This window comes from Halomonas urmiana, from assembly GCF_005780185.1.
GTDB lineage: Bacteria > Pseudomonadota > Gammaproteobacteria > Pseudomonadales > Halomonadaceae > Halomonas > Halomonas urmiana.
On sequence record NZ_VBUI01000011.1, the window covers coordinates 1 to 56,815 of the forward strand.

Sequence of the window (56,815 nt, forward strand, 5' to 3'; positions counted from 1 at the left end):
GAGCGTGACGCGGCGGTGACACGGCACCCCGGGGTGCCACTCTCACGCCACGCTCTCAGCACTCGCCGCGCTTATCCTCGGGGAGCACCTTTCACGGCGCGCCACTGGCCCGATCGAGCAGCGAGAGGATCGAGCGATAGGGGATACCGCCGTGCTCAGTCAGGCCGATCTCGCAGGTACGCGAATTGGAGTAGCCGGCGCTGCAGTCGGCCACCTGGTCGGCCAACCCCGCCAGCGCGGAGGCATTCAGCTCCGGCGTCGTGAAGCCCTTGTCACCGGCGAAGCCGCAGCAGGTGATCTCCGCCGGCACCACCACTTCCCGCGCACAGGCCCTCGCCAGACCGACGAACTTGTCGGCCAGCCCCATGCGGGTGCTCGAGCAGGTCACATGCACGGCGACCCGCTCGTCCACCGGCGTGACGGCGAGCCTCGGCAGCAGGTGATCATGGGCGAAGGCGACCGGTTCCAGCATCTCGAGTCGTTCGTCGAGATGCTCGCGCATCTGCAGGGTGCAGGGGCTGGTGTCGCAGAGCACCGGATAGCGGCCGTTCTGGCTCGCCACCAGCAGTTCGCGATTGAGCTCACGACCCTTGTGAGTCGCCTCCTCGAACTGCCCCTTGGACTGGAAGGCCATGCCGCAGCAGAGGTGGCCGATCATCTCCGGGAGGATGACCTCGAAGCCCGCCTTGTCGAGCAGCGCCAGGGTGATCTCCATCACCGAGCGCCGCTCGACCTTGTCGTCATGGTCGGCGCCGAAGATGCGGGTGGCACAGGAAGGCAGGTAGACCACTTTGTCTCGCGAGGCATCGCCCGACGACACCCGCTCCAGCACCCGAATCGACGCCGCCCCGGGCAAGGCCGGGCTCCACTGAGGCAGGCGATCGCCGCTCAGGCGGCGCGCCCCACTGCTGGCCTTGGCCATCAGATCGGTGCCGAGCAGGGTCCTGGCCGCGCCGGCCGCGTTGAGCCCGCCCCGGGCCACGCGGGTCGCGCCCGAGAAGTGGCGCCCGATGCGCCGCGCGACCCCGGCCGTGCCGGCGGCTCGCTCGTGGCGCATCCCGCGCACCAGGTCGCCGGTATTGATGCCCACCGGGCACTGGGTGGAGCAGAGGCCGTCGGCGGCGCAGGTCTCGTCGCCCGCATAGCGATAGTCCTCGCGCAGAGCGGCCAGGCGCGCCTCGTCCTCGGCGCTGCACGACGCGCCCAGCGCCTCGAGCCTCGCCAGCTCCCGGGCGATGACGATGCGCTGGCGCGGGGTGAGGGTCAGGTCCTTCGACGGGCAGACCGCCTCGCAGAAGCCGCACTCGATGCACTTGTCGACGATCTCGTCGGCTGCCGGCAGGGGCTTGAGGTTCTCCAGGTGCAAGGTCGGGTTGCGGCTGAGGATCACCTCGGGATTGAGCAAGTTGCCGGAATCGAAGAGCGCCTTGATCTCCCACATCAGCGCATAGGCATCGGGCCCCCATTCCAGCTCCACATAGGGTGCCATGTTGCGCCCGGTGCCGTGCTCGGCCTTGAGCGAGCCGCCGTACTCCACGCCGACCAGCGCGGCCACCTCGTCCATCAGCGCCTGATAGCGTTCCACCTCGCCGGGCTTCTCGAACCCCTGGGGGAAGACGAAGTGCAGGTTCCCCTCCAGGGCGTGGCCGAAGAGGATGGCGTCGCGGTAGCCGTGGCGATGGAAGATGTCGGTTAGCGCCAGCACGCCCTCGTCGAGCCGCTCGATGGGGAAGGCCACGTCCTCGATGATCACCGTGGTGCCGACCTCGCGCACCGCCCCTACCGCCGGAAAGAGCCCCTTGCGGATCTTCCAGTAGAGGGCGTAGGTGTCGGCCTCGCCGGTGAAGGTGACAGGCTCCAGGGTCTGGATGCCCTCGAGGGTCGCCTGTACCGCCTGCATGCGCTCCTCGAGCTCGGCCTCGTCGTTGCCGCGCACGTCGATCAGCAGTGCCGCCGCCCCCTCGGGCAGTGTCTTCAGCACCGCGGGCATCCCCGGCTGGTCCTGCACCGAGCGCAGCGCGGCGCGGTCCATCAGCTCCACCGCGGAGACCGGCGCCTGCTTGAGCGCGATGGTCGCCCGGCAGGTCGTGCCCATGTCGGGGAAGAAGGCCAGGGCCGCGGCCTTCAGGGGCTCGTCGACCACGCTGTCGTAGGTGATGGCACTGATGAAGCCCAGGGTGCCCTCGGAGCCGATCATCAGGTGCTTGAGGATCTCGATGCCGTCCGTGAAGTCGACCAGGCTGTTGAGGGCGTAGCCGGTGGTGTTCTTGAGCCGGTACTTGTGGCGGATCTTCTCGGCGAGGGCCTCATTGCCCCGGGTCTGGGCGGCGAGGCGCTCGAGCCCGGCCAGCAGCTCGCCGTGGGAGGCCCGGAAGTCGGTGACGCTCTCGGCATCGGCGGTGTCGAGCAGACTGCCGTCGGCCAGGATCACGCGGATGTCGCGTACCGTGCGGTAGCTGTTCTGGGCGGTACCGCAGCACATCCCCGAGGCGTTGTTGGCGGCGATGCCGCCGACCATGCAGCTGGCGATCGAGGCCGGGTCGGGCCCGATCTTGCGACCGAACGGGGCCAGCAGCTGGTTGGCGCGGGCCCCGATGACCCCGGGCTGCAGGCGAATTGCCCGCCCGTCGTCGAGGATCGCGTGGTCGCGCCAGCCGCGGCCCAGCTGGATCAGCACCGAGTCGGTCACCGCTTGGCCGGAGAGCGAGGTCCCGGCGGCGCGAAAGGTCACCGGCAGCCGGCGCGCCCGACACTCGGCCAGGGTGCGCTGCAGCTCCGCCTCGCTCTCGGGGCGCACCACCAGCCCCGGAATCAGCCGGTAGAAGCTGGCATCGGTGCCGTAGGCCAGGGTGCGCAGCGGATCGTCGATCAGTCGCTCGGCGGGGATCGACGCCGAAAGCGCCGCCTTCAGGTCGCGCCAGGGGGTCGCTTCCGTCATGCCGTGCCCCCCGCATCTCCCGCCGCGGCGCCGGCATGGCGGACGAGGACGATGAGCTCCCGCGGGCCGTGGACGCCGTAGGCCAGGGTCTGCTCGATGTCCGCCGTCTTGCTCGGCCCCGAGATTAGCAGGGCGTTGGTGGGCATGCCGCCGGCCCAGCCACGGGACTCGATGACGTCGAAGAAGGTGTCCTCGATGGCGTCGGCCTCCAGCACGGCGATATGCACGGGCGGCACCAGGCTGAGCCGGCGCGGCTCGTCCGGGGTCGGCCAGAGCCACAGGCTGCCGGTCTCGGCGATCGCGCCGCCCACCGAAGTCAGGCCGGCATCGACTCGGTCGAACTGCTCGCGCTGCCAGGTCTCGATGTCGCGGTCGACATCAACCAGCTCGACCTCGGTATCAACCAGGGCCGCGCGCGCCTCGGCGGCCACCGGGTGCTCGCGCCCCAGCGCCAGGCGATTCACGCCCCTGTCGGATAGCAGCTTGGCCAGCGCCCGGGTCCAGTCGTCCCGGGTGACGTGCACCACCTCGCCATGCACCGAGGTGATCAGCCGCTCGAAGCGCGCCAGGCGCTCCTCGGCGCTCCAGTCGCGCCCGGTCACGACGGCGAAGTCGCTCTCGGGGGCGGTGAGCGGGCCGTCGGCGCGCTCGCGCAGCCGCTTGAGGATGGTCTCGCGCGCACTCATGAGCCGTTGTCTCCCTTGGTGTTCCCCGTGGTATTACCGGTGTCCTGGTCGGCGTCCTTGCCGGCGCGGTGCCGCTTCACCAGGGCGTGCAGCGTGGTGCCGGCCGGCTTGGGCGCGCTGCGATGGTCGGTCCAGACGCCTAGCCTCGAGGGCGCCAGCGCCCGCAGCTTGCCGGCCACCGCCGTGCCGCCCCGCCAGGCGGCGGGATGGGTGGCCAGCCACTGGAAGCCCTTCCAGGCCGCGGCCTCCTTGCGGGTGCGCTTGGCGCCGGCGCCGGGCACGTTGCCGCGACCCTCGCCCACCGACTCTTGGCGCAGGCGTACCAGCAGGTCGGGAATCGGGATCTTGACCGGGCAGACCTCGCCGCAGGCGCCGCACAGGCTGGAGGCCGTGGGCAGGTCCTTGGTCTCCTCGAGGCCCATCAGGTGCGGCATCAGGATGCTGCCGATGGGGCCCGGATAGGTGGTGCCGTAGGTGTGGCCGCCGACTCGGGTGTAGACCGGGCAGTGGTTCATGCAGGCGCCGCAGCGGATGCAGCGCAGGGTGTCGAGCAGCTCGTCGTCCTGATAGATGTTCGAGCGGCCGTTGTCGACCAGCACCAGGTGCACCTCCTCGGGACCGTCATGCTCGTCCGACTGGCGGGGCGCACTGATCATGTTGAAGTAGGTGGTCACGTGCTGGCCGGTGGCCGAGCGCGAGAGCAGGGCGTAGAGCGGCGGCACGTCGCGCAGCTGCTCGACCACCTTCTCGATGCCGGTCACGGCAATGTGCACCGGCGGCACCGTGGTGGTCATCCGGCCGTTGCCCTCGTTCTCGACGAGGCACAGGGTGCCGGTCTCGGCGACCGCGAAGTTCACGCCCGAGATGCCGACGTCCGCCGACATGAAGCGCTCGCGCAGCTGGGAGCGGGCCGCCGCAGTCATGGTATCGACGTCCCGGGTCCGCTCGATGCCAGTCTTGTCGTGCATGATGCCGGCGATCTCGTCGGTATTGAGGTGGATCGCCGGCATGATGATGTGCGAGGGGGTCTGCTCATTGAGCTGCACCAGGTACTCACCGAGATCGGACTCCAGCGCCTCGATGCCCGCTGCCTCGAGGTGGGCGTTGAGGTGCATCTCCTCGGTGACCATCGACTTGCCCTTGATCACCGCCTTGGCCTCGCGCGCCTCGCAGAGCTCGCGGATGATCCGGCAGGCCTGCTCGCCGTCCTCGGCCCAGTGCACGCGGATGCCGTTGGCCTGGCAGTTGGTCTCCAGCTGCTCGAGCAGGTCGGGCAGCTTCGCCAGCGCCCGCAGGCGGATGTTGGCACCCAGCTCGCGCAGGGCCTCCAAGTCCCAGTCGCCGAAGACGTCGCGGCGCTTGGCCATCAGCCCATCCATGGCGCTGCGGAAGTTGGCCCGGATCTGGGGGTTGCCCAGGGCGTCGTGGGCCTGGCGATGGAATTCGCGGGGGGTATAGGTCTGGACACCCGGAGTCGGTACGCTCATGAGGACCTCCGCCACAGGTAGCTGGCGATGTGCTCGCCGGTCACGGCCTTCTGCTGGTGCGCGAAGCGCCCGCCGATGTTCATCAGGCAGCCGCAGTCGGAGGTGACGAAGCGCTCGGCCCCGGCCGCTTCGATGGCCTGAGTCTTGTCCTCGACCATCGCCGCGGAGACCTCGGGATGGCGAACGGCGAAGGTGCCGCCGAAGCCGCAGCACTCGGCCGGGCGCGCCTGCTCGACGAGCTCGACCTCGCCCAGCTGGGCGAGCAATGCCGGGCCGGTCTCGGCCAGCCCCATCTCGCGCCGTGCGCTGCAGGAGGTGTGCATGGCCACCTTCTCCGGCGCGCCGCGATCATCGAGCCTCAGGTGGCAGACATGCACCAGGAACTCGGTCAGCTCGAAGACGCGCCCGGCGACCTCACTGGCCTGGGCTTCCTCGCCGGTGCCGGCGAACAGCTGGGGATAGTGGGTGCGCATCATGCCGCCGCAGGAGCCGGAGGGCACCACGATCGGCCAGGGCTCGGGGAAGAGGTCGAGCTGGGCCGCCGCCACGGCGCGCGCCTCGTGCTGGTAGCCGGAGGTGTAGGCCGGCTGGCCGCAGCAGGTCTGGTCCTCGGGGAAGAGCACCTCGATGCCCTCGCGTTCGAGCAGGCGAATGCCGTCGAGGCCGGCCTCGGGATAGAAGAGGTCGATCAGGCAGGTGCCGAAGAAGTAGACCTTCTCGGGCTTGGGCGGGTAGAGCTTGACTGGCGTCATGGGCAGGGTCCTGGGCAGCGCACACCTCGTGGCAGCGCCGCGCTGAGCTCGTTGATCCAGACGGTGGCCATCCAGACGTTGGTAAATTGGTAAAACCAATTGACTCTAAGGTATTGGCGCACAGTATGAGGCGCCGATCCCAGTGTCAAACCTGACACCCCCACTGGACAGCTCAACCCCCCTATACTTTGGTATACCCTTTTCAATGCCCGACCTAAGCCTTTGACGCAGCGCAAGAAACCTCACAACGTCGAGACGTCTGGCGGCGAGGTTGATCGCCACGTTTGGTAATACCAATTCGTCCCCTTTACCATGCCGATTCTCGCCACGTTTCACGGAGCGCCCACCATGGCCTACCACCCCGTCCAGCAGCCGCGCCTCGCCGACGTCATCACCGAGCGTCTCGAGGCCCTGATCCTCGAGGGCAGCCTGCGACCCGGCCAGCGCCTGCCGCCGGAGCGCGAGTTGGCCGAGCGCTTCGGCGTCTCGCGACCCTCCCTGCGCGAGGCCATCCAGAAACTCTCGGCCCGCGGGCTGCTGACCAGCCGGCAGGGCGGCGGCACCTTCATCAGCGAGGAGCTCAACAGCGGCTACAGCGACCCGCTGCTGGAGATGCTCGCCCGTCACGGCGAGTTCCATCTCGACCTGCTGGAGTTCCGCGATGCCATGGAGGGCATCTCCGCCTACTACGCTGCGCTGCGCTCCACGCCCACCGACAAGGCGCTGCTGATCTCGCGCTTCGAGGAGCTCGAGGCCTGTTTCAAGGGCCACGACCCGGTGCTGGAGGCACGTGCCGATGCGGCCTTCCATATGGCCATCGCCGAATCGGCCCACAACGTCCTGCTGCTGCACACCATCCGCGGGATCTTCCACCTGCTGGAGAAGAGCATCGTCGACAACCTGGCCCACCTGTTCGAGAAGCCCGAGTCACGCCCACGGCTGATGGAACAGCACCGCGCCCTGCTCGACGCCATCCTCGAGGGGCGCGCCGAAGACGCCCGGGCCAGGGCCCACGAGCACCTGGTGTTCGTCGAGGAGAGCCTGCTCGAGGTCGAGCGCGCCGAGACCCGGGCCCAGCGCGCCCTGCGCCGCTCCCAGGTCATGCCCGCCGACTCCCACTGAGGCCCCGGTCATGCCGACATCGCCTCGCGGCCGCGGCGTTCGCCGCCTGCTCTGGGTGCTGGCCCTGCTGGGGCTCGTGCTCGCCATGTGGCAGGCCGCCCAGCTGGCCCGCGACCAGGCCCTGGCGCAACTGCGCCAGGACGCCGAGAACGAGCTGAGGCTCTCCGCCGAGGGCCTGGTCGGCCACCTGTCGCGTCACGACTACCTCCCCGAACTGCTCGCCTCCCGCGAGATGGTCAAGCGCTTCCTGGCCGCTCCCGAGGCCCAGGACGCGATGCCGCTCAACCGCCTGCTGGACCGCTTCCGCGCCACCGCCGGGGTCTCCGACGTCTACCTGCTCGACCGCCACGGCGACACCCTGGCGGCCAGCAACTGGCATCGCCCCAAGACCTTCATCGGCCAGAACTACGCCTTCCGCCGCTATTTCCAGGAGGCGATCGCCGGCCGTCCCGGGCGCTTCTACGGCCTCGGCGTGCAGTCCCGCGAGCGCGGCTACTACTTCTCGGCGCCGGTGTGGCTGGAGGAGACCGACCCCGACGCCAGCGCCGATGGCGTCATGGTGGTGAAGGTGCTGCTCGATACCGTGGAGGCGGGCTGGGCCGAGCAGGACGCCGAGCTGCTGGTCATCGACGGCGACGACATCATCTTCATGGCCAGCCGCCCGGAGCTGCGCATGAAGGCCCTGCGGCCGCTCTCCGGCGAGGCGCGCCAGGCGCTGCTGGCGACCCGCCGCTACGCCGACGAGCCCCTCGCCGCCTCCGGCATCGAATTTCTCGATGGCCGCGAGGACGTCGGCCAGCGGATCGGCTTTCAGCACGGCCCGCTGGCCGATACCGAGTTCCTCGGGCTGTCGCGCGCCATGCCGGACTTCGGCTGGCGGATGCAGATCCTCACTTCGCTGGCCCCGGTGACCCAGGCCCAGTGGCTGGCCGCCCTGCTGGCCGGTGGCCTCTATGGCGTGGTGGTGCTGGCCGGCGGCATCGGCTGGCAGCGCCTGCGGCTGCGCCGCGAGCGCGAGCAGTTCGCCGAGCGCGAGCGCCGCACCCTGGCCCGGGCCCGCGACGAGCTGGAGCGCAACGTCCAGCGCCGCACCCGCGACCTGGTCGAGACCAACGAGCGACTCTCCGGTGAGATCGAGGAGCGCCGGCTGGCCGAGGAGCGCCTGCGCCAGACCCGCGACGAACTCATCCAGGCGGCCAAGCTGGCCGTACTCGGACAGCTTGCCGCGGGCATCAACCACGAGCTCAACCAGCCCCTGGCGGCGATTCGTGCCTATGCCGAGAACGCCAGCGCCTTCCTCGAACGCGGTCGCATCGAGGCGACGAGCGGCAACCTGGCGCAGATCATCGAGCTCACCGAGCGCATGGCGGAGATCAGTGCCCAGCTCCGCCAGTTCTCGCGCAAGAGCGGCGACCGGCCCACCAGCGTGTCGGTCCCGGCCTGTTTCGACTACGCCCTGCGCCTCTTCCAGTCACGGCTGCGCGAAAGCGGCGTCGCGGTCGAACGCGACTGGCCTGAGGCCGAGGCCTGGGTGCGCGCCGACCTGGTGCGCCTGGAGCAGGTGCTGGTCAACCTGATCGGCAACGCCCTGCAGGCCATGAGCCAGACGCCGGCACCGCGGCTACGCCTGATCATCGAGCCGGCCGGCGAGACGGTGAGGATCCGTGTCACCGACAACGGCCCCGGCATCGCCGCCGAGCACCTCGGGCAGATCTTCGAGCCCTTCTTCACCACCAAGTCGCCGGGCAACGGCCTGGGGCTGGGTCTCTCGATCTCGGCGCGCATCATCGACGACCTGGGCGGCGAGCTGACGGCGGACCGGGCCCCCGGCGGCGGCGCCCGCTTCACCATTACCCTGCCCCGTGCGGCCGGCACCGGCGAGCCACGGACCAAGGAGCACGATACCCATGCATGACCCGGCGACCCTCCCGGTGATGATCATCGACGATGAGGCGCACCTGCGCATCACCGCCGGCCAGACCCTCGAGCTGGCCGGCTACGCCCCGCAGGCCTTCGATAGCGCCGAGGCCGCCCTGGCGGCCCTGACCCCGGACTTCCCCGGGGTGGTCGTCAGCGACATCCGCATGCCCGGCATGGACGGCATGGCGCTGCTGCGCGAGGTGAGAAGCCGCGACCCCGACCTGCCGGTGATCCTGATCACCGGCCACGGCGATATCTCCACGGCCGTGGAGGCGATGCGCGAGGGCGCCTGGGACTTCCTCGAGAAGCCCTTCCCCGGCGAACGGCTGGTCGAAATGGTCCGCCGCGGCGTCGACAAGCGCCGCCTGAGCCTGGAGAACCGCGCCCTCAAGGCCGAGCTCGAAGCCCAGCAGTCGGCGCCGGGGCCGCGCCTGGTGGGCCGCACCCCGGCCATTCAGCGCCTCGCCTCGATGGTTCAGCGCATCAGCCAGGTCGAGACCGACGTGCTACTGTTCGGCGAGACCGGGGCCGGCAAGGACCTGGTGGCTCGGGCCATCCACGAGCGCAGCCGCCGCAGCGGACGCCCTTTCGTGGCCATCAACTGCGGCGCGGTGCCCGAGAGCATCATCGAGTCGGAACTGTTCGGCCATGAGAAGGGCGCCTTCACCGGAGCCGTGGAGCGGCGCATCGGCAAGTTCGAGCACGCCGAGGGCGGCACGGTGTTCCTCGACGAGATCGAGTCGATGCCGCTGGCCCTGCAGGTCAAGCTGCTACGCGTGCTGCAGGAGCGCTCCGTCGAGCGCCTCGGCGCCAACGTACCGGTGCCGCTGGACCTGCGGGTGATCGCCGCCACCAAGGTCGATCTCAAGGCCGCGGCCGAAGCGGGCCGCTTCCGCGAGGACCTCTACTACCGGCTCGAGGTGGTCACCCTGCCGATCCCCCCGCTGCGCGACCGCCGCGAGGACATCCCGCTGCTGTTCCAGCATTTCGCCGTGGTGGCCGCCAACCGCAGCGGGCTGGAGGCGCCGCCGGTGGATGCCGGCGGGATCTCGGTGCTACTCGCCCACGACTGGCCGGGCAACGTGCGCGAGCTCAGGAACCTCGCCGAGCGCTATGTACTGCTCGGCGCCACCTGCGACTATCGCCTCGACGCTCTGCTGCGGGGCGTGGGCCACGATACCGGCGACCTGGCGCTGCCCCAGCAGGTGGAGCTGTTCGAGAAGAGCCTGATCGACCAGGCCTTGGCCCGCCATCGCGGCCGGGTCTCCGAGGCCTGCGAGCAGCTCGGTCTGCCCCGCAAGACCCTCTACGACAAACTCAGGAAGTACGACCTCAAGGCCGAGGACTATCGCCAGAGCGAGGCGCTCTGAAGCAGCAACTCGCGCAGCGGCCCCCAGGGCGGCAGCCAGGGCGTGAGGGCGATGGCCAGCAGCAGCATGAGCCCAGAGTTCAGCGGTTCACGGTAAGCGAACAGCTTGAAGGCACTGCCGAAGGAGCGCTTCAGGCGCGCATCGGTGAGGTCGACGCTGTACAGCTCGTCAAGCAGCAGATGGATGCAGCAGCCCAGCACCAGCGCCAGGCCCTGGGCCCAGGCCAGCTCGGCCTCCAGTTCCAGCAGGCGGTAGCTGCCCGCGCTGGTGGCCAGCCCGCACAGGCCCGCGGCCAGCAGTGAGTGCCAGATGCCACGATGCACGGAGAAGCGCTTGAAGATCGGACTCAGGACGTAGCGCACCCCGATGTAGAGGCCACCGCAGGCCACCAGCAGCGCCCCCAGATTCAGCCAGGGACTCAACAGCAGCGCCCCGGCCACCACGACCAGCACGGCCATCACGCCGAAGATCAGCCTTACGGCATGGGAGTGGTCGGAATCAATGTCGGGCAGGACGCCACCGAAGGCCACCAGCACCGCCAGCGGCAAGGCCTGGCCGGGGGTCCACAGCGCGGCCTGCCAGCCGGCCAGGGCCAGGAGCACGCCACCTCCCGCGGCGGTACTGATATGGGTACGGAAATTGGCCATCCCGGGCGCCTCGATGAACTGGATAAACGTCCATATTATTGCCCAGAATGGCTCGATAGAACAATCGCTTGGCGGCTCAATCCAGGGCCGCGAGGTACTCGTCCTTCAACTTTACATAGTTGCCGGCGGTGTAGGGGAAGAAGGCACGCTCCTTCTCCTTGATCGGCCGCAGCGCCCTGGCCGGATTGCCGGCGTAGACGTGGCCGCTTTCCAGGTGCTTGCCGGGCGTCACCACGGCCCCGGCGGCGATGATCACCTCGTCCTCGACCACGGCGCCATCCATGACGATGGCCCCCATGCCGACCAGAATGCGGCTGCCCAGGGTGGCCCCGTGCAGGATCGCCTTGTGACCGATGGTCACGTCGTCGCCGATGGTCAGCGGGAAGCCGTCGGGGTTGAAGTCGCTGGCGTGGGTGATGTGCAGCACGCTGCCGTCCTGGACGCTGACCCGCGCGCCGATGCGGATGCGGTGCATGTCGCCGCGGATCACCGTCATCGGCCACACCGAGCAGTCGTCGCCCAGCACCACGTCGCCCAGCACCATGCAGGCCGGGTCGATGTAGACCCGCTCGCCCAGCTGCGGCTCATGGCCCTGCCAGGGCCGCAGGCACTTTGCCTCGCTCATTGTTCACCTCGTGTTGTCAGATCAGGCTGGCTTAGATCAGTCCGGCTCCCAATACTACCAGCGTCAGCGGGATCGACACCCAGCGCAGCAGCGCGCGCCAGAACCGGAAGCCGTTGGGACCAGCATCCAGCGCCCGCAGGGCGGCCTGCTCGGGCATCACCCAGGCGGCGAACACCGCGATCAGCAGCCCGCCCAGCGGCAGGAAGATCTCCGGCGGGATGGTGCTGACCAGCTCGAAGGGGTTCATGCCGAACAGTACCCGGGTCTCGGCCAGGCTCGAGAAGGAGAGCACCGAGAGCATGCCCAGCCCCCAGACCGCGATCCCCACCGCGGCGGACGCCTGGCCGCGCTTGAGCCCCCAGCCCTGTAGGGTGGCGACCATCGGCTCGGCGAGGTTGATCGAGGAGGTCCAGGTCGCCAGCAGCAGCAGCAGGAAGAACAGCGACAGCCACAGCGGCCCGCCGGGCAGTTCGGCGAAGGCCACCGGCAGTGTCACGAACATCAGCCCCGGCCCCTCGCCGGGGTCCATGCCCTGGGCGAACACTACCGAGAAGATGGCGATGCCGGCGAGCAGCGCCACCGCCACGTCGAGCACCGCCACCGCCGCGGCGGCGCGGGGCAGGCTCTGGTGGTCGGGCATGTAGGCGCCGTAGGCCATCAGCGCGCAGGCGCCCACCGCCAGGGTGAAGAAGGCATGGCCCATCGCCTGCAGCATCACCAGGGGAGTGACCGCCGAGACGTCGGGCAGGAACAGCCAGGTGAGCGCCGGGCCGAAGCCCTCGGTGGTGGCGGCATAGCCCGCCAGCACCAGCAATAGCGCGTAGAGCATCGGCATCAGCAGGTTGTTGAGCTTCTCGAGCCCCTTGGTCACCCCGGCGGCGACCACCAGCATGGTCATCACCAGAAACAGGGTGTGGTTGAAGGTCAGCCGCCCGGGGTCGGCGAGGAAGGCATCGAAACTGGCGCCGATCTCGACCGCGCTGCGCCCCACGAAGTCGCCGTTGATTGATGCCACCAGGAATTCGATGGACCAGCCCGAGACGACCGAGTAGAAGGAGAGAATGCAGAAGACCGTGAAGGCGCCGAAGAGCCCCAGCCAGCGCCAGTGACGCGAGGCGCCGGCCTGGGTAGCCAAGTGGCCGATCGACTGCATGGGGCTGCGCCGCCCGGCCCGGCCGACCAGGATCTCGGCCATCATCATCGGCAGCCCCAGCAGCAGCACGAAGGCCACGTAGAGAAGCAGGAAGACGGCGCCGCCGTTCTCTCCGGTGATGTAGGGAAAGCGCCAGATGTTGCCCAGCCCCACCGCCGCTCCGGTCACTGCCAGGATGAAGGCGCGTCTCGTGCCCCAGCGTTCCAGCGTCTCGTTCATCGGTCACACCCTGCGAGCCTGAAAAGGGCGCAAGCCTAGCATATTGAAAGCCGGCACGACCGCCCGCATCTACGACACATCCTTCATTCCCGATTCGAGGTGCGCATGCCCCGCAACCCCCTGCTCGACGCCCACGACCTGCCCCCCTTCGACGCGATCCGGCCCGAGCATGTGGTGCCGGCCATGGATGCACTGCTGGCCGAGAATCGCGCGGCCATCGAGTCGCTCGTGGCAAACGCCGAGCAGACGCCCCCGACCTGGGAGAGCCTGGCCGCACCGCTGGAGGCCCTCAACGATCGGCTGGCCCGCGCCTGGTCGCCGGTCTCGCACCTCAACGGCACCATGAACAGTCCCGAGTTGCGCGAGGCCTACCAGGCCTGCCTGGGCCAGCTCTCCGACTACAGCACCTGGATCGGCCAGCACGAGGGGCTCTTCCGCGCCTGGCAGGCGCTGCGCAATGGCCCGGCCTGGGCCGAGCTCGACGAGGGCCAGCGTCGCACCGTGGAGAACGCCCTGCGCGACTTCCGCCTGGCCGGCGTCGACCTGCCCACCGCGCAGAAGCACCGCTACGGTGAGATCAAGGCGCGTCTCTCCGAGCTCTCCAACACCTTCTCCAACCAGCTGCTGGACGCCACTCAGGCCTGGCACCTGGACCTCGCCGATGACGCCCGGCTTGCCGGGCTGCCCGAGAGCGCCCTGGCGACCCTCAAGGCCAACGCCGAGGCCAAGGGGCTCTCCGGCTATCGCATCACCCTGGACTTCCCGAGCTTCTTCCCGGTGATGACCTACGCCGAGGATCGCGCGCTACGCCAGGAGGTCTACACCGCCTTCGTTACCCGCGCCTCGGACCAAGGCCCCAACGCCGGCGAATACGACAACGCCCCGGTAATGGAGGAGATCCTCGCCCTGCGCCATGAGCTCGCCGAGCTGCTGGGCTTCGGCGACTACGCCGACTATTCGCTCTCCACCAAGATGGCCGAGTCCCCGGAGCAAGTGATCACCTTCCTCGAGGATCTGGCCGCGCGGGCCGTGCCCCAGGCCCGCGAGGAGTACGCGGAGCTCGCCGCCTTCGCCCGTGACGAACTGGGCATGGCGGCGCTCGAGCCCTGGGACGTGGGCTTCGCCAGCGAGAAGCTGCGCGAGGCGCGCTACGCCATCTCCGATGAGCAGCTGCGTCCCTATTTCCCCGCCCCCCAGGTGGTCGACGGCCTGTTCCGGGTGGTCGAGCGGCTCTACGAGGTCAGCTTCGTGGAGGACGAGACGGCGCCCCGCTATCACCCCGATGTGCGCTACTTCCAGATCCTGGAGCAGGGCACGCCCATCGCCGGCTTCTACCTCGACCTCTACGCCCGCGAGGGCAAGCGCGGCGGCGCCTGGATGGACGAGTGCCGGGTGCGTCGCCTGGAGGCCGGAGAGGTCCAGCTGCCGGTGGCCTACCTGACCTGCAACTTCACCCGCCCGGTCGGCGACGCCCCGGCGCTGCTGACCCACGACGAGGTCACCACCCTCTTCCACGAGTTCGGCCACGGCCTGCACCACATGCTGACGCGCCAGACCGTCGCCGACATCTCCGGCATCAACGGCGTGGCCTGGGACGCCGTGGAGCTGCCCAGCCAGTTCATGGAGAACTTCTGCTGGGAGCGCGAGGGCCTGGACCTGATCGCCGCCCACGTCGACACCGGCGAGCCGCTGCCCGAGGCGCTGTTCGAGAAGCTGATCGCGGCCAAGAACTTCCAGTCCGCCATGGGCATGGTGCGCCAGCTGGAGTTCTCGCTGTTCGACTTCCGCCTGCACCGGGAGTACGCCGCCCCCTCGGCCGCCGAGATCCAGACGCTGCTCGACGCGGTACGCGACGCCGTCGCCGTGGTGCCGCGGGCCGCTTTCAACCGCTTCCAGAACGGCTTCGGGCATATCTTCGCCGGCGGTTATGCGGCGGGCTACTACAGCTACAAGTGGGCCGAAGTGCTCTCGGCGGATGCCTGGAGCGCCTTCGAGGAGGCCGGCATCTTCGATCCCGAGACCGGGCGGCGCTTCCGCACCGAGATCCTCGAGCGCGGCGGCTCCCGCGACGCCGCCGAGCTGTTCCGCGCCTTCCGCGGCCGCGAGCCCAGCGTCGAGCCCCTGCTGCGCCATAGCGGCATCCGCGCCGCCTGAACGGCATCATCGCATCGGCGCGCCGGGCAACCCCGGCGCGCCGCGTCGAGGTAGAATGACGGCATCGCCGCATCGTCTTACCCCGACGCCTCAACACGCCTTACCGCATCTTTCAGGAGGCCACATGGCCACCCGGAAGCGCTTCATCGCCGGCGCCATCTGCCCGCCCTGCGCCGATGTAGACGGGTATCGCATCCGCGCCGCCTGAACGCAGCCCCCATCAACCGGAGCCCCTCATGACCGCCCAGAAACGCTTTATCGCCGGCGCCATCTGCCCACGCTGCGCCGAGATGGACCGCATCCGCGCCTGGGAGCAGAACGGCGTGCGCTACCGCGACTGCGTCAGCTGCGATTTCTTCGAACAGCTGCCCATCGAGGACGAGGCGCTCCCCGAGATCGAGACCCGGGTCAATCGCGAGCGCGAGGAGCAGCAGACCGCCGACCTGCAGACCGTCAAGATCCTCGACCCCAAGGGCCACTGAGGCGCGCATGAGCCTGGGAGCGAGCGCGGCCCTCACCGCCCGGCGCCCCATGCTGGAACTGCTGGGGCTCGCCACCGCGGCGGCCCTGCTGGTCGCGCGACTGGATATCGCCACCCTGGCCGCCGGGCTGGGGCTCTTCCTGTGGGGCATGACCCACCTGGAGGAGGCCATCAAGCGCCTCTCCGGCGGCACCCTGGACCGCTGGCTGCATGCCGCCACCCGACACCCCTCGCGGGCCATCGGCGTCGGCGCCCTGGCCACCGCCCTGGTGCAGTCCAGCTCGCTGGTCACCCTGCTGGCGATGTCCTTCGTCGGCGCCGGACTGGTGGCGCTGCCAGCCGGCATTGCCCTGCTGTTCGGCGCCAACCTCGGCACCACCACCGGCGCCTGGCTGATCGCCGGCCTCGGCCTGAAGGCGAGCCTCGCCCAGTACGCCATGCCGCTGCTGGCCCTGGGGCTGCTGGGCTCGCGGCTGCTGCAGGGCAGTCGCGCCGGTCTCGCCGGCCTGCTGCTCGGCGTGGGCCTGCTGCTGCTCGGCATCGACTTCATGAAGCTCGGCTTCGAGACCTGGCAGGACGACCTGACGCTCGATGGCCTGGCCGGCGAGCGTCTCTGGCACTGGCCGCTGTTGGTGCTGTTCGGCGTCACGGCCACCGTGGTCATGCAATCCAGCCACGCCACCCTGCTGATCACCCTCACCGCGCTGGCCTCCGGCCAGTTGCCCTATCTGCCGGCGCTGGCCATCGCCATCGGCGCCAACATCGGCACCACCGTAACCGCGGTGATCGGCGCCTTCGGCGCCAGCATCGCCGGCCGCCGCCTGGCCGGGGCCCATGTGATCTTCAACCTGGTCACGGCGGCCGTGGCCCTGGCCTTGCTGCTGCCGATGGCCGGGCTGGTGGATCGGATCGCCCAGCTGATCGGGCTCGCCCCCGACGCCTGGCCGCTGAAGCTGGCGCTCTTCCATACCCTCTTCAATGGCCTCGGCATCGCCCTGATGCTGCCCTTCATCCCGCGGCTCGCGGCGCGCCTGGAGCGCCTCTTCCCCAAGCCGGCGCGACTGGCCCCGTCCCAGGCGCGCTATCTGGACACCACGGCCCTGCAGCACGCCGACACGGCGCTGTCGGCCATCGCGCTGGAGTGCCGGCGCCTGGAGCGGCGCACCTACCACCTACTCGGCTCGGCGCTGCTGGTGCCGAGCGGCGAGGTGATCGGCCATCCGCCCAGCCGCGCCGTGATCGAGGCGCCCATCGACCCCGAGGCCTGGCCACCGGTGAACACGCGCTACCACGAGCGCATCAAGCCGCTGATGGCGGAGATCCTCGACTTCTACTCGCGCATCGACTTGCCCCTCACCGACGACCAGGAGGCGCGTCTCGAGGCCCTCTATGCCCGCACGCTGCGCCTGGTCGAGGCGGTGCGCTTCGGCGAGGTGCTGCAGCGCAGCCTGCTGCGCCATGCCGCGGCGTCGAGCCCCCTGCGCGAGGCCCACGACGACCTGCGCCTGGCCGTGGCCGAAGGCCTCAACCGGCTGGCCAACGACCCGACCGCCGCCGATATCGGCGCGCCCCTTGAGGAGGTGCGCCGCCACTGGCAGCACGAGCTGGCGGAACGGTTGCGCCACCAGCGCCTGGATCCCTGGCTCGCCTCCTCGCTGATGAATGACCTCCACCAGGCCAGCCGCCTGACCGCCGCGCTGGCTTCGCCCCCCGCCGTCGCGGCCTGACGCCCACCGCGCCCCGCCCGGCCGTGCGGATATCCGCACACCTCGACGCCCGTTCCGTGCGGGATCCCGGCCTCGAGGCGCCTGAGCCGCTTCGACTAAGGTCGAACAATATCTTCGTAGTAATCTGAATATAAAGAGATAAACCACAACAGGCATGGCGATTGCCGCTATAAGGACGTTGATGCCAGAACGGCCTGGATAACGGCAGGTCACCCTACCAGTGACCATACTGGGGCCGATGGCATGCAGCACCGGGACCGAGCGCCCGGGCACTCAACAAGAGCAACGCATAACAGGAGACACGCCATGCGCAACGCCACCTCACGGATCCTCGTCGGCACACTGGCCGGTACGCTGGCCGGCACCCTGCTGGTCGCCGCCTCGGCCTCGGCCCAGTCGGATCGCAGCGACTGGCCCGAGAGCTTCACCGTGGGCACCGCCAGCCAGGGCGGCACCTACTTCGTCTACGGCTCCGGCTGGGCCAACCTGATCGCCGATGAGCTGGGCATCTCCGGCGGCGGCGAGGTCACCGGCGGCCCGACCCAGAACATGGCGCTGGTGCATGGCGGCGATGTCGCCCTGGGCCTGACCACCATGGGGCCGGCCGCCGAGGCGCTGGCCGGCGAGAGCCCACTCGCCCCGGGCCTGTCCATGGACAACGTCTGTGCGCTCTTCCCAATGTACGAGACGCCCTTCTCGATCACCGCCCTCGCCGACAGCGGCATCACCTCGATCGACGACATCCCGGACGGCGCGCGCATCGGCTTCGGCCCGGCGGCCTCCACCTCCGACACCTACTTCCCGGCCATGCTCGAGACCCTGGGCGTGGAGTTCGATCGCCGCAACGGCGGCTGGTCCGACCTCGGCGGCCAGCTGCAGGACGGCCTGATCGACGTCATCGCCTTCGCCGCCGGCATCCCGATCCCCGCCGTCAGCCAGCTCGAGGTGCAGACCGACGTCAACATCATCGAGTTCAGCGAGGAAGAGCAGCAGACCGTGCTCGAGGAATTCCCGGTCTCCGCGTTCCAGATCCCGGCCAGCACCTACCAGACCCTCGAGGAGGATGCCCGCGCCGTCTCCATGTGGAACTTCACCATCGCCAACTGCGACCTGCCGGAGGACTTCATCTACGAGGTCACCAAGCTGAGCATGGAGAACAACGATCGCATGCGCGACGTCCACCGCAGCGCCGCGACCAGCATCCCGGAGAACATCAAGTACAACACGATACTGCCGTTCCACCCGGGCGCCGTGCGCTGGTACGAGGAGAATGGTTACGAGATCCCGGACGACCTGAAGCTGTAAGCCTTTGACCTGACCGACTGCCCCGTAGCGCGCCACGATAAGGCGGTGCGGGGTAGCTCCCGCGCTCCTCCGCCATCCCCTCAAGGGTGTCCCCATGTCCCATACCCCCGAATCCCGTGACGACACGCCGCATGACGACGTCGTCGAGACGGTCAACGCCGAGGGCGTCGACGACGCCGCCGTGGAGTCCAATCGGCGACTCTATACCGGCTGGCAGTGGCTGCTCTTCGGTGCCCTGGCCATCGCCTACTCCAGCTTTCACCTGATCTCGCTGAACGTCTATCCGCTGGAGACCTGGTCGTTTCGCATCGTGCACATCGCCGGCGCGCTGATCCTCGGCTACGGCCTCTACGCCGGCACGCGCTTCGCCGACGAGGAGCATCGTCGCTCCGCCGCCTGGCTCTCCTGGGTGAGCTATGCGCTGCTGATCCCGGCCGTCTATGCCCTGGTGCGCGTGGTGATGATGTACCAGGCGATGAGCGGCGACGCCATGCGCATCGATCCGGCGATCGAGGCCTGGCACTTCGGCTACCCGCTGATACTCGCCACCGTGGCCGGCATCCTGCTCTCCTGGAGCTATCGCCAGTTCCGCCACCGCCTGTCGCCGGCCGACCTGGTGCTGATGGTCTGTGCGCTGGCCGTGGCCGGCTACCTGCTGGTGATGTTCAACAGCCCCCTGCGCGCCGCCACCGGCACCTCCTTCGCGCCGATGGGCATCTCCTACGCCGCCATCGCCGGCTCGCTGCTGATCCTCGAGCTGACGCGTCGCGTCGCCGGCCTGGCGCTGGTGGTGATCTCCGCCATCTTCCTGATCTACGTCTTCGCCGGCCCCTACCTGCCGGGTTTCCTCGGCTACCCCGGGCTCTCGGTGGGCCGCTTCTTCAGCCAGGTCTATACCGACGCCGGCATCCTCGGGCCGACCACCGCGGTCTCCTCGACCTACATCATCCTGTTCATCATCTTCGCCGCCTTCCTGCAGGCCTCGAAGGTCGGTGACTACTTCGTCAACTTCGCCTTCGCCGCCGCCGGCCGGGCCCGTGGCGGCCCCGCCAAGGTGTCGATCTTCGCCTCGGGCCTGATGGGCATGATCAACGGCACCAGCGCCGGCAACGTGGTTTCCACCGGCTCGCTGACCATCCCGCTGATGAAGAAGGTCGGCTACCCGGCCAGAAGCGCCGGAGCCATCGAGGCCGCCGCCTCCACCGGCGGACAGATCATGCCGCCGATCATGGGCGCCGGCGCCTTCATCATGGCCGAGATCACCGGCATTCCCTACACCGAGATCGCCGTGGCGGCGCTGATCCCCGCCATCCTCTACTTCCTGTCGATCTATTGCATGGTCGATTTCGAAGCAGCCCGCAAGGGCATGCGCGGCATGCGCAAGGAGGAGATCCCGCTGTTCTCCAGGCTCATCAAGCAGGTCTACCTGTTCGCGCCGATCATCATCCTCATCGCCGCGCTGTTCATGGGCTATTCGGTGATCCGCGCCGGCACCCTGGCCACCGCCTCGGCCGCCGTGGTGAGCTGGTTCTCGCCCCACAAGATGGGCATCCCGGCGATCCTGCGGGCGCTGCAGCTGGCCGGCACCATGGCCATCCAGATCATCGCCGTGTGCGCCTGCGCCGGCCTGATCGTCGGCGTGATCTCGCTGACCGGGGTCGGTGCGCGCTTCTCCTCGCTACTGCTGGGCCTGGCCGGCGTCAGCCAGCTGCTGGCGCTGGTCTTCGCGATGCTGATCTCGATCCTGCTGGGCATGGGCATGCCGACCACCGCTGCCTACGCGGTGGCCGCCTCGGTGGTCGCCCCAGGCCTGATCAACATCGGCATCCAGCCGCTGGTGGCGCACTTCTTCGTGTTCTACTTCGCGGTGGTCTCGGCGATCACCCCGCCGGTGGCGCTGGCCTCCTACGCGGCGGCGGGCATCTCCGGCGACAACGCCATGGGCACCTCGGTGGCCTCGTTCAAGATCGGCCTGGCGGCCTTTATCGTGCCCTTCATGTTCTTCTACAGCCCGGCGATGCTGATGGAGGGGTCCTGGCTGCAGATCCTGCGCGTGGGCGTGACCGCCACACTCGGCATCGTGATGCTGGCCGCCACCGTCCAGGCCTGGTTCTTCGGCCCGGTCAAGGCCTGGCAGCGGCTGGTGATGCTGATCGGCGCCGTCTGCATGATCTACGGCGGCATCTACTCGGACGTCGCCGGGCTGGCCATCGGCGCGCTGATGTTCTTCCTGCAGCGCGGCCGCCACGGCGGGGGCGACAAGGCCGTCGCCACCGGCTGACCATGAGCCCCCTGTAACGCAACGGGCCCCGCCATTGGCGGGGCCCGTTGCGTTGCGCCATGGCAGGGTCAGCCGGGCTGCGCTCAGCCGGTGATGTTGTCGAGGATACGCAGGCAGGGCGCGGACTGGTTGAGGGTATAGAAGTGCAGGCCCGGCGCGCCGCCGTCGAGCAGGCGCTGGCAGAGCCGCGAGATCACCTCCTCGCCGAAGGCGGCGATCGCCTCGCTGTCGTCGCCGTAGGCCTCGAGCTGCTTGCGGATCCAGCGCGGGATCTCGGCCCCGCAGGCGTCCGAGAAGCGCGCCAGCTTGGCGTAGTTGGTGATCGGCATGATGCCCGGCACGATGGGCGCCTCGACGCCCAGGGCGCGGGCCCGCTCGACGAAGTGGAAGTAGGCCTCGGCGCTGAAGAAGTACTGGGTGATGGCGAGGTTGGCGCCGGCCTTCATCTTGCGGGCGAAGTTCTCCAGGTCGCGTTCGAGGTTCGGCGCCTGAGGGTGGGACTCGGGGTAGGCGGCCACGGCGATCTCGAAGTGGTCGCCGGTCTCCTCGCGGATGAACTCGACCAGCTCGTTGGCATAGCGCAGCTGGCCGACACCGCTCCCGCCCATGCCGGAGGGCAGATCGCCGCGCAGCGCCACCAGGCTGTCGATGCCGTCCTCACGGTAGCGCGCCAGCAGCTCGCGCAGCGCGCCCTTGTCGCTGCCGATGCAGGAGAGGTGCGGCGCGGTGGTGAAGCCCGACTCGCGCACCATGTGCACGGTATTCAGGGTGCGTGCCTGGGTGGAGCCCCCGGCGCCGTAGGTGACCGAGAAGAAGCGCGGTGCGCGGCGGGCCAGGGCATCGCGGACGCCGACCAGCTTCTCGCGCCCAGCGTCGGTGTTGGGCGGAAAGAACTCGAAGCTGATCCCCAGCGGGTGTTCCTGCGTACTCATCGGCTGACCTCATGAAAGCGGTGCATATTGCGGCTATTCTGCCCCCTGGCTTATCCGCCGACTAATGAAAGATACGCGACGCATCATCAATCCTTTTCATACAGAGAGGCGCAAGCGCCCCCATGAGCCAAGGAAGGACATGACCCCGATCGACCCCGGCACCCTGATGGGCCCCCTCTGGACCCTGCTCGCCTATATCGGCCTGGGCTGGCTGGCCGCCCGCCGCCTGGCGGTGGACCCGCGCCCCGTCGCCACCCTGCTGATCTACCTGATTGCCCCGCTGACCTTCTTCCGAGGCCTGGTGCAGGGCGGCCCCACGCCCGGCTATCTGCTGCTGACCGCGGCGCTGTTCGCGGTGGCGAGCCTGATCGCCGTGATCGTCCACCGCCTGGCGAGACACGGCTTCGCCCCCCAGGAGAGCGCCCTGCTGGCCTTCTCCTCCGGCACCGGCAACACCGGCTACTTCGGCCTGCCGGTGGCGCTGGTGCTGCTACCGCCCCAGGGGGTGACGCTCTATCTCTTCGGCGTGCTGGGAGTGACCCTCTACGAGTTCACGGTAGGCTTCTACCTGAGCGCCCGGGGGCAGTTCTCGGTGCGCCAGAGCCTGGCCAAGATCGTCCGGCTGCCGCTGATCTACGCCTTCCTCGCCGCGCTGCTGGTGAGCGGGGCGGATATCACCCTGCCCGACGCGGTGATGGAGGGCCTGGCGGCCTTCCCCGCCACCTACACCCTGCTCGGCATGATGATCATCGGCATGACGCTCGGTCGGGTCACCATTCGCCAGCTCGACTGGCGCTTCATCGGCGCCTGTCTGGCGATCCGCTACGCCTTCTGGCCGCTGCTGGCGCTCGCCGGGGTGATGGGGCTCCAGGCGCTCGTCCCGCTCTCGGGCGAACTCGCTCTGGCGCTGCTGCTGATCGGCGTGGTGCCCATGGCCGCTAACGTGGTGGTGGTGGCCATGGAGCTCGGCATCGCCCCGGAGAAGGGCGCCCTAGCGGTGCTGATCACCACCCTCGCCGCGCCGCTGCTGATCCCGCTCTACCTGACACTGATGATGCGCCTGACCGGGCTCTCGTGATCAGTAGCGGTAGGCGTCGGGCTTGTAGGGGCCGTCGACGGGGACGCCGGTGTAGTCGGCCTGCTCCTCGGTGAGGCGCGTGACCACGCCGCCGAAGCCCTCCACCATGTAGCGCGCCACCTCCTCATCCAGGTGGCGCGGCAGCACCGTGACGCCGAGGGCATCGCGGCGATCCCCCTCGGGCAGTTCGGCGAAGCGGCCATCGAAGAGGTGAATCTGCGCCAGCACCTGGTTGGCGAAGGAGCCGTCCATCACCCGGGAAGGGTGGCCGGTGGCGTTGCCCAAGTTCACCAGGCGTCCCTCGGAGAGCAGGATCAGGTAGTCGCGGCTGTCGGGGTCGAATTTCCCCGGCTTGCTGTCGCGATAGATCTGGTGCACCTGGGGCTTCACCTCTTCCCAGTGCCAGTGGCGACGCATGTAGGCGGTGTCGATCTCGCTGTCGAAGTGGCCGATGTTGCAGACCACCGCCCCCCGCTTCAGGGCCTGGAGCATGGCCGCGTCGCAGGCGTGGATATTGCCGGTAGCGGTCACCACCAGGTCGATGCGCGAGAGCAGCTCGCCATCGATGCTCGCCTCGCCCCGATTGATCCCCTTCCGGTAGGGCGAGACCACCTCGAAGCCGTCCATGCAGGCCTGCATGGCGCAGATCGGGTCGATCTCGACGATGCGCACGATCATGCCTTCCTGACGCAGCGAGGCGGCCGAGCCCTTGCCCACGTCGCCGTACCCCACCACCAGCGCCTGCTTGCCGGCCAGCAGGTGGTCGGTGGCCCGCTTGACCGCATCGCTCAGCGAGTGGCGACAGCCGTACTTGTTGTCGTTCTTGGACTTGGTGACGGCGTCGTTGACGTTGATCGCCGGCACCCTCAGCAGGCCGTCGCGCAACATCTCCTGCAGGCGATGCACGCCGGTGGTGGTCTCCTCGCTGATGCCGTGGATGGCGTCGAGCAGCTCCGGTCGTTTCTCATGGAGCAGCGCCGTCAGGTCGCCGCCGTCGTCGAGCACCAGGTTGGGCGTCCAGTCGTCGGGGCCCTCCACGGTCTGCTCGATGCACCACCAGAACTCCACCTCGGTCTCGCCCTTCCAGGCGAACACCGGGATGCCGGCGGCGGCGATGGCGGCGGCGGCATGATCCTGTGTGGAGAAGATGTTGCACGACGACCAGCGCACCGAGGCGCCCAGCGCCACCAGGGTCTCGATCAGCACCGCGGTCTGGATGGTCATGTGGATGCAGCCGGCGATACGCGCCTCGGCCAGCGGCTGCTGATCGCGATATTGCTCGCGCAGGGTCATCAGCGCCGGCATCTCGGTCTCGGCAATGCGGATCTCGCGGCGGCCCCAGTCGGCGAGCGACAAATCGGCGACCTTGCAGTCGGTGGCCAACAGGGCGGATACGGCGGGTTGGTTCATGCGTCACCTCTTTCCCGGGGAAAAGCGTGACCTTCACTATAGGCAGTGAGCGGAAACTCGGACAAGCCGCCCTGGAAGCCGTCCCGCCTAGGAGCCTGTCGGATTTGACCGATCGTCGCGAGAGATTCGGATTTCGAGACAAGTTTATCGATCTGATGAGGCGAATAGCGCGCTATTTAACGAATCAGATCGAATGAAATTGGCCGAAAGATCGGATCTCGCAGTAGATCCTGACGGATCCCCACGAATTCTGTGTTATTCGTCGCATAATGCCTGCTTCTTGACCTCCTCGTGAAGACTCGCTTGAAGCGCTTTCCAGGAGGGCCAGGGCACGGCGCATGGTGGGTGACGCCGCAGCCACTCCAGTCCCAAGCGCCACACGGACAGCACGTTCCGGTCCCGGATACTGTTGCTCTGGTAGCGCTGCCGTTGACCGCTGTCACGAACGTGCAGGCCGGCCACCATCATGGCCACATTGGCCAGCATCGCGATCAGCAGCAAGATCTCGATGCGCTTGCCCTGGCGAGACCGGTGCATGCCGAAGCCCAGCCCGAACAAGGGACTCTTGATATCGCGGAAGCCTTCTTCAATCTGCATGCGCTGCCGGTAGATAGTGACCAGCTTGTTCGCCAACGTTGAGCGATCCGGCAGGTTGCTGACCAGCACCCAGGGCTCCTTCTGGCGCTGGGCTATCGCTCGGCTGCGGCTATCCTGGGAGACCTGTCCGCGCTTGTTGCGATGCTTGCGCCCCTGCGGCGGCCGATGGTAGAGCACCAGGCGGGTGGTCAGTGGATTGCTCTCAGCAATTTGCACGGAACCCAGCGCCCGCGGTACCGATGTCGCTTGCGGAAACAGGTCTACCACCGGCTGCCACTCATGCCCTGGCAGTTGGCAACGAACCGGGCTACGCACCCGGCCGACGTAGTACCAACCACGCGCCTCAACCGCCTCGAACCAGGGATTACGAAAGCCCGCATCGGTGACCAGGATCGGCGTGGCGGTGTCGGGCAGTATCTCGGCCAGGGCCGCCAACAAGTATGCCTCACAGTGTTGGCAGCCCTCCTTGTGGTGGACCTTCTCGAAGATCGGCAGCGAGCGCCCGGCGAAGGGCACCGCGGCGCGCAGCAGGAACTGTTGGCCGCGGTCATCGATCGGTGACCAATCCACCAGAATCAGCGGGCGGGTCATGTGGCCGATCAGCAGCGACGCCACGAGCCAGTAAAACAGAGGCCGTTCCTGGTGGAGATGATGATTACCCAGCAACCGATCGACTCGCTTGATGGTGTGCTTGGTCGCCACGGGTCCTGGCAAGGCACGTCCCAGGGCGGTCAAGCCCAGGCGGCGCTCGCCTAGCAGGGCACCCACCGTGTCGAGCAGCGCCTGCAAGCGTTTCGCATGGACCAGGGGGAGTGATGAGGTCAGCAGAGTATGCAAGAATCGAGGGGCCTGCATGGGTCTCCTTTGGCATATTGTTGGTTTGGCGATTAACAACATGCCGACCCATGCAGGCCTTTTCAATTATATCATCCTGATTTTCTTATCTATTTTGTGGGGATCCGTCAGCAGTAGATCAGAGTTAAGTCCGACAGGCTCCTAGAAACCGTCAGTGCCCGCCTCGCCCAGCCGCCGCGCCAGCACCCGCACCTCGGCATGGGCGAAGAAATCGACCAGCGCCGAGGCACGGCCGGGGCCCACGCCGGGCAGCGCTCGCCAGTCGCGATGGCCCCACTCGTTCAGCGTCGCCCAGTCCGCCGGCAGGGCGGCCTCGACGCCGGGCGGCGCCCCCAGCGCCTGCAGCCAGCGGGAAAACGGCATCGTCTGCGTGCCCGCAAAGGCCGCCATCAGGGCCGTGGCCCGCGTCTCGCCGATGCCGTGGGCACGACGCAGCGCCGGCGCCTCCAGGGTCCGCCAGTCGAGCAGGCCGGTGATCAGCCCCGCCTCGACCAGGGCAGCCCAGGTGCCAGGGCCGACGCCGGGCAGGTCGAGCCCCTCGGGGCCGCCGAGCCAGGCCAGGCGTTCGAGGAACTGCGTCTCGCAGCCGGGCGTGAGGCGCAGGCAACTCAGCGCATGGTAGTCCGCCGCGGCGGGCGGGGAGAGAGCCGGGCGCTCAGCGGCGCGCCACACCACGCCCTCGAGCCGAGGGATGGTCAGGCCGGCCAGGGCGATGGCCACCCGATCCCCGGGGCGGATGTCGAGCTCCTCCCAGCGATCCAGCGAGCCGGCGCTGACCCGGCGGATCGTGCGGCCCTCAAGGGCAACGGGGTACAGGTGCAGTAACGGGGTGATGCGCCCGGTGCGCCCGATGCGAAACTCCACGCCGCGCACCTCGGCCAGGGCCTCCCGGGGCGGGTGCTTCCAGGCCGCGGCCCAGTCCGGCGATTCGGCCCGCCACCCTTCGCCCGCCGGACGACCGCCCTGGCGCAGCACCACCCCGTCGGTGGCGAAGGGCAGCGTCCCGCGATACCAGCGCTCACGCCAGCGCTGCACCTCGTCGAGGGTCGCGACCCGCTGCGTCAACGCGGCGCTGTCGGCGAAACCCAGGCGCTCGAGCCCCTCGAGGCGCTCTCGCATGACGGGCCGGCCGTCCGGCCAGTCCCAGACGAAGAGCCCGATACGCGCCGCCGCCTCAGTGGAAAGCGCGTCACGGGCCAGCAGCCCCGCCACCTCGCTGCGCGCCCCGACGCCGCCGGCCTCGGCCTGGACATGCTCCTCGAGGCGCCGGTAGAGTTCGCCTTGCAGCAACGCATCGACCGCTTCCGGCAGCCGCGCGGGCACGGCAGGCATGCGCCGGGCCGCCGTCGTCCAATCCTGACCGTGGCGACCGTCGCCGCGGCTGATCGCCCGGACCAGCCGGCCATCCCGGTAGACCAGGGTCACCGCCACGCCGTCCACCTTGGGCTGCACCCAGACCTCGTCGCGGCGCGACAGCCAGCGGTGCACCGCGGCCGCGTCCTCGAGCTTGACAAGCCCGGTCTGGGGAATCGGATGGCGGGCCTCGCCGACGGGGTGATTCGGCACCACCGCCTCGGGTGCCCGCTCGGGAAAGCAGCGCCGCCAGCGCTCGTAGCGGCGGCGGGCCTGGTCGTAGATGGCATCGCTGACCGGGGACTCGCCGCGGCGGTAGTAGGCGTCGTCCCACTCGGTCAGCCGCTCCGCCAGGGCGATGATCTCAGACGCGGACGGCACCTCCGCCCCGTCGGGGCAGGTCGCCGCTCGAGCCGGAAGGCTCGACAGAAGGAAGGAAAGGACCATGGAGACGGCCAGCAGCCAGCCGGCCAGGTAACGGGGCATCACGGCAGCTCCCACGCAAGGACTGCCCTGACCATAGCACTCGAAATGCAACGGGCCCCGCCGGCAGCGCCGGCGGGGCCCGTCATCATCTCAGGCGATCGCCTAGAGGCCGCCGGCCTGGCGCAGGGCGGCAGCCCGGTCGGTCTTCTCCCAGGGGAAGGCCGTGAAGGTCTCGGTATGCTCGTGGCCCTGGGTGTCGGTCCAGGTGTAGCTGGCCTCGAAGGGCTCGCGACCGAAGTGGCCGTAGGCCGCGGTCAGCTGGTACATGGGATGCAGCAGGTCGAGCATGTGGGTGATGGCATTGGGCCGCAAGTCGAAGTGCTCGCGCACCAGTTCAATGATACGGGCATCGTCCACTCGCCCGGTACCGAAGGTATCGATGGCGACGGAGGTGGGCTCGGCCACGCCGATGGCGTAGGAGATCTGGATCTCGCACTTGTCGGCCAGGCCGGCAGCGACCACGTTCTTGGCCACATAGCGGCCCGCATAGGCCGCGCTGCGGTCGACCTTGGAGGGATCCTTGCCGGAGAAGGCGCCGCCGCCGTGGCGGGCCGTGCCGCCATAGGTGTCGACGATGATCTTGCGCCCGGTCAGGCCACAGTCGCCCACCGGGCCGCCGATCACAAACTTACCGGTGGGGTTGATGTGGTATTTGGTGGTCTCGGTCAGCCACTCGGCGGGAATAACCTGCTCGATGATCTCGCGGCGCACCATCGTGCGCAGCTCTGCCTGGTCGATTTCCGGGTCGTGCTGGGTGGAGAGCACCACGGCGTCGACGGCGCAGGGCATGCCTTGGGCATCGTAGCGAAAGGTCAGCTGGCTCTTGGCGTCGGGGCGCAGCCAGGGCAGCAGGCCGTGCTTGCGCAGCTCGGCCTGGCGCTCCACCAGCCGGTGCGCGTAGTGGATCGGCGCCGGCATGTAGGAGTCGGTCTCGTTGCTGGCGTAGCCGAACATCAGGCCCTGATCGCCGGCGCCCTGGTCCTCGGGCTTGGCACGGTCGACGCCCTGGGCGATATCCACGCTCTGCTTGCCGATCAGGTTGAGCACGCCACAGGTCTCGCCGTCGAAGCCGACATCCGAGGAGGTGTAACCGATGCCGGTGATCACTTCGCGCACCAGCGCTTCGAGGTCGACCCAGGCCGAGGTGGTGATCTCGCCGGCGACGATCGCCACGCCGGTCTTGACCAGCGTCTCGCAGGCCACCCGGGCGTTCTTGTCGCGGGCGATGATGGCATCGAGCACCGCGTCGGAGATCTGGTCGGCGATCTTGTCCGGATGTCCCTCGGAGACGGATTCGGAGGTGAACAGGGAGTATTCGCTCATGGCGTCCTCGACCCTCTTGGTATCGGCAATAGGCAGTCGCGGAGTCTACACGCTGCGGCCTCCCCGGGCATCCGCGATTTGATGCAGGACGGCAAGTCGGCGACAATAGGCGCCCGAATTTGACCGCGCCGCCCCGTCCCGCGGCGTCACCAGCCAGAAGCCACGTCCGGCCACTCCCCCTGGCCCGACTGTGTCGTGGCCTTCATTCTGCCGCAGGCGAGGAGCTTCCCATGCCGTCCCGTTTCGAACTGGCCAATGCCGTACGTGCCCTGTCCATGGATGCCGTCCAGAAGGCCAATTCCGGCCATCCCGGCGCGCCCATGGGCATGGCCGACATCGCCGAGGTGCTGTGGAACGACTACCTCGTCCACAACCCGGCCAACCCGCAGTGGGCCGACCGCGACCGCTTCGTGCTCTCCAACGGCCACGGCTCGATGCTACTCTACTCACTGCTGCACCTGACCGGCTACGAGCTCGGCCTCGAGGAGCTGCAGAACTTCCGCCAGCTGCACGCCAAGACCGCCGGCCACCCGGAGTACGGCTACGCGCCGGGCATCGAGACCACCACCGGTCCGCTGGGCCAGGGCCTGGCCAACGCCGTGGGCATGGCGCTCGCCGAGCGCACCCTGGCGGCCCAGTTCAACCGCCCCGGCCACAGTGTCATCGACCACCACACCTGGTGCTTCGTCGGCGACGGCTGCCTGATGGAGGGCATCTCCCACGAGGTCGCCTCGCTGGCCGGCACCCAGCAGCTCGGCAAACTGATCACCTTCTACGACGACAACGGCATCTCCATCGACGGCGAGGTGAAAGGCTGGTTCACCGACGACACCGCCAAGCGCTTCGAGGCCTACGGTTGGCACGTAGTGCCCAGCGTCGACGGCCACAAGCCCGAGGAGATCAAGGCCGCCATCGAACTGGCCAAGAGCCACGACGACAAGCCGAGCCTGATCATCTGCAAGACCATCATCGGCTTCGGCGCGCCCAACAAGCAGGGCAAGGAGGAGTGCCACGGCGCCGCACTCGGCGAGGAGGAAGTGGCCGCCGCCCGCCAGCAGCTCGACTGGCCCCACGCGCCCTTCCACGTGCCCGAGGAGATCTACCAGGGCTGGGACGCCACCGAGGCCGGCCAGAGCCGTCAGGCGGCCTGGGACGAGCGCTTCGCGCGCTACGCCGAGGCCTATCCCGAGGAGGCCCGCGAGCTGCAGCGCCGCCTCAAGGGCGAGCTGCCGACGGCGCTGACCAGCGAGGCGCTGATCGAGGAGGCCCAGGCCAAGGGCGAGACCGTCGCCTCTCGCAAGGCGTCGCTTGGCTGCCTCAACGCGCTCGGCCCGCAGCTGCCGGAGCTGCTCGGCGGCAGCGCCGACCTCGCGCCCTCCAACCTGACCTTCTGGCAGGGCGCCCAGGCGATCAGCGCCGACGCGCCCGGCGGCAACTACCTACACTACGGCGTGCGGGAGTTCGGCATGGCCGCAATCATCAACGGCATCGCCCTGCACGGCGGCTTCGTGCCCTTTGGGGCGACCTTCCTGATCTTCTCCGAGTACATGCGCAACGCCGTGCGCATGGCCGCGCTGATGGGAACTCGGGCCATCCACGTCTTCACCCACGACTCCATCGGCCTGGGCGAGGACGGCCCCACCCACCAGCCGATCGAGCAGCTGACCACCCTGCGCTCCACACCCAACCTGGCCACCTGGCGCCCTTGTGACGCCGTGGAGACCGCCGCCGCCTGGAACGCCGCCCTCAAGCGTCGCTGCGGCCCCACCGCGCTGGTCTTCTCGCGCCAGGGCCTGCCCCACCAGGCGCGCAGCAAGCAGCAGCTGGCCGACATCCAGCGCGGCGGATACATCCTCAAAGACAGCGCGGGCACGCCGGAGCTGATCCTGATCGCCACCGGCTCCGAGGTCGGCCTGGCCATGGACGCCGCGGCCCGGCTCGAGGAGCAGGGACGCGCGGTGCGCGTGGTCTCCATGCCCTCCACCGACGCCTTCGATCGCCAGGACGCCGCCTACCGCCAGCAGGTGCTGCCGGCGGAGGTGGGCAACCGCATCGCCATCGAGGCCGGCCACCGCGACTTCTGGTACAAGTACGTGGGCCTCGAGGGGCGCATCCTGGGCATGGCCACCTACGGCGAATCCGCCCCGGCCGGCGACCTGTTCAAGCACTTCGGCTTCACCGTGGAGAACCTGGTGGCCGAGGCCGAGCAGCTGCTGGACGACGCCGAGGCCTGATTCGCGCCGTCATGACAAAGGTAAGGGCACGGCACTCGCCGTGCCCTTTTTCGTGGGCCTGTTCTTGAGCCTGAGAGCGGCCGACACCCAGACCCTCCGGGGCCGGCGCCCTCAGGCGAGAGTGACGGCCTCGTCCAGGTAGACGTTCTGGATGGCGTTGAGCAGCTCGACGCCCTCGGCCATGGGCTTCTGGAAGGCCTTGCGCCCGGAGATCAGCCCCATGCCACCGGCACGCTTGTTGATCACCGCGGTGCGCACCGCCTCGGCGAGGTCGGAGGCGCCCTTGGAGCCGCCGCCGGAGTTGATCAGCCCGGCACGGCCCAGATAGCAGTTGGCTACCTGATAGCGGGCCAGGTCGATGGGATGATCCGAGGTCAGCTCATCGTAGACCCTGGCATGGGTATGACCGAAGCCGATGTCGCGGTAGCCACCGTTGGTCTCGGGCAGCTTCTGCTTGACGATGTCGGCCTTGAGGGTGGCCGCCAGGTGGTTGGCCTGGCCGGTCAGGTCGGCGGCCACGTGGTAGTCAGTGCCCTCGTGCTTGAAGTCCGGGTTGCGCAGGTAGGCCCAGAGGACCGTGACCATGCCCAGTTCGTGGGCGCGCTCGAAGGCTTCGCTGATCTCCATGATCTGGCGACGGCTCTCGTGGGAGCCGAAGTAGATGGTCGCCCCCACGGCCACACAGCCCATCTCGAAGGCCTGCTCGACCTGGGCGAACAGCGTCTGGTCATAGATCGGGGGGTAGCTCAGCGTCTCGTTGTGGTTGAGCTTGAGGATCATCGGGATCCGGTGGGCATAGCGGCGCGCCACGCTGGCCAGCCCGCCGAGGGTCGAGGCCACGGCGTTGCAGCCCCCCTCGATGGCCAGCTCAACGATATTGGCCGGGTCGAAGTAGCGCGGGTTCGGCGCGAAGGAGGCCCCCGCCGAGTGCTCGATGCCCTGGTCCACCGGCAGGATGCTGAGATAGCCGGTGCCGGCCAGGCGGCCGTGGTCGAACAGCGCCTGCATGTTGCGCAGCACGCTGGGGCGACGGTCGCTCTGGGCCATCACCCGGTCGACGAAGTCCGGACCGGGCGGGTGGATCGTCTCGGCGGGCACGCCGCGGCAGACGTGACCCAGCAGGGTATCGGCCTCGCTGCCCAGCAGCTTGGTGATATCGTTCATGGTGCTCCTCTCCTTGGTACCGGGTAATACGCTCTTCCCAGCGTAGGGGAAAACCGTACCGAGAGGAGGCTGCGCATGCAACGGGAGCGCCCGCCCGCGCGGGGGCAGGCGCTCCCGGGTCAGCGCCCGCTCAGGCCGCCTTGACCTCGATGCGCCGCCGGCGGTGGGTCTCCTTGCGCGGCAGCACCAGCTCCACCACGCCGTTGTCGATGCGTGCCTGGATGGCCTCGGCATCGATCTCGTGGCTGAGGGTGAAGCGCCGCGCATAGCGCTGGGCGCGGACCTCGGCATAGATCGCCGTCAGCCCCTCGGGCATCTCGAGGCGCACCTCGCCTTCCAGGCTCAGCACGTTGTTGTCCACCTCGATATGCAGCGACTCGCGGGTCACGCCGGGCATGTCGGCGACCAGATGCAGCGCATTGCCGTCCTCGAAGATATCTACCGGCGGCTGCAGGGTCTCCACCTCCCGCTCGCGGTCGCGGTCGCGGTCGGCAGGCGCCTGGGGGGCATCTTGTCGGATCACATCGTTCATCTCGCTCACCTCCTCGGAAGTACACGAACACACGACCTGTTTCACGCCGCCTGGATCGCGATGCGCCGCGGCCTGAGTTCCTCGCGCTTGGGCAGCAGCACCTCGCACACTCCGTCGCGGAAGCGCGCCTCGGCCCGTTCGATGTCCAGGCCATCCGGCAGCGCCAGCGAGCGGCTGAACTCGCCACGGAAGCGCTCGCTGCGGAACTCGGTGGGCGCTGACGCGTCCTCGCGCGCGGCCTCGGGCCCCCGCCTGCCGGAGACGGTCAGCACATTGTCCTGGAGGCTCACCTCCAGGTCATCTGCCGACAGGCCGGCGGCGAATACGTAGACCCGCACCGCATCGTCAGTGCGCCCCACGTTGATCATCGGGAAGCTGCCGCGGGGCACCGAGCGGATATCCGCGGCACCGGCCTCGGGCAGCATCTCGTCCATCAGTTGCCGGAACCAGTCCAGACCCTGGGTCCGAGCGGTATCGAAACGCCTGAGATCTCCGAACATCACGAACACCTCCTACGCTGATTGACCTCGTGACGATGGGCGGGGGACGCCACTCAAGCTGACATCGCCCCCGTAATCTGCACAATAGGAGCGCTTCGACGCTTTTCAAGGGGGCCATGACGCGCCCGCCAACCCGTTCACGAACGCTCTTTTCGCAAGGACACCCCATGCCGGTATTGCGCGGCTTCCTGTGGCTGCTGGGCTTCCTGCTGCTCGGCGAGACCCTGGTCACTCTCACCGGCCTGCCGGTCTCCGCCGGCGTGGTCGGCCTGCTGCTGCTCACCACCTGGCTGCGACTCCACGGCGGGGGCCTGGGTGACATCGCCGCCGCCGCCCAGCCACTGATCGCCGTACTGGCGCTGCTGATTATGCCCGGGGTGGTGGGCGCCTTCTTCATCCTCGATGCGCTCGAGGGACAGTGGACGGCGATCCTCGCCGCCCTGATCGGCGGCACCCTGCTCAGCGTGATGACGACCCTCGCGCTGATGCGCCGTCTGATGGGCGAGGCCTCCGCCCCCGGAGAAGAGGCCCCACCATGACGGCGCTGCTCGATCACCTGCTGGCGACGCCGCTGCTGGCCATCGCCCTGACGCTCGCCGCCCATGCGGCGGGCACCCGGCTGCTCAAGGCCCTAGGCGCCCCCGCCTGGTGCCCGCCGATTCTTGCCGCCGCGCTGCTGCTCGCCGGCGTGCTGGCGCTGCTCTCCATCGACTACGCGGACTACCGCCGCGGCGCCGCCTGGCTGATGCTGCTGCTGGGACCGGCCACCGTGGCGCTCGGCCTGCCGCTGCACCAGCAGATGCCCCGGATCATCGCCCTGTGGCGCCCGCTGCTGGCCTGCCTGCCGGTGGCGGTGCTGCTCGCCGCGGCCTATGCCGTGGGCATCGCCTGGTGGCTGGGCGCCCCGCCCGAGATACTCGCCGCGCTCGCCCCCAAGTCGGTCACCGCGCCCATTGCACTGGGCATCAACGCGCAGATCGGCGGCCCGGTCTCCTTGATGATGGGAGGCCTCTTGATCACTGGGGTGGCGACCGTCGGCTTCGTGAGCCTGGGCGCCCGGCTACTCGGCATCCATGACGAGCGCATCATCGGCCTCGCCCTGGGGCTCAACGGCCACGCCCTGGGCACCGTGCGCGCCTTTGAGATCGGCCCGGTGGCCGGCGCCTTCGCCTCGCTGGGCATGAGCCTGACTGGCATCCTGAGCGCGCTCTTCCTGCCGCTGGCCTGGCGGCTGGTGGGCGCCTGAGCGGCCCTCGGCCGGCGTAGCAGACGCTCGGGGCCCAGATGCGCTAGAATCGCCGTTTCATTTCCCGGCTTCGGAGTCCCTCGCCCCCTCATGGCTCTTCGCATCGCCATCAACGGTTACGGCCGCATCGGCCAGTGCGTGCTGCGCGCCCTGATCGAGGGGGAGGCGGCACGCCACGACGGCCCGGCCCTGGAGGTCGTGGCGATCAACGAGCTCTCCGATCTCGCCACCATCGCCTACCTGACCCGCTACGACACCACCCACGGCCGTTTCCCCGGCAGCGTCGAGGTGGCGGGAGACAGGCTGGTGGTCAACGGCCAGCCCATCCGCGTGCTCTGCGAGCCCGACCCGACGCGGCTGCCCTGGGCCGAGCTCGGCATCGACCTGGTGCTGGAGTGCTCCGGCAGCTTCAAGGATCGCGCCACCGCCGAGGCCCACCTGGTCTCCGGCGCCGGGCGGCTGCTGTTCTCGCAGCCTGCCGAGAGCGACGTCGACGCCACCATCGTCACCGGCATCAACGATGACGACCTGACGGCCGCGTGCCGCATCGTCTCCGCGGCCTCCTGCACCACCAACTGCCTGGTGCCGGTGCTCACCGTGCTCGACGAGGCGCTGGGCATCGAGCATGGCGTCACCACCACCATCCACTCGGCGATGAACGACCAGCCGGTGATCGACGCCTACCACCAGACCGACCTGCGCCTGACCCGCTCGGCGATGCACTCCATCGTGCCGGTCGACACGGGGCTGGCCCGCGGCATCAACCGCCTGATGCCCCATCTGGCCGGGCGCTTCGAGTGCCTGCACGTGCGGGTGCCGACGATCAACGTCTCGACCATGGACCTGTCGATCTGCGTGCGCCGCGACACCTCGGCCCAGGCGGTCAACGCCCTGCTGCGCGAGGCGAGCCGCGGACGGCTCTCGGGTCTGCTCGGCTACACCGAGGAGCCGGTGGCCTCGGTCGACTTCAACCACGATCCGCGCTCCGGTATCGTGGACGCCACCCAGACCCGGGTGGCCGGCGGCCGCCTGATCAAGCTGCTGTGCTGGTTCGACAACGAGTGGGGCTTCGCCAGCCGCATGCTCGATGTCACCCGGCGGCTGGCGCGCCTTCCCCCGGCCCCGACCAGCTCCCCCGACAGATGACATCCCTTCGGCTTTTCCAGACGAGGAACCTGCTTCCATGAACGTGCGCAAGATGACCGACCTCGACCTCAGCGGCCAGCGAGTGCTGATCCGTGAGGACCTGAACGTACCCGTCAAGCACGGCCAGGTGACCAGCGACGCCCGCCTGCGGGCCAGCCTGCCGACCATCCAGGCGGCGCTGGCGGCCGGTGCCCGGGTAATGCTGATGAGCCACCTGGGTCGCCCCACCGAGGGCGAGCCCGCCGAGGAGTTCTCGCTGGCCCCGGTGGCCGAGCACCTGGGCGAGCTGCTGGGTCGTCCGGTGCGCCTGGTCGCGGACTATCTGGACGGCGAGGTCGAGGTGGCCGACGGCGAGGTGGTGCTGCTCGAGAACGTGCGCTTCAACCGCGGCGAGAAGAAAGATGACGAGGCCCTGGCCAAGCGCTACGCCGCGCTGTGCGACGTCTTCGTGATGGACGCCTTCGGCACCGCCCACCGCGCCCAGGCCTCCACCCACGGCGTGGCGCGCTTCGCGCCGACCGCCTGCGCCGGCCCACTGCTGGCCGCCGAGCTCGACGCCCTGGAGAAGGCACTGGCCACGCCGAAGCGGCCGATGGCCGCGATCGTCGGCGGTTCTAAGGTCTCCACCAAGCTCGAGGTGCTCAACGCCCTCTCCGAGAAGTGCGACCAGCTGATCGTCGGCGGCGGCATCGCCAACACCTTCATCGCCGCGGCCGGCTACAACGTCGGCAAGTCGCTGCACGAGGCCGACCTGATCGGGGCGGCCAAGGCGCTGATGGAGAAAGTCGAGATCCCGCTGCCCAGCGACGTGGTGGTGGCCACCGAGTTCTCCGAGCACGCCGAGGCGGTGGTCAAGCCCGTCGACCAGGTGAGCGACGACGAGATGATCCTCGACATCGGCCCCGAGACCGCCGGGCGCCTGGGCGGCCTACTCAAGGACGCCGGCACCATCCTCTGGAACGGCCCAGTCGGCGTATTCGAGATCGACCAGTTCGGCCACGGCACCGAGGCGCTGTCGCGGGCCATCGCCGAGAGCGACGGCTTTTCCATCGCCGGCGGCGGCGACACCCTGGCGGCCATCGACAAGTACGGCATCGAGTCACGGGTCTCCTACATCTCCACCGGCGGCGGCGCCTTCCTCGAGTACGTGGAAGGCAAGACCCTGCCCGCGGTGGCCGCCCTGGAAGACGCCGCCCGCTGAGGCGCCGATACCCGCTATCCGGCGCGGCCCCAGCCGCCGCGCCGTCACGACCCGACAGACAACAGGAGCCTCCATGGCACTGATCAGCATGCGCCAGATGCTGGACCACGCCGCCGAATACGGCTACGGCGTGCCGGCCTTCAACGTCAACAACCTCGAGCAGATGCGCGCCATCATGGAAGCCGCCGACGAGACCGACTCGCCGGTGATCGTCCAGGCCTCCGCCGGGGCCCGCAAGTACGCCGGCGCGCCCTTCCTGCGCCACCTGATCCTGGCCGCCGTCGAGGAGTTCCCGCACATCCCGGTGGTCATGCACCAGGACCACGGCACCAGCCCCGCGGTCTGCCAGCGCTCCATCCAGCTGGGCTTCTCCTCGGTGATGATGGACGGCTCGCTCAAGGAAGACGGCAAGACCCCGGCCGACTACGCCTACAACGTCGACGTCACCCGTCGCACCGTCGAGATGGCGCACGCCTGCGGCGTCTCCGTGGAGGGTGAGCTCGGCTGCCTGGGCAGCCTCGAGACCGGCATGGCCGGCGAGGAAGACGGCGTGGGCGCCGAGGGCAAGCTCGACATGGAGCAGCTGCTCACCGACCCGGAAGAGGCCGCCGAGTTCGTCAAGGCGACTCACGTGGACGCCCTGGCCATCGCCATCGGCACCAGCCACGGCGCCTACAAGTTCACCCAGCCGCCCACCGGCGACACCCTCTCCATCCGGCGCATCAAGGAGATCCACGCCCGTATCCCCGAGACTCACCTGGTGATGCACGGCTCCTCCTCGGTGCCCCAGGAGTGGCTGGCGATCATCAACGAGTTCGGCGGCGCCATCCCCGAGACCTACGGCGTGCCGGTCGAGGAGATCGTCGAGGGCATCAAGCACGGCGTGCGCAAGGTCAACGTCGACACCGACCTGCGCCTGGCCTCCACCGGGGCGGTGCGCCGCTTCCTGGCCGAGAACCCGGCCGAGTTCGACCCGCGCAAGTTCCTCAAGGCCTCCACGGCCGCCATGAAGGCGATCTGCAAGGCGCGTTACGAGGCCTTCGGCACCGCCGGCAATGCCTCGAAGATCACGCCGATCAATCTCGAGGAGATGTTCCTGCGCTACGAGCGCGGCGAGCTCGACCCGAAGGTTCAGTGATCGCCTGCCGACCAACCGGCGGATCACGATTCACACGAGAGGGCGGCCCCAGGGGTCGCCCTCTCGCGTCTGGGCCCTTACCCTCGAACGACCGAGTCTCCCTTCGCTCCAGGAGCCGACCATGGATGGACCCGATCGCACTCCCTGCCCGCGAGGAGCTCGGCGATGCTGAACGACCTGTCCCTGACCACGGCCTTCGCGCTATTCGCCGGCTGCGCCCTGGTGATCGGCGTGGTGGGCACCCGGCTGACCGGCATCGTCGACGACCTGGCCGATCGCACCGGCCTCGGCGAGGCCATCGCCGGTGCCGTGCTACTGGGCATGGCCACCTCGCTGTCGGGACTGATGGTGTCGGTCTCGGCGGCACTGGCCGACCGCCCGACCCTGGCGATGAGCAATGCCTTGGGCGGCATCGCCGTGCAGACGCTGTTCCTGACCATTGCCGACATTACCTACCGGCGCGCCAACCTGGAACACGCCGCCGCCTCGCTCGGCAACCTGATGCAGGGGGGCCTTCTGCTGTGCCTGCTGTCGCTGGTGCTGGTCGGTCGCTTCGCCCCCGCCTGGACCCTGTGGCAGGTGCACCCCGTCACCCCGCTGCTGCTGCTCGGCTACCTGTTCGGCCTACGCCTAGTGGATCGCAGCCGCGACAACCCCATGTGGCGTCCGGCCCAGACCCGGGAGACCCAGGCGGACATGCCAGACGAACAGGCCATGAGGCGTTCGGCGACGCGCCTGTGGCTCTCCTTCATCGCCCTGGCGGCGCTGCTCGGCCTCAGCGGCTGGCTGCTGGAGCGCTGTGCCGCGGTAATCGCCGAGCAGACCGGTCTCGGGCAGTCGGTGGTGGGGGCGCTGATGACGGCGGTGGTGACCTCGCTACCGGAGCTGGTGACCACGGTGGCCGCGGTACGGCGCGGCGCCCTGACCCTGGCCGTGGCTGTTATCATCGGCGGCAACGCCTTCGATACCCTGTTCGTCGCGGCTGCGGACATCGCCTATCGCGGCGGCTCGGTCTACCACGCCATTCCCGACCCCGTCTTGCTGTGGGTCGCGCTATCCATGCTGATGACCGGCATCCTGCTGGTCGGGATGCTCCACCGCCAACGCCAGGGCCCGGCACATATCGGCTTCGAGAGCGTCGGCATCATCGCCTGCTACCTCGCAGGGGCGCTTATCCTATTGCTGGCCCCTTGAGGCTCAGGGTCCCGGTCGACGCGCTCACGGCGACGCCCGATGGCCACGACGCCGGCGGCGCGCTTCGAGCCAGGCGAACAGATAGCCACGCGGCGCATCGACGCCGGTGACGACATAGCCAAGCGTGTAGGGATTATGGAGGGTCGCCCGGATCATCGACTCCGACCAGGGGGTGCCGCAGAAGAGGACCTCGTCGCCGACGCCGAGCACAAAGGCCTGGTCCGGCAACATGATCGACTCCCCATCCCGGTGAACGGCGAGCGCTTCACACGGCAGTCGTGCCGGATACGCACGCGCATCGCAGCACAGCGGGCCCAGGGTCACGCTCCCGCCGTCCTCCAGATAGTCGGTCACCGCCGGCGCGTCGCTCGGGACCAGCCGGATCGACCACAGGTGGGGAGGCTCATCACCCACGGCCGCCTTGAGACGGGCCACCAGGGCCGTGGTCTGGGCCGGTTCTCGCTGCGCGAGCCAGTCGATCAGCTCCTGAACGAGGGGCGAGATCAAGAGCTTCAGGATCCGGCGCGCCGTGGTCAGGCTGTGCTGAAGGACCAGGTCGGCTCGGGCGGCATCGAACGCGGCCTGATTCTCATGGCTGTTCTGGCGCACGATGCGAAATGCCTGGGGATTGAGCTCCGTGACCGAAAGCAGCGTATTGAGATTGTCGGCATCGCGATTCGTCGCGGCGATGACCCCGGCGGCGTCTTCGATCGCCGCGCTCGACAGGGCCGCATGATCGGCGTGCGCCCTGACGATAACCGTCTCCTCTCCGGCCAGGTTGGCGTCCGCCTCGGGGTCGATGATGCACACATCGACACCGTGGGCCTGGAGATAGCGATGGATGCAGTGTCCCATCCGTCCGTACCCGCACAGGATCCAATTGCCCCGCGGCACCTGTACCGGTACGCCGAGTTCGACGCCACGTACGCCTACGAACCACGCATTCAGGTTGTGAAGCTCGGGGCGTGCGATCGCCCGAGAGAGGAGCTGGGCGAAGATCTCGAATGGATCGACGACCGTGACATTGTCCAGTGCCCGCAGATTCGCCTCGTGGCGCGCCGAGGTCGAACGACAGATGACCCGCAGCCGCGGGTTGAGGTGGCGCGCCATCACCGCGACCTTGAGGTTGACGTCGTCATTGTTGGTCAGGGCGATCAGGGCCCGGCATGCCGGGTGCTCCACCCCCGCGGCCAGCAGGTGTTTCGGCACACTGGCGTCCGCGTGGAGGCCCGGCATCGGAACCGTATAGTCGCGCACGCCCAGGGCCTTGATGCGTTCCGGGTCGGCATCGAGTATCACCGCACGCATCCGGTGATCACTCAAGCCCCGAGCCAGCAGGCTGCCGGCATCGCCGAACCCGCAGAGGATGAAGAAGGGAGCCGGGTTGCTCTTGACCTTGCGGGCGAACCGAAACCCATCCATGGCCTGGATGAAATGGGGATTCTGCACCAGGTGAATCAGCGAGCCGATCGCATAGAACCACGCAATGACGCCGGTATAGAGGCAGAAGATCGTCCACAGACGCTGCTCTTCGCTGAAGCCGTTCGGCAGTTCGCCGAACCCGGTCGTGGTCGCCGTGTAGGTGAAGAAATAGAACGCATGGAAGAGATTCATGTGGGTCGTCTCGCCCTCGACGACCCGGCCCGGCATCAGGGCCATGCCCATGATGCCCACCGAATAGACGAACAGCAGCACGAACAGCGGCCGGCGCATGTAGCGCAGGACGATCATCGCCACACGGTCGAGATCGGAGGTCTGCGTCACGGGTTAACCCCTCCCTCTGCCTGTCCCGGATTACGGCTGCCGCGCCGGCGTCACCCACGCGACATCAGCGCCGCGAGAGCAGCGTATCGCCGACCAGGATCACCGTCGCGATGATGTTCGCGACCAGCGCCCCCATGGCAATTGAGACGATATCGGCCATCTCGTCCGGTCCCGGGCCGCCCCCGCTATCGGGATCGGCAATGATCCAGACGATACGCGCCGTGATCAGCAGCAAGCCGGCCACCAGGCCGGACGCCAGCAGCAACGCCCCGGTCTGGGAGCGATCCCCCAGTTTCAGGCCGATGGCGACCAGGTTGACGATGATGGTGAAGGTGAGGATCCAGACATTATGGTGGGCGGCCGTCTCGACCCCCCCCGCCACGAAGGCGGCATTGAGGCTCAGGGTAAGGATGACGAAGAAACCGAAGACGACGCGTTCGAGGTTCATGAGCCTGCTCCTGGCCGGGGCGCGCCGTCAGTATAGGCATGAGTGCTCATATACCGCGACCACCACCGGCCGGCCACCGACATTCAAGAACACTGTTCACAAAATGCGGGAACTGGGCTTTACTATTGGGCAGGACGTCCCGATATCTGTAACAATGACGTTATAACTTTATGATTCCCTATGAGGCCCGGTGATGGCACGCCCCCTCTGCCTGCTCTTCGATTGTGACGGCACCCTGGTCGACAGCGAACCGCTGCTCGCCGACGAGATGTCTTCGAGCCTCACCGAGGCCGGCCTGCCGTTTCGCACCAGCGACTACATGGGAGAGTTTCGCGGGGCCCGTTTTCGCCGCATCGTCGCCGCGCTGGAGCAGCGTTACGGCAGCGTCGACCCCGAGCGGCTCGACACCCTCGAGTGCCGCATGCGCGCCAACCTCAACCGGCGCCTGGCCAGCGAGCTGATCGCCATCGATGGCGCCGCCGAGGCGCTGGCTGCCTTGAGCGGCCACCCCATGGGCGTGGTCTCCAACGGCCCGGAGAACAAGATCCGCACCTCGCTCGACGCCACCGGCCTCGCCGCGATGTTCGGCGATCGCCTGTTCAGCGCCTACACCGCCCAGTGCTGGAAGCCCGACCCCTGCCTCTTCCACCATGCGGCGAGCCTGATGGGCTTCGCCTCAGAAGAGTGCGTGGTCATCGACGATGCGCTGGTCGGCGTGCGGGGCGCCCTGGCGGCCGGCATGACGGTGATCCATCTCAACCGTTTCCCCGACGTCGAGCAGACCCCCGAAGGGGCGATCATGATCAGCAACATGTACCAGCTGCCCACGGTCATCGCCCATCTGGAAACGAGCCGCGCCCTGGCCGCCCACGCCTGATCGGCACGCCCGATAGTCACCCTCTCTCCACAGCGCCGGTTTCTCCCTCCCCCTGTTCACCGCTGCTATCCACGGCCCGCCCGTCCACCAGGTCTCACCGGCGGCGGTGACAAGCCTGGCGGATGCAGCCCGCCGCCGGGATGGCTATCATCGCAGCGACATACGACAGCGCGAGGAGGCCCCATGGCATCCCTGAAGGAGCAGCTCGGCGGGCTGGTCTATTCCACCGAACACGGCGATACCTGCCCGGAGTGCCGCCGCCCCCGGGCCGAGTGCGCCTGTGCCGAGCAGGCCGAACAGCGGCGCCTGGCCGAGCTCGACGGCACGGTGCGCATCCGCCGCGAGACCAGCGGCCGCAAGGGCAAGGGCGTGACCACCCTGGAGGGCATCCCGCTGCCCGCCGACGAGCTCAAGACCCTGGCCAAGGCGCTCAAGAAACGTTGCGGCACGGGCGGCGCCGTCAAGGAGGGCGTCATCGAGATCCAGGGCGACCAGCGCGAGGTGCTCAAGGCCGAGCTCGAGCAGCGCGGCTACCGGGTCAAGCTGGCCGGCGGGTGAGCGAGGAGCGCGGGTCGGCGTCCAGCGCCTCGCAGAGCCTCACCAGAGCGTCGGCGGAGGCCTGCACCTTGAGGGCATAGAGATCGTCGGCGCGGGTCCGGCCCAGGTTGAGGCAGGCGATGGGCCGCCCCGCCTTGGCCGCGGCCCGGGCGAAACGGAACCCGGAAAAGACCATCAGCGACGACCCCACCACCAGCAGGGCATCGCTCTCGCCCAGCAGGTCGAAGGCGGCCTCCACGGTGGCGCGCGGCACGCTGTCGCCGAAGAACACCACGTCGGGCTTGTAGATGCCATCTCCGCAGCGCGTGCAGCCGGGCACCCGGAAATCGGCGAAGTCGGCCTCGAGATCGGCGTCGCCGTCGGGGCCCGCCCGGGCGCCGACCTCTCGCCAGTGGGGGTTGCGCTCGGTCAGCTCCGCGTGCAGGTCGTGGCGCATGCGCCGCGCGCCGCAGCCCATGCAGCGCACCCGATCGGCGCGGCCGTGCAGGTCGATCACCCGCCGCGAGCCGGCCCGCTGGTGCAGGCCGTCGACGTTCTGGGTGATCACGCCGTTAACGTGGCCCAGCGCCTCGAGCCGGGCCAACGCCGCATGGGCAACGTTGGGCGTGGCCTCCTGCAGGGTGCGAAAGCCGATCAGCGCCCGCGCCCAGTAGCGCTGGCGAGCCGCGTGGCTACCCATGAACGCCTGGTGCTGCATCGGCGGCGGGCGCTTCCAGTCGCCCTGATCGTCGCGGTAGTCGGGGATGCCGCTGGCCGTGCTGATGCCGGCGCCCGTGAGAACGGCCAGCCGTGGATGCCGGCGGACGAAGGCCGCCAGGGCCTCCAGGTCATGGTCGTTGCCTGCCACGCTGCGGTGTCTCACGCCTGCCTCCTCGCGGCTACGTCTCGTGCCTCGCCGATCATGACGAATGAGCATGGCCCCCCTGGGGGCAGGTTGTCTAGAATGGAGCCTCTCCCTCAGGGCAAGGACTCCCGATGGCCTGGCTGGAATACCTGCTGCCGCTGATCTTCCTGTTTCCGCTGGCGGCCACCGCCGTCATCGTGCTGGCGCTGCGCAACCTGCACGATGCCCGGGTGCACTCGCCCTTCGACGCCCATCCGCTGCGCGAGCCCGGCCAGAACCTGCGCGACCACCTCGATCGCGCCTTCGCCGGCCTGTTCCTCGACGGCGCCCTGGGGCCCATCGTCACCCTGGCGCCGCTAGTCTACGGCATGGGCCGCATGCTCTTCGCCAGCGAGCAGAACTGGATCGAGTGGGCGCTCTACGGCGCCCTGAGCACCCTGCTGGTGCTGGTGTTCTGCTTCCTGCTGATTCGCGATTTCCAGCGCATCCGCCGGCTCAAGCTGGGGCTCGCCTGCGAGCTCGCCGTGGGCCAGGAGCTCGAGCGGTTGATCCGCCCCGAGGGGCATCCCTACTTCGTGTTCCACGACGTGCCGGGCGACGGCCGGTCCCTCGATCACGTGGCGGTCACCCCCCACGGCATCTTCGTGGTCGAGACTCGCGCCCGCCCGCCGGCGCTCTCGCCCGGCGGCCAGGAGGACAACCGCGTCGTCGTCGAGGCCGAGCGGCTGCGCTTCCCCGGCTGGAGCGAGCGCCTGCCAATGCACAAGACGCGCGAGGCCGCGCGCTGGCTGGCGACATGGCTGGAGCGCCAGGTGGGCGAGGCGGTACCGGTCAAGGGCGTGCTGGCGCTGCCCGGTTGGCGGGTCGAGGAGGAGGGCGCGACGGATGACCTGCTGGTGGTCAACGGCGAGGACCTGGCGCGACGCCTCAGTGAGAGTTCACAGGGCGAGCTCGACACCGCCCTGCACGACGCCGCCATCGTCGCCCTGCGCCAGCGCGCCAGCCTAGTGTGTCCGCCGCCCGCGGCCTGAGCCCCTCACGGCTCTCCGATTCACTGAAGGTCGCCCTGTCACTCGAAACGGGCGATGCGCACCCGCGTCGCGCAGCGCCCGCGCGGCTGACGCACCAGGCTCTCGGCCGCCGGGAAGTCCGCCAGCCGGTCGGCCGCGATGCCGATCCGCACCTCGGTGAGCAGGCGGTTGCCCCGCCCGCCGCAGGTCAGCCGAAGCGCTCGCCCGGTCTGCTCGCCGAAGGCCGCCTCGAAGGCGTCGATCAGCGCGTTGCGCGCCACCTCACCGCCCTGGTTCAGGGTCACGAAGCCGCCGAAGGCGCTCTCGTTGACGGCCTCGACCAGGGCCACCGAGGCCGCGAAGTAGGTGGCCTCGGGCAGCGCCAGGCAGGCGGCATGCTTGGCATACTGGTAGCGACCCAGGCAGCTGGCACGTCCCGGCATCGCCGCGTCGAGGCGACGTTCCAGCCCCACCGACAGGTCCAGCGGCGGATGGGCGCGACAGAAGCCGCCGTCGGCGCGGGGCGTCTCGAGAAAGCACCCCTCCCGCCACCAGCGGCGCCGGTCGATGCCCCGGTCGGCGAAGCGCTCGGGCAGCGAGGGCCATAGGCCGTGCAGCACGAAGCCCCGATCGGCGCCCTCGCGCAACGCCGGCTCGCGACACTCCCGCGGCGGGCGGGTACGGCTCACGCAGAAGCCGGGGTGCCAGGTCAGCGCCAGGGTGTAGTGATCGACGCCCTCGGCCGAGAGGGTCGGCGCCTCGGCACGGGCCGGATCGGCGGCCAGGATCGCCGCGGCCAACACCAGCACCGGCAATAGACGCGAGAACGCTTGCCAGGCGCGGCGAAGCGGAAAATAATCCGCCGCCTTCGCAGGAAATGTCCTTTTCATCGCCATAAAACTCATCACGTTCGACGCATTTCGCACACTCGACATCCCGGACGTACTTGACCTGGGCGACGACGATCGAGACCCGGACGAGGAGCCACCGCTGCAGCTGTCCGCCTGAGCGCCGTCAGTCGCCCCTGAGTCGCCCGCCCATCTCCTGGGCTAGGTCCACCGCCTAGTGATCGGCCATGCCGCCGATGAAGTCGAGCATGCGTCCCGAGGCAGGCAATCTGGAGGAATCCAGTCGGTCATCCGGAAGACGTAAGGACTCGGCGACGGCGATGACGACCGTGACTCGGACGGTAATGATGTCCGTATACGGACCGCTCGGATGGTACTGCTTGACGATCACCGCTGCGAGTCGCCGTCGATCTAGTTCGAGGTTCTTTTCGCCCCTCACATAAACCAAAAAAATACTAAGAATAAAAAATACAAAGTTGTTAAATACAAGTCGGTCGTCGAGTCTCGTCATCAGCGCCGCTTCCTAGGCGCCATCCAAAAATGACAATGATGACAAGAGGTATCGACATGAAGCCGACGACGCTTTCCCTCGCGGCCCTGGCCGGCCTGACCGCCTTCGCTGGCCACGCCCAGGCCCTCGACATCAAGCTCGGCCACGTGCTGGCCCCTACCCACAACTGGCATGTGGCGGCGGAAGGCTTCGCCGAGGGCGTCCGCGAGGCCACCGACGACCGCGTCAACTTCCAGGTCTTCCCCAGCGGCCAGCTCGGCAACGAGAAGACCATGGTCGAGGGCATGCAGATCGGCAGCGTCCCCGCCGGGGTCATCGGCTGCGGCTCCTTCCAGCCCCTGGACCCCAAGTTCGGCATCGTCGAGCTGCCCTACTCCTGGGACGATCGCCAGGATGCCTACGCCGCCTACGACGGCGAGCTGGGCGAAGCCCTGGAGGCGCTGGCCGAGCAGCACAACATGAAGATCCTCGCCTGGTGGGAGAACGGCTTTCGCCACGTCACCAACAATCGCGGCCCCATCGAGGCCCCCGAGGACCTGGCCGGGCTGAAGATCCGCGTCACCCCCGACAAGATGCGCCTCGACACCTTCGACGCCTTCGGTGCCAGCCCCGCCCCGCTGTCCTTCGGCGAGCTCTATTCGGCCCTGCAGCAGGGGGTCTTCGATGCCCAGGAGAACCCGCTGTCGATCATCCATTCCTCGTCGTTCTACGAGGTGCAGGACTACGTCTCCCTCACCGGCCACGTCTGGGCCCCGGCCTGCCTGACCGTATCGACCAGCACCTGGAACCGCCTCTCCGAGGACGACCAGGTCGCGGTCCAGGAGCTCGCCAACGTCTGGCGCGACAAGCAGCGCGAGATGACCCAGGCCGACGACAGCAACATGATCGAGAAGCTCGAGGCCGAAGGCATGCAGGTCAACGAGGTCGATACCGCGCCCTTCAACGCCAAGGTGCAGGATGTCTGGGCGGAGTATAAATCGGTGTTCGGTAGCGAGCTGATGGGTCTGGTCAAGCGCTACCGCCAGGGCAAGTGATCGCCATGCCGCTGTCCTCCTTCACTCGTACCCTCTCACGCGCCAGCCTCGGGCTGGCCGCCACCGGCGCCGCGGTCCTCGCGGCGCTGGTCGCCTACACAGTGTTCATGCGCTGGGTGGTTGGCAAGCCGCCTCACTGGGCCGAGGAGTTGCCTCAGCTGATCCTGGTCTGGACCACCCTGCTGGCGGCAATCGCCTGCACCCGCCACCGCTCGCACCTCAACGCTGGTCTGCTGCCGCTGCTAGTGCATTCCCCCGGCGCGCGTCGCGCCCTTGGTCGGGTCACCGATCTGGTGCTGCTGCTAATGCTGCTGGTACTGGCCAAAGCCGGTTGGGAGCTGGCGATGCTGACCATGGCGCAGACCACCACCGCGCTGCAAATGCCCGCCGGCATCGTCTACCTGGCGGTCCCGGTCAGCTGCCTAGGCATGGCGCTGATGCAGCTCGAGCACCTTTTCACCCGCGGAGATACCCCATGACCCTGGGTGCCCTGACCCTGCTCGGCGTGTTCGCGCTGGCCATCCTCGTCGATATTCCCATCGCCTTCGGCCTGATCCTCGCCTCCCTGACCTACCTGCTGGCCTTCGGCGCCGCCCCGATGATGGTCTCGGCCCAGCAATTCGTCGCCGGCATGGAGAGCTTCACCCTACTGGCCATTCCGCTGTTCGTGATGGCCGCCCAACTGATGAACCACGCCGGCCTGACCCAGCGCCTGGTACGCCTCTGCATGGCGCTGGTCGGCGACATCCGCGGTGGCCTGGCAGTGGTCGCGGTGCTTGCTTGCATGCTGTTCGGGGCGCTCTCAGGGTCCGGGGTGGCCGACGTCATCGCCATCGGCAGCATGCTGCTGCCGACCATGCATCGGAACGGCTATCACAAGGGCTTCAGCAGCGCTCTGGTCGGCACTGCCAGCTCGATCGGCACGGTGATCCCGCCGAGTATCGTGATGATCGTCTACGGCACCACCTCCAACACCTCGGTGGGCAAGCTGTTCATGGGCGGCGTCATCCCCGGCCTGCTGCTGACCGCGGCGCTGGTCGGGGTGGCCCTCTACGTCTCGCGCAAGCATGGCTGGGCCGGTGGCAAGGCCGCCGAGCCGGGCGAGCGGCGCCGCGCCTTTGTCGGCGCTCTGCCCGCCCTGCTGGTGCCGGTGCTGATCATCGGAGGCATCCGCTTCGGCGTCTTCACCCCGACCGAGGCCGCCGCCTCGGCGATCCTCTATGCCCTGCTGGTCGGCACCCTGGTGTACCGCAGCCTGAGCCTGCGCAAGATCGTCGACAGCCTGATCGCCACTGCCGAGACCACCGGCGCCATCCTGGTGATCATCGGTGCCGCCGGCCTGTTCGCCTGGGGCCTGACCTACGAGCAGGTGCCCCAGGCCGTGGCCGCGCTGATCGGCGAGTTCACCGACAGTCGCTACAGCGTACTACTGCTGCTAACGGCGGTGCTGCTGGTGCTCGGCTCCTTCATGGAGAGCGTGGCGATCATCATCATCGTCACGCCCATCGTCATGCCGCTGCTCAGCCAGTACGGCATCGACCCGGTTCACTTCGGCGTGCTGCTGACCGTCAATCTGGCGATCGGCGCCAACACTCCGCCGCTGGGGGTCGACCTGATGGCAGCCTGCCGCATCGCCGGGATCAGCGTCATGGAGTCATTGCGCCCGCTGATGCTGATGATCGGCGCCATGTTCGCGGTGCTGATGCTGATCACCTTCGTGCCGGACATCGTGCTCTTCCTGCCTAACCTGATGGAGTGACACGTCGTGCCACCACTCGCTCTCACCCACTGTCGCAGCTGGCTGTTCGTGCCCGGACATGACCCCGAGCACCTCGACGCGGCCCTGGCCTCGGCGGCCGACGCCATCGTCGTCGACCTTGAGGAGTTCACGCCGCCGGAGGCTCGCCATGGCGCCTGCCTGGCCTTCCCGGCCTTCGCCGAGCGTGCCCGACAGCACGGCCAGCATCCCATGGCGCGCATCAACGCTTTGGCGGCCGGCGGCGATGACGAACTCGCCCGGCTAATCGCCGGGGCCCCGACGGCGATCTTCCTGCCTCGGGTCGAGGAGGACACTCAGCTCCTGGCGCTGGCCCAGGCGCTAGACGCCGCCGAGACCTATCAGGGACTGGCCCAGGGAGTGACGGCCCTGATCCCGACCCTGGAGACCCGGCGCGGGGTCGAAGGCGCCGAGGGGCTGCTGCGGACGACCCCGCGCCTTACCGCGGCATTGCTCGGCACCGGCGACCTGGCCGGTGACCTCGGCCTGACGTCGAGTGAGCGCGCCGCGGGGCTCAGACCCTTCCGAGAGCGCTTCCTGGCCGCCTGCCGCGATGCCGGGATCGCTGCCATCGACGGCCCCTGGCCGGAGCAAGACGGCTTCGACGAGGACCAGGCCTGGGCCATTGCCCGCGGCTTCCGGGCACGCTGCATCACCGCCCCCGCACAGATTCCGTTTCTGCATGATGCCCTCTCGACACGGCCCCGGGCCGACTGAGCCATGCCTCCTAAAAAGAGAAAATCACCATGACCCACGCCACTCACCCGCTGCGTAACGGCGGCCAGATCCTGATCCAGCAGCTGCGCCGGCACGGTGCCCGCCGCGTCTTCCTGGTGCCCGGAGAAAGCTACCTGCCCTGCATCGACGCCCTCAACGAGCACCGCGACGCCATCGACCCCATCGTCTGCCGACAGGAGAGCGGCGCCGCCTACATGGCCGAGGCCTACGGCAAGCTGACCAACGAACCGGGGATCTGCTTCGTCACCCGCGGCCCCGGCGCCACTAACGCTTCGATCGGCGTGCATACCGCCTTCCAGGACTCGACCCCGATGATCCTGTTCATCGGCCAGGTCGGGAACGACTTCATCGAGCGCGAGGCCTTCCAGGAGATCGACTACCGCCGCATGTTCGGCCCGATGACCAAGTGGGTGGCGCAGATCGACGACCCGGCGCGAATCCCCGAGTACATCGCCCGCGCCTACGCGGTGGCCACCAGCGGCCGGCCCGGCCCGGTGGTGCTGGCGCTGCCGGAAGACACCCTATGGGGCGAGGCCAGCGTCGCCGATGTCGAGCCGCGCCCCCGGCTGCACAGCCATCCGAGCCGTGCTCAGCTCGACGAACTGGGCCAGCGCCTCGAGCAGGCCGAGCGCCCCTTCCTGTTGCTCGGCGGCAGCGGCTGGACCGAACAGGCTCAGCACCAGGTGGCGGCCTTCGCCGAGCGCTTCGCGCTGCCGGTGGGGGTCGCCTGGCGGCGCCTCGAGTGCTTCGACCAGCGCCACGAGGCCTTCGTCGGCCATGTCGGCAACGGCATGCACGATGCCCTGCGCGAGCGGCTCGAGGCCTGCGACCTGCTGATCGCCGTGGGCACGCGCCTAGGCGAGGCCACCAGCGAGGGCTACAGCTGGATCGAGTCGCCCACCCCGCGCCAGGCCCTGGTCCACGTCTACCCGGACCCGGAAGAGCTCGGCCACGTCTACCGCCCGAGCCAGGCGATCAACGCCGACGTGGTTGGCTTCGCCGGCGCCCTCGAGGCACTATCGCCGGCCACCCCGCCGCCGTGGCAGGCCGAGACCCAGGCCGCGCGCCGGGCCTATCTCGCCACCCTCGAACCCCAAGAAGCGCCGGGGCCGCTGAGCCTCGACCGGGTCAGCCAGACCGTCGATCGGGTCCTCGACGGTAAAGGCTGCATTAGCGTCGGCGCCGGCAACTACGCCCTCTACGCCCACCGTTATGTGCGCTTCAGCGGGCTCGGCAGCTCGCTGGCGCCCACCGTCGGCTCAATGGGCTACGGCCTGCCGGCGGCGATCTCGAGCAAGCTCGAGCACCCCAAGCGTCCCGCCGTCTGCTACGCCGGCGACGGCTGCTTTCAGATGAACCTCCAGGAGCTGGGGGTGGCCCTACAGTACCGCCTCGGCATCGTGGTACTGGTGTTCAACAACGGTATGTGGGGCACCATCCGCGCCCACCAGGAACACGACTTCCCGGGCCGCGAAATCGCTCTGACCTTCACCAACCCCGCCTTCGCCACCCTGATCCAGGCCTACGGCGGCCAGGGGGAGATCGTCGAGGATGATGCCACCTTCGAGGACGCCTTCCGACGCGCCCTCAGCTTCGCCGAGCGGGAGCGTCTGCCCGCCCTCATCGAGCTGCGCTACGACGCCGACGGCATCGCGCCGGGCCAGCGTCTCAGCGCGATCCGCGAGGCGGCTCTCAGCCACCCCGCCTCACCGACACCGGGAGCACAACAACCATGATCGATGCCCGCTACCTGCCGCTACGCGTCAACGGCCAGCGCCTCTGGCAGTCGCTGATGGACCTGGCCGAGATCGGCGCCACCTCCAAGGGCGGTAACTGCCGCCTGGCCCTGACCGAGGAAGACCGCCAGGGTCGTGAGCTGGTCACCGGCTGGCTGCGCGACGCCGGCCTGACGCTCAGAGTCGACCAGATCGGCAACGTCTTCGCTCGCCGCCCCGGGCGCCGCGACGACCTGCTACCCGTGGTCACCGGCAGCCACATCGACACTCAGCCCACCGGCGGCCGCTTCGACGGCTGCTACGGCGTGCTCGCCGGCCTCGAGGTGATGCGCGTCCTCGACGACCACGGCATCACCACCGAAGCCCCGCTGGAAGTGGCGATCTGGACCAACGAGGAAGGCTGTCGCTTCGTGCCGGTGATGATGGGCTCGGGCGTGCATACCGGCATCATCCCGCTCGAGGACGCCCTGAGGGCCACCGACCGCCAGGGCGACAGCGTGGCCGCGTCGCTGGCGCGCACTGGTTACGCCGGCGAGGTGCCGGTCGGAAGCCAGGCCTTCGACGCCTATTTCGAGGCGCATATCGAGCAGGGCCCGGTACTCGAGGCCGAGGGAATTCCCATCGGAGCCGTGACCGGCTCGCTGGGCCTGCGCTGGTTCGACGTAGTGGTCACCGGTCAGGAGGCCCATGCCGGTCCCACTCCTATGCCCTATCGTCGCGACGCCCTCAAGCGAGCCGCCGCGCTGCTCGGCGAGATCCTCGCCCTCGCCGACTCCCACCAGCCCAACGGCCGGGTGACCTGTGGCGAGCTCGACCTGCACCCCAATTCGCGCAATGTGATCCCCGGCCGGGTTCGCTTCAGCGTCGACATCCGCCACCTGGAGCCCGAGGTGCTGGACCAGATGGAGCAGGCGCTTCGCGAGACCTGCACCCGCTACGATGAGCCCGGCCAGGTGACCGTCGAGCTCCAGGAGGTGCAGCGGGTGGCGCCGACGCCCTTCGATGCGACCCTGATCGACCTGGTGCGCCGCAGCAGCGAGGCGCTGGAGATCTCCTACCGCGACATGGAGACCGGCGCCGGCCACGACGCGGTCTTCGTCAGCCGCGTGGCCCCCACGGCGATGATCTTCGTGCCCTGCGAAGATGGTATCAGCCACAACGAGAGCGAGAATGCCGACCCCGAGGACCTCGAGGCCGGCACCAACGTGCTGCTTCACGCCATGCTCGGCCGTGCCGGCATCGCCGAGCCCCTGGACAGCGAGTAGGAGAACGAGATGACGACGCAAGACCATAGCCATTGGCGCCGCCAGGCGGATCAACTCTCATTGATCACTCGCCCCTTTATCGACGGCGACTTCGTCGATAGCCAGGGCGCCGAGACCCTCACCGCCTACAACCCGGCAACCGGCGACATGCTGGCCGAGGTGACCGCCTGCAACGCGGCGGATATCGACCGTGCGGTGGCCGCCGCACGCCGCGTCTTCGAAGCCGGCAGTTGGTCACGCTGTGCCCCCCTGGCGCGCAAGACGGTGCTGCTGCGCTTCGCCGCTCTGATCGAGGCCCACGCCGAGGAACTGGCCTTGATCCAGACCCTGGAGATGGGCAAGCCGATCGCCGACAGCCTCGGCTTTGACCTCGCCGAGACGGCACGCTGCGTGGCCTGGTACGCCGAGGCGATCGACAAGCAGTACGACGAGATCGCCCCCACCGGCGAGGACGTCCATGCCACCATCAGCCGCGAGCCGCTCGGCGTAGTCGCGGCGGTGGTGCCCTGGAACTTCCCGCTGATGATCGCCGCCTGGAAGTTCGCCCCGGCCCTGGCCATGGGCAACAGCGTGGTGATCAAGCCCGCCGAGGCCTCTAGCCTGAGCATCCTGCGGCTCGCCGAGCTGGCCCGGGAGGCTGGCCTGCCGGCGGGGGTGTTCAACGTCACCCCGGGCCACGGCGCCGTGGCTGGCCAGGCACTGGGCCTGCACATGGAGGTGGATGCCCTGACCTTCACCGGCTCCACCGCCACCGGCAAGCGCTTCATGCGCTATTCGAGCGATTCCAACCTCAAGCGCGTGTGGCTCGAGTGCGGCGGCAAGTCGCCGCATCTCGTCTTCGCCGACTGTCCGGACCTCGATGCCGCGGCGCAGGCCGCCGCCGCTGGCATCTTCACCAATCAGGGGGAGGTGTGCATCGCCGGCTCGCGGCTTTTCGTCGAGGAGGCGATCTTCGACGCCTTCCTGCCGCGCCTGCTCGAGGCCGCCCGGGCCATGCCGGCGGGGGACCCGCTGGACCCGGCGACGTGCATGGGCGCGCTGGTTAGCGCCGAGCACCAGGCCAAGGTGCTCGACTTCATCGAGCAGGGGCTCGCCGAAGGCATGACCCTGCACCAGGGCGGCCGCAGTGCCTCACCGGTCGAAGGCGGCTGGTACCTGGAGCCGACGATCCTCGAAGGCGACCCGGCGGCGACGCCGATGCGCGAGGAGATCTTCGGCCCGGTGCTCGGCATCAGTCGGTTCAGCGGTGAAGCCGAGGCCATCGCGCTCGCCAATGACTCGGTCTACGGCCTCGGCGCCGGCCTCTGGACCGGCGACCTGGGGCGCGCCCATCGGGTGGCCAAACGGTTGCGCGCCGGGCTGGTGTGGGTCAACTGCTACGCCGACGGCGACATCAGCGTGCCCTTCGGCGGCGTAAAACAGTCCGGCTTCGGCCGTGACAAGTCGCTGCACGCCCTCGATAAGTACGCAGACCTCAAGACCACCTGGGTGAACCTGGCCTACGCCCCGTCATAAGCGGACGACTCCGCCTCCGGTGTCTCCTCGGCCGCCTCGAGCCCAGCGGTGAGCCGGGCCTCTAGCGGTACCTTGGCCATGGCGTTGAGGAAGAAGTCGATGAAGGCCGACTCGGCGGCGCTGAAGCGCGCGTCGCGGTGCCACATCAGGTTGAGGTCGATATCGGCGACGCCGTCGTAGGGCGGCAGCGGCCACAGCCGCCCCTCCTCGACGTCCCGGGCCACCAGATGCTCCGGCAGGCAGCCGATGCCCCAGCCGGCGAGCACCATGCGCTGGATCTCCTGCAGGCTGCTCGACTGTCCCACCACCGGCCCTTGCAGGCCGTGCTGGGCGCGGAACACCGCCAGCGGTGAGAGCACGCCGTCGAGCTGCTCGCTGCCGAAGGAGACGTAGGCCTCGTGCATCAAGCTGTCCATTGGCAGGTTGTGCCGTCCGTACAGCACATGGCTGCGTCCGCAGTAGAGGCGATAACGCTGCCGTGCCAGGACCTGGCTAGTGAGGTTTTCAGGGCACTGCAACGCCAGGCAGATACCCAGCGCCCCCTGGCGCTGGAGCAGGGCGTGCTGAACCTCCTGGCTCGACATGTCCTCGATCTCGAAGGTGATCTGGGGGAACAACCGATGGAAGCGCTCGAAGACGCTGTCGAGGAAGCGACACTGGATGCCGGTGATGAATAGCAGCGAGACGTGCCCCGCCACCTCTGGGTCGGCCTCCCCCACCGAAGCCGCCAGGCGCGCCACGTTGGCGTAGATGTCGACGGCCTCCCGGTACACCAACTGCCCGGCCTGGGTGACGTGGAAGCGGTGGCTGTCGCGCTCGATCAGCCGCTGCCCGAGCCGCTCTTCGAGACGCTTCAGCGACAGGCTGACCGCGGGCTGGGACAGGTAGAGCCGCACTGCCGCCCGGCTGACGCTCTCCTCCTGGACGATCACGATGAAGGTTCTGAGCAGGTTCCAATCGAGCGTATCGTGAATCGGCCGCATGGCGGGTTCCTCAACAAGAATGACACGGCATCAAGCGAGACAATGCCAAGAGCCTAACGGCCGCCGCCCTCGGCGTCACGCCCTCGATGACCCTGAGTATGACACCATCGGTACGCCCTCGCTCGAGACGAGCAGCGGCGACGGAACCCGCCCTTCCGTCCCGCCCGACGCGCTAGCGCCTCGCTTTCTTGGCTACTGCCGAGCGCTTGCTCGAGTCTTTTCGTTCACCGCCTACCCATCGAATTACGCCCCTAGATGGCACCTAACCGTTAGAAATTGCTGACATTATGCACCATCAATATTCATATAATCTTGGGTCAATACCCGTCGACAAGGCGACATGATATGAGGGCCATAAGGCATTTTCTTCAATATTAATATCAAAATTTTTTTGTATTAACTTTAAAAATTCAAAGCATTAAAAAATGAAAACTTCAGGCCGGCGAATTCATTTGACCAGGGTGCGAGGGCATGACTAGATTAGCTAACCTCCAGCGGGTCCTTTGGGACAACCGCTTGGAAACAACAACCACAATGCGAGGAACATCATGAATCGCTCCCTCCAAGCCATCGCGCTATCCGCCCTGACGCTGACCGCTTCCCAGGCCATAGCCACCGAGCTGCGGATGCTCTCCAGCTACGACCAGACCGCCGTCTATACCCAGGAGGTCGCCCAGCGCTACATCGACAAGGTACAAAACGCCAGCGGGGACGAGATCAGCATCTCCCTGAACGGCCCCGGTGTGGTGCCGCCCTTCGAGCAGATGCAGCCGGTCTCCGCCGGGGTCTTCGACCTGCTCTATACCCACGGCGCCTATCACACCAACACCACCGGCGTGGGGGCGGCCATGGACGCCGTCTTCGTCGACCCGGCGAAGACCCGCGAGTCCGGCCTGTGGGACTTCATCGACGAGCACTACAACGGCCAGGGCCTCAAGCTGCTGGCCATCCCGCCACTGGGCAGCAGCGGCTTCCAGTACGTCCTCGAGGAGCCGATCACCGGCACCCCTGGCCTCGAGGGTCGCCGCCTGCGGGGCAGCCCCACCTACACCAACGTGACCCAGGGCCTGGGCGGCACCCCGGTGCTGATGTCGAGCGGTGACGTCTACTCGGCGCTCGACCGCGGCGTGATCGACGGCGCCGCCTGGGGCCTCAACGGCGTCGAGGACCTGGGTTGGCACGAAGTCGCCGGCTACTTCACCAAGCCGACCTTCGGCCAGACCTACACCTACCTGTTCATGAATCTCGCGGCCTTCGAGGCCCTCGGCGAGGACGAGCAGGCACTGCTGCTCGAACAGGGCCGCGCCCTAGAGACCGAGACCGCGGCGATCCTCGACGAACTCGCCAAGGAGGAGTGGCAGTCGCTGAAGGACAAGGGCATGCAGGAGACCCACTTCGAGCCGACCGACGCCGAGCAACTGGACGCGCTGGTCACCGAGGGCATCTGGCAGCTCGGCGTCGACAAGTCGCCCGAGGCGGTGAAGACGATGCGCGAGATCGCCCAGCAGCACGACATGACGCCCTGATGTTCGAGTAGGAATCCCGCATGAACCACCCGATAGCCAGGCTTCACGACCGCATCACGCGATTCGGGTTCTACCTCGGCGGTGCCACCCTGTGTGGCATCGTCGTGTGTTTCTGGATCGAAGTG

49 protein-coding genes (1 of these 49 cut by a window edge) are annotated in these 56,815 nt (G+C 68.5%); 28 read left to right on the plus strand and 21 right to left on the minus strand.

The window, feature by feature from the left end; genetic code table 11:
- Nucleotides 1-91: 91 nt before the first annotated feature.
- The 4 genes from FEI13_RS08285 to FEI13_RS08300 are packed head-to-tail and all read right to left on the minus strand — an operon-like array spanning nt 92 to nt 5,863.
- Complete coding sequence (locus FEI13_RS08285; protein ID WP_138181074.1) at nt 92-2,938, minus strand: FAD-binding and (Fe-S)-binding domain-containing protein; 2,847 nt, start codon at nt 2,936-2,938, stop codon at nt 92-94.
- On the minus strand, nt 2,935-3,624 hold the full coding sequence (locus FEI13_RS08290) for a LutC/YkgG family protein (RefSeq protein WP_138181075.1): 690 nt from the start codon (nt 3,622-3,624) through the stop codon (nt 2,935-2,937). Before FEI13_RS08290 ends, FEI13_RS08285 begins: the two co-directional genes overlap by 4 nt.
- Nucleotides 3,621-5,111: a LutB/LldF family L-lactate oxidation iron-sulfur protein gene (locus FEI13_RS08295; RefSeq protein ID WP_138181076.1), complete on the minus strand. Its 1,491-nt coding sequence runs from the start codon at nt 5,109-5,111 to the stop codon at nt 3,621-3,623. The genes FEI13_RS08290 and FEI13_RS08295 overlap by 4 nt, the downstream gene beginning before the upstream one ends.
- On the minus strand, nt 5,108-5,863 hold the full coding sequence (locus tag FEI13_RS08300; RefSeq protein WP_138181077.1) for a (Fe-S)-binding protein: 756 nt from the start codon (nt 5,861-5,863) through the stop codon (nt 5,108-5,110). The genes FEI13_RS08295 and FEI13_RS08300 overlap by 4 nt, the downstream gene beginning before the upstream one ends.
- A gap of 348 nt (nt 5,864-6,211) precedes the next feature.
- On the opposite strand from FEI13_RS08300, the gene FEI13_RS08305 reads away from it, so the two are divergent.
- Genes FEI13_RS08305 through FEI13_RS08315 form a run of 3 tightly spaced genes read left to right on the plus strand, consistent with a single transcriptional unit; the run spans nt 6,212 to nt 10,275 of the window.
- Complete coding sequence (locus FEI13_RS08305) at nt 6,212-6,985, plus strand: GntR family transcriptional regulator (RefSeq protein WP_138181078.1); 774 nt, start codon at nt 6,212-6,214, stop codon at nt 6,983-6,985.
- A gap of 10 nt (nt 6,986-6,995) precedes the next feature.
- Nucleotides 6,996-8,900 (plus strand): sensor histidine kinase, encoded by a 1,905-nt coding sequence (locus FEI13_RS08310; protein WP_138181079.1) that lies wholly within the window; start codon nt 6,996-6,998, stop codon nt 8,898-8,900.
- A complete protein-coding gene (locus FEI13_RS08315; RefSeq protein ID WP_138181080.1) occupies nt 8,893-10,275 on the plus strand; it encodes a sigma-54-dependent transcriptional regulator in 1,383 nt (460 codons plus the stop codon). Before FEI13_RS08310 ends, FEI13_RS08315 begins: the two co-directional genes overlap by 8 nt.
- On the opposite strand, the gene FEI13_RS08320 is transcribed toward FEI13_RS08315, so the two are convergent.
- The 3 genes from FEI13_RS08320 to FEI13_RS08330 form a co-directional block, all read right to left on the minus strand.
- Nucleotides 10,251-10,922, minus strand: coding sequence for a metal-dependent hydrolase (locus FEI13_RS08320; protein WP_138181081.1), 672 nt, complete (start codon nt 10,920-10,922; stop codon nt 10,251-10,253). The two genes, FEI13_RS08315 and FEI13_RS08320, sit on opposite strands and share 25 nt — an antisense overlap.
- A gap of 76 nt (nt 10,923-10,998) precedes the next feature.
- Complete coding sequence (locus tag FEI13_RS08325) at nt 10,999-11,547, minus strand: gamma carbonic anhydrase family protein (protein ID WP_138181082.1); 549 nt, start codon at nt 11,545-11,547, stop codon at nt 10,999-11,001.
- A 31-nt stretch (nt 11,548-11,578) separates the two neighbouring features.
- Entirely contained in the window at nt 11,579-12,919 is a 1,341-nt protein-coding gene (locus FEI13_RS08330) for a sodium-dependent transporter (protein WP_138181083.1), read from the minus strand.
- Nucleotides 12,920-13,024: 105 nt separating this feature from the next.
- Between FEI13_RS08330 and prlC the strand changes: the two genes are divergently transcribed.
- The 5 genes from prlC (at nt 13,025) to FEI13_RS08355 (ending at nt 20,867) form a co-directional block, all read left to right on the plus strand.
- Nucleotides 13,025-15,073 (plus strand): oligopeptidase A, encoded by a 2,049-nt coding sequence (prlC, locus tag FEI13_RS08335; protein ID WP_138181084.1) that lies wholly within the window; start codon nt 13,025-13,027, stop codon nt 15,071-15,073.
- Nucleotides 15,074-15,309: 236 nt separating this feature from the next.
- The gene (locus FEI13_RS08340) at nt 15,310-15,555 is read left to right on the plus strand and encodes a YheV family putative zinc ribbon protein (RefSeq protein WP_138181085.1); all 246 of its coding nucleotides are present in this window, start codon (nt 15,310-15,312) and stop codon (nt 15,553-15,555) included.
- A 7-nt stretch (nt 15,556-15,562) separates the two neighbouring features.
- Nucleotides 15,563-17,281: a Na/Pi cotransporter family protein gene (locus FEI13_RS08345; RefSeq protein WP_138181086.1), complete on the plus strand. Its 1,719-nt coding sequence runs from the start codon at nt 15,563-15,565 to the stop codon at nt 17,279-17,281.
- 306 nt (nt 17,282-17,587) lie between these two features.
- Nucleotides 17,588-18,586, plus strand: coding sequence for a TAXI family TRAP transporter solute-binding subunit (locus tag FEI13_RS08350; protein ID WP_138181087.1), 999 nt, complete (start codon nt 17,588-17,590; stop codon nt 18,584-18,586).
- 94 nt (nt 18,587-18,680) lie between these two features.
- Nucleotides 18,681-20,867: a TRAP transporter permease gene (locus FEI13_RS08355; protein ID WP_138181088.1), complete on the plus strand. Its 2,187-nt coding sequence runs from the start codon at nt 18,681-18,683 to the stop codon at nt 20,865-20,867.
- A gap of 83 nt (nt 20,868-20,950) precedes the next feature.
- Here FEI13_RS08355 and metF read toward each other — a convergent pair whose 3' ends face one another.
- Complete coding sequence (metF, locus tag FEI13_RS08360) at nt 20,951-21,799, minus strand: methylenetetrahydrofolate reductase [NAD(P)H] (protein WP_138181089.1); 849 nt, start codon at nt 21,797-21,799, stop codon at nt 20,951-20,953.
- A 139-nt stretch (nt 21,800-21,938) separates the two neighbouring features.
- On the opposite strand from metF, the gene FEI13_RS08365 reads away from it, so the two are divergent.
- Nucleotides 21,939-22,877: an AEC family transporter gene (locus FEI13_RS08365; protein WP_138181090.1), complete on the plus strand. Its 939-nt coding sequence runs from the start codon at nt 21,939-21,941 to the stop codon at nt 22,875-22,877.
- Here FEI13_RS08365 and ahcY read toward each other — a convergent pair whose 3' ends face one another.
- The 4 genes from ahcY to metK all read right to left on the minus strand — a co-directional run bounded on the left by ahcY (nt 22,878) and on the right by metK (nt 28,901).
- Entirely contained in the window at nt 22,878-24,287 is a 1,410-nt protein-coding gene (gene ahcY, locus FEI13_RS08370; RefSeq protein WP_138181091.1) for an adenosylhomocysteinase, read from the minus strand.
- 255 nt (nt 24,288-24,542) lie between these two features.
- Nucleotides 24,543-25,739, minus strand: coding sequence for an IS4 family transposase (locus FEI13_RS08375; protein ID WP_138181092.1), 1,197 nt, complete (start codon nt 25,737-25,739; stop codon nt 24,543-24,545).
- Between the two features lie 141 nt (nt 25,740-25,880).
- Nucleotides 25,881-27,578: an NAD-dependent DNA ligase LigB gene (gene ligB, locus FEI13_RS08380; protein ID WP_138181093.1), complete on the minus strand. Its 1,698-nt coding sequence runs from the start codon at nt 27,576-27,578 to the stop codon at nt 25,881-25,883.
- 102 nt (nt 27,579-27,680) lie between these two features.
- Nucleotides 27,681-28,901 (minus strand): methionine adenosyltransferase, encoded by a 1,221-nt coding sequence (metK, locus tag FEI13_RS08385; RefSeq protein ID WP_138181094.1) that lies wholly within the window; start codon nt 28,899-28,901, stop codon nt 27,681-27,683.
- Between the two features lie 230 nt (nt 28,902-29,131).
- Here metK and tkt point away from each other — a divergent pair, with 230 nt between their 5' ends.
- Nucleotides 29,132-31,135: a transketolase gene (gene tkt / locus FEI13_RS08390; protein ID WP_138181095.1), complete on the plus strand. Its 2,004-nt coding sequence runs from the start codon at nt 29,132-29,134 to the stop codon at nt 31,133-31,135.
- Between the two features lie 111 nt (nt 31,136-31,246).
- Here the strand turns inward: tkt and FEI13_RS08395 are convergent, their stop codons facing one another.
- The 3 genes from FEI13_RS08395 to FEI13_RS08405 all read right to left on the minus strand — a co-directional run bounded on the left by FEI13_RS08395 (nt 31,247) and on the right by FEI13_RS08405 (nt 33,331).
- A complete protein-coding gene (locus FEI13_RS08395) occupies nt 31,247-32,299 on the minus strand; it encodes a class I fructose-bisphosphate aldolase (RefSeq protein WP_138181096.1) in 1,053 nt (350 codons plus the stop codon).
- A gap of 130 nt (nt 32,300-32,429) precedes the next feature.
- Nucleotides 32,430-32,831: an Hsp20/alpha crystallin family protein gene (locus FEI13_RS08400; protein WP_138181097.1), complete on the minus strand. Its 402-nt coding sequence runs from the start codon at nt 32,829-32,831 to the stop codon at nt 32,430-32,432.
- A gap of 41 nt (nt 32,832-32,872) precedes the next feature.
- Nucleotides 32,873-33,331 (minus strand): Hsp20/alpha crystallin family protein, encoded by a 459-nt coding sequence (locus tag FEI13_RS08405; RefSeq protein ID WP_138181179.1) that lies wholly within the window; start codon nt 33,329-33,331, stop codon nt 32,873-32,875.
- 167 nt (nt 33,332-33,498) lie between these two features.
- On the opposite strand from FEI13_RS08405, the gene FEI13_RS08410 reads away from it, so the two are divergent.
- The 6 genes from FEI13_RS08410 to FEI13_RS08435 all read left to right on the plus strand — a co-directional run bounded on the left by FEI13_RS08410 (nt 33,499) and on the right by FEI13_RS08435 (nt 39,256).
- On the plus strand, nt 33,499-33,870 hold the full coding sequence (locus tag FEI13_RS08410; RefSeq protein ID WP_138181098.1) for a CidA/LrgA family protein: 372 nt from the start codon (nt 33,499-33,501) through the stop codon (nt 33,868-33,870).
- Entirely contained in the window at nt 33,867-34,577 is a 711-nt protein-coding gene (locus tag FEI13_RS08415) for an LrgB family protein (RefSeq protein ID WP_138181099.1), read from the plus strand. Before FEI13_RS08410 ends, FEI13_RS08415 begins: the two co-directional genes overlap by 4 nt.
- Nucleotides 34,578-34,667: 90 nt before the next feature.
- A complete protein-coding gene (locus FEI13_RS08420) occupies nt 34,668-35,723 on the plus strand; it encodes a type I glyceraldehyde-3-phosphate dehydrogenase (RefSeq protein ID WP_138181100.1) in 1,056 nt (351 codons plus the stop codon).
- Between the two features lie 37 nt (nt 35,724-35,760).
- Nucleotides 35,761-36,924 carry a phosphoglycerate kinase gene (locus FEI13_RS08425; protein WP_138181101.1) on the plus strand — a complete coding sequence of 388 codons (1,164 nt, stop codon included), beginning with the start codon at nt 35,761-35,763 and terminating at the stop codon, nt 36,922-36,924.
- 73 nt (nt 36,925-36,997) lie between these two features.
- Entirely contained in the window at nt 36,998-38,062 is a 1,065-nt protein-coding gene (gene fba, locus FEI13_RS08430) for a class II fructose-bisphosphate aldolase (protein WP_138181102.1), read from the plus strand.
- Nucleotides 38,063-38,227: 165 nt separating this feature from the next.
- Complete coding sequence (locus FEI13_RS08435; protein ID WP_138181103.1) at nt 38,228-39,256, plus strand: sodium:calcium antiporter; 1,029 nt, start codon at nt 38,228-38,230, stop codon at nt 39,254-39,256.
- A gap of 24 nt (nt 39,257-39,280) precedes the next feature.
- On the opposite strand, the gene FEI13_RS08440 is transcribed toward FEI13_RS08435, so the two are convergent.
- Together FEI13_RS08440 and FEI13_RS08445 are read right to left on the minus strand one after the other, a co-directional pair.
- The gene (locus tag FEI13_RS08440; RefSeq protein ID WP_138181104.1) at nt 39,281-41,020 is read right to left on the minus strand and encodes a potassium channel family protein; all 1,740 of its coding nucleotides are present in this window, start codon (nt 41,018-41,020) and stop codon (nt 39,281-39,283) included.
- Nucleotides 41,021-41,084: 64 nt separating this feature from the next.
- Complete coding sequence (locus tag FEI13_RS08445; RefSeq protein ID WP_138181105.1) at nt 41,085-41,468, minus strand: DUF6394 family protein; 384 nt, start codon at nt 41,466-41,468, stop codon at nt 41,085-41,087.
- Nucleotides 41,469-41,661: 193 nt separating this feature from the next.
- Here FEI13_RS08445 and FEI13_RS08450 point away from each other — a divergent pair, with 193 nt between their 5' ends.
- Both FEI13_RS08450 and FEI13_RS08455 read left to right on the plus strand, forming a co-directional pair.
- The gene (locus FEI13_RS08450) at nt 41,662-42,345 is read left to right on the plus strand and encodes an HAD family hydrolase (protein ID WP_138181106.1); all 684 of its coding nucleotides are present in this window, start codon (nt 41,662-41,664) and stop codon (nt 42,343-42,345) included.
- A gap of 183 nt (nt 42,346-42,528) precedes the next feature.
- Nucleotides 42,529-42,903 (plus strand): translation initiation factor Sui1, encoded by a 375-nt coding sequence (locus FEI13_RS08455; RefSeq protein ID WP_138181107.1) that lies wholly within the window; start codon nt 42,529-42,531, stop codon nt 42,901-42,903.
- On the opposite strand, the gene FEI13_RS08460 is transcribed toward FEI13_RS08455, so the two are convergent.
- Nucleotides 42,884-43,765 (minus strand): NAD-dependent protein deacetylase, encoded by an 882-nt coding sequence (locus FEI13_RS08460; RefSeq protein ID WP_240036477.1) that lies wholly within the window; start codon nt 43,763-43,765, stop codon nt 42,884-42,886. The genes FEI13_RS08455 and FEI13_RS08460 overlap by 20 nt on opposite strands.
- A gap of 113 nt (nt 43,766-43,878) precedes the next feature.
- Here FEI13_RS08460 and FEI13_RS08465 point away from each other — a divergent pair, with 113 nt between their 5' ends.
- On the plus strand, nt 43,879-44,778 hold the full coding sequence (locus FEI13_RS08465; protein WP_138181109.1) for a nuclease-related domain-containing protein: 900 nt from the start codon (nt 43,879-43,881) through the stop codon (nt 44,776-44,778).
- Between the two features lie 38 nt (nt 44,779-44,816).
- Here FEI13_RS08465 and FEI13_RS08470 read toward each other — a convergent pair whose 3' ends face one another.
- Both FEI13_RS08470 and FEI13_RS08475 read right to left on the minus strand, forming a co-directional pair.
- The gene (locus FEI13_RS08470) at nt 44,817-45,647 is read right to left on the minus strand and encodes a ribonuclease T2 family protein (RefSeq protein WP_240036478.1); all 831 of its coding nucleotides are present in this window, start codon (nt 45,645-45,647) and stop codon (nt 44,817-44,819) included.
- 172 nt (nt 45,648-45,819) lie between these two features.
- Nucleotides 45,820-46,116, minus strand: a complete 297-nt coding sequence (locus tag FEI13_RS08475; protein WP_138181111.1) for a hypothetical protein — start codon at nt 46,114-46,116, stop codon at nt 45,820-45,822.
- 56 nt (nt 46,117-46,172) lie between these two features.
- Here FEI13_RS08475 and FEI13_RS08480 point away from each other — a divergent pair, with 56 nt between their 5' ends.
- From FEI13_RS08480 to FEI13_RS08510, 7 genes are read left to right on the plus strand one after another with little or no spacing between them, the layout of a single operon-like run.
- Nucleotides 46,173-47,150, plus strand: coding sequence for a TRAP transporter substrate-binding protein (locus tag FEI13_RS08480; protein WP_138181112.1), 978 nt, complete (start codon nt 46,173-46,175; stop codon nt 47,148-47,150).
- Between the two features lie 5 nt (nt 47,151-47,155).
- On the plus strand, nt 47,156-47,629 hold the full coding sequence (locus tag FEI13_RS08485; RefSeq protein WP_240036479.1) for a TRAP transporter small permease: 474 nt from the start codon (nt 47,156-47,158) through the stop codon (nt 47,627-47,629).
- Nucleotides 47,626-48,909 carry a TRAP transporter large permease gene (locus tag FEI13_RS08490; RefSeq protein ID WP_138181113.1) on the plus strand — a complete coding sequence of 428 codons (1,284 nt, stop codon included), beginning with the start codon at nt 47,626-47,628 and terminating at the stop codon, nt 48,907-48,909. Before FEI13_RS08485 ends, FEI13_RS08490 begins: the two co-directional genes overlap by 4 nt.
- Before the next feature lie 6 nt (nt 48,910-48,915).
- Nucleotides 48,916-49,644: an aldolase/citrate lyase family protein gene (locus FEI13_RS08495; protein WP_138181114.1), complete on the plus strand. Its 729-nt coding sequence runs from the start codon at nt 48,916-48,918 to the stop codon at nt 49,642-49,644.
- 29 nt (nt 49,645-49,673) lie between these two features.
- On the plus strand, nt 49,674-51,401 hold the full coding sequence (locus tag FEI13_RS08500) for a thiamine pyrophosphate-binding protein (RefSeq protein ID WP_138181115.1): 1,728 nt from the start codon (nt 49,674-49,676) through the stop codon (nt 51,399-51,401).
- Entirely contained in the window at nt 51,398-52,666 is a 1,269-nt protein-coding gene (locus tag FEI13_RS08505; protein WP_138181116.1) for a Zn-dependent hydrolase, read from the plus strand. The genes FEI13_RS08500 and FEI13_RS08505 overlap by 4 nt, the downstream gene beginning before the upstream one ends.
- Nucleotides 52,667-52,675: 9 nt before the next feature.
- A complete protein-coding gene (locus FEI13_RS08510; protein ID WP_138181117.1) occupies nt 52,676-54,181 on the plus strand; it encodes an aldehyde dehydrogenase in 1,506 nt (501 codons plus the stop codon).
- Here the strand turns inward: FEI13_RS08510 and FEI13_RS08515 are convergent.
- Nucleotides 54,166-55,164 carry a LysR family transcriptional regulator gene (locus FEI13_RS08515; protein WP_138181118.1) on the minus strand — a complete coding sequence of 333 codons (999 nt, stop codon included), beginning with the start codon at nt 55,162-55,164 and terminating at the stop codon, nt 54,166-54,168. The genes FEI13_RS08510 and FEI13_RS08515 overlap by 16 nt on opposite strands.
- 548 nt (nt 55,165-55,712) lie before the next feature.
- Here FEI13_RS08515 and dctP point away from each other — a divergent pair.
- Nucleotides 55,713-56,690: a TRAP transporter substrate-binding protein DctP gene (dctP, locus tag FEI13_RS08520; protein WP_138181119.1), complete on the plus strand. Its 978-nt coding sequence runs from the start codon at nt 55,713-55,715 to the stop codon at nt 56,688-56,690.
- A gap of 20 nt (nt 56,691-56,710) precedes the next feature.
- Nucleotides 56,711-56,815: the 5' end (the start) of a TRAP transporter small permease gene (locus FEI13_RS08525; RefSeq protein WP_138181120.1), read on the plus strand. 411 nt of this gene lie beyond the right edge of the window; the window shows 105 of its 516 coding nt (coding positions 1-105); its start codon is at nt 56,711-56,713; its stop codon lies beyond the right edge, outside the window.

Bases quoted from the DNA above. Each gene is read 5' to 3' on its own strand.
- FEI13_RS08285 (WP_138181074.1), bottom strand. From the start codon at position 2,938: ATGACGGAAGCGACCCCCTGGCGCGACCTGAAGGCGGCGCTTTCGGCG.
- FEI13_RS08290 (WP_138181075.1), bottom strand. From the start codon at position 3,624: ATGAGTGCGCGCGAGACCATCCTCAAGCGGCTGCGCGAGCGCGCCGAC.
- FEI13_RS08295 (WP_138181076.1), bottom strand. From the start codon at position 5,111: ATGAGCGTACCGACTCCGGGTGTCCAGACCTATACCCCCCGCGAATTC.
- FEI13_RS08300 (WP_138181077.1), bottom strand. From the start codon at position 5,863: ATGACGCCAGTCAAGCTCTACCCGCCCAAGCCCGAGAAGGTCTACTTC.
- FEI13_RS08305 (WP_138181078.1), top strand. From the start codon at position 6,212: ATGGCCTACCACCCCGTCCAGCAGCCGCGCCTCGCCGACGTCATCACC.
- FEI13_RS08310 (WP_138181079.1), top strand. From the start codon at position 6,996: ATGCCGACATCGCCTCGCGGCCGCGGCGTTCGCCGCCTGCTCTGGGTG.
- FEI13_RS08315 (WP_138181080.1), top strand. From the start codon at position 8,893: ATGCATGACCCGGCGACCCTCCCGGTGATGATCATCGACGATGAGGCG.
- FEI13_RS08320 (WP_138181081.1), bottom strand. From the start codon at position 10,922: ATGGCCAATTTCCGTACCCATATCAGTACCGCCGCGGGAGGTGGCGTG.
- FEI13_RS08325 (WP_138181082.1), bottom strand. From the start codon at position 11,547: ATGAGCGAGGCAAAGTGCCTGCGGCCCTGGCAGGGCCATGAGCCGCAG.
- FEI13_RS08330 (WP_138181083.1), bottom strand. From the start codon at position 12,919: ATGAACGAGACGCTGGAACGCTGGGGCACGAGACGCGCCTTCATCCTG.
- prlC (WP_138181084.1), top strand. From the start codon at position 13,025: ATGCCCCGCAACCCCCTGCTCGACGCCCACGACCTGCCCCCCTTCGAC.
- FEI13_RS08340 (WP_138181085.1), top strand. From the start codon at position 15,310: ATGACCGCCCAGAAACGCTTTATCGCCGGCGCCATCTGCCCACGCTGC.
- FEI13_RS08345 (WP_138181086.1), top strand. From the start codon at position 15,563: ATGAGCCTGGGAGCGAGCGCGGCCCTCACCGCCCGGCGCCCCATGCTG.
- FEI13_RS08350 (WP_138181087.1), top strand. From the start codon at position 17,588: ATGCGCAACGCCACCTCACGGATCCTCGTCGGCACACTGGCCGGTACG.
- FEI13_RS08355 (WP_138181088.1), top strand. From the start codon at position 18,681: ATGTCCCATACCCCCGAATCCCGTGACGACACGCCGCATGACGACGTC.
- metF (WP_138181089.1), bottom strand. From the start codon at position 21,799: ATGAGTACGCAGGAACACCCGCTGGGGATCAGCTTCGAGTTCTTTCCG.
- FEI13_RS08365 (WP_138181090.1), top strand. From the start codon at position 21,939: ATGACCCCGATCGACCCCGGCACCCTGATGGGCCCCCTCTGGACCCTG.
- ahcY (WP_138181091.1), bottom strand. From the start codon at position 24,287: ATGAACCAACCCGCCGTATCCGCCCTGTTGGCCACCGACTGCAAGGTC.
- FEI13_RS08375 (WP_138181092.1), bottom strand. From the start codon at position 25,739: ATGCAGGCCCCTCGATTCTTGCATACTCTGCTGACCTCATCACTCCCC.
- ligB (WP_138181093.1), bottom strand. From the start codon at position 27,578: ATGCCCCGTTACCTGGCCGGCTGGCTGCTGGCCGTCTCCATGGTCCTT.
- metK (WP_138181094.1), bottom strand. From the start codon at position 28,901: ATGAGCGAATACTCCCTGTTCACCTCCGAATCCGTCTCCGAGGGACAT.
- tkt (WP_138181095.1), top strand. From the start codon at position 29,132: ATGCCGTCCCGTTTCGAACTGGCCAATGCCGTACGTGCCCTGTCCATG.
- FEI13_RS08395 (WP_138181096.1), bottom strand. From the start codon at position 32,299: ATGAACGATATCACCAAGCTGCTGGGCAGCGAGGCCGATACCCTGCTG.
- FEI13_RS08400 (WP_138181097.1), bottom strand. From the start codon at position 32,831: ATGAACGATGTGATCCGACAAGATGCCCCCCAGGCGCCTGCCGACCGC.
- FEI13_RS08405 (WP_138181179.1), bottom strand. From the start codon at position 33,331: ATGTTCGGAGATCTCAGGCGTTTCGATACCGCTCGGACCCAGGGTCTG.
- FEI13_RS08410 (WP_138181098.1), top strand. From the start codon at position 33,499: ATGCCGGTATTGCGCGGCTTCCTGTGGCTGCTGGGCTTCCTGCTGCTC.
- FEI13_RS08415 (WP_138181099.1), top strand. From the start codon at position 33,867: ATGACGGCGCTGCTCGATCACCTGCTGGCGACGCCGCTGCTGGCCATC.
- FEI13_RS08420 (WP_138181100.1), top strand. From the start codon at position 34,668: ATGGCTCTTCGCATCGCCATCAACGGTTACGGCCGCATCGGCCAGTGC.
- FEI13_RS08425 (WP_138181101.1), top strand. From the start codon at position 35,761: ATGAACGTGCGCAAGATGACCGACCTCGACCTCAGCGGCCAGCGAGTG.
- fba (WP_138181102.1), top strand. From the start codon at position 36,998: ATGGCACTGATCAGCATGCGCCAGATGCTGGACCACGCCGCCGAATAC.
- FEI13_RS08435 (WP_138181103.1), top strand. From the start codon at position 38,228: ATGCTGAACGACCTGTCCCTGACCACGGCCTTCGCGCTATTCGCCGGC.
- FEI13_RS08445 (WP_138181105.1), bottom strand. From the start codon at position 41,468: ATGAACCTCGAACGCGTCGTCTTCGGTTTCTTCGTCATCCTTACCCTG.
- FEI13_RS08450 (WP_138181106.1), top strand. From the start codon at position 41,662: ATGGCACGCCCCCTCTGCCTGCTCTTCGATTGTGACGGCACCCTGGTC.
- FEI13_RS08455 (WP_138181107.1), top strand. From the start codon at position 42,529: ATGGCATCCCTGAAGGAGCAGCTCGGCGGGCTGGTCTATTCCACCGAA.
- FEI13_RS08465 (WP_138181109.1), top strand. From the start codon at position 43,879: ATGGCCTGGCTGGAATACCTGCTGCCGCTGATCTTCCTGTTTCCGCTG.
- FEI13_RS08470 (WP_240036478.1), bottom strand. From the start codon at position 45,647: ATGAAAAGGACATTTCCTGCGAAGGCGGCGGATTATTTTCCGCTTCGC.
- FEI13_RS08475 (WP_138181111.1), bottom strand. From the start codon at position 46,116: ATGACGAGACTCGACGACCGACTTGTATTTAACAACTTTGTATTTTTT.
- FEI13_RS08480 (WP_138181112.1), top strand. From the start codon at position 46,173: ATGAAGCCGACGACGCTTTCCCTCGCGGCCCTGGCCGGCCTGACCGCC.
- FEI13_RS08485 (WP_240036479.1), top strand. From the start codon at position 47,156: ATGCCGCTGTCCTCCTTCACTCGTACCCTCTCACGCGCCAGCCTCGGG.
- FEI13_RS08490 (WP_138181113.1), top strand. From the start codon at position 47,626: ATGACCCTGGGTGCCCTGACCCTGCTCGGCGTGTTCGCGCTGGCCATC.
- FEI13_RS08500 (WP_138181115.1), top strand. From the start codon at position 49,674: ATGACCCACGCCACTCACCCGCTGCGTAACGGCGGCCAGATCCTGATC.
- FEI13_RS08505 (WP_138181116.1), top strand. From the start codon at position 51,398: ATGATCGATGCCCGCTACCTGCCGCTACGCGTCAACGGCCAGCGCCTC.
- FEI13_RS08510 (WP_138181117.1), top strand. From the start codon at position 52,676: ATGACGACGCAAGACCATAGCCATTGGCGCCGCCAGGCGGATCAACTC.
- FEI13_RS08515 (WP_138181118.1), bottom strand. From the start codon at position 55,164: ATGCGGCCGATTCACGATACGCTCGATTGGAACCTGCTCAGAACCTTC.
- dctP (WP_138181119.1), top strand. From the start codon at position 55,713: ATGAATCGCTCCCTCCAAGCCATCGCGCTATCCGCCCTGACGCTGACC.